Source organism: Peribacillus sp. NPDC097895 (genome assembly GCF_050277555.1).
GTDB lineage: Bacteria > Bacillota > Bacilli > Bacillales > DSM-1321 > Peribacillus.
Window position 1 is genome coordinate 57,672 of record NZ_JBNNSH010000008.1, and the last position, 57,671, is coordinate 115,342.

Annotated in this window: 58 protein-coding genes and 1 riboswitch (2 of these 59 cut by a window edge); of the genes, 18 read left to right on the top strand and 40 right to left on the bottom strand. The window is 39.8% G+C overall.

Annotated features, from left to right (window positions below):
• The 5 genes from ACQKMH_RS24890 to ACQKMH_RS24910 form a co-directional block, all read right to left on the bottom strand.
• Positions 1-1,272, bottom strand: partial view of a hypothetical protein gene (locus ACQKMH_RS24890; protein ID WP_427590017.1) — the start only. Its footprint begins 3,063 nt before the window's first position; only the first 1,272 of its 4,335 coding nucleotides appear in the window; it begins with the start codon at positions 1,270-1,272; its stop codon lies off the left edge, out of view.
• 181 nt (positions 1,273-1,453) lie between these two features.
• Complete coding sequence (locus tag ACQKMH_RS24895; RefSeq protein WP_427590018.1) at positions 1,454-2,650, bottom strand: MFS transporter; 1,197 nt, start codon at positions 2,648-2,650, stop codon at positions 1,454-1,456.
• Between the two features lie 791 nt (positions 2,651-3,441).
• Entirely contained in the window at positions 3,442-4,236 is a 795-nt protein-coding gene (locus ACQKMH_RS24900) for a DUF4097 family beta strand repeat-containing protein (protein ID WP_427590019.1), read from the bottom strand.
• The gene (locus ACQKMH_RS24905) at positions 4,229-4,783 is read right to left on the bottom strand and encodes a DUF1700 domain-containing protein (protein ID WP_230159298.1); all 555 of its coding nucleotides are present in this window, start codon (positions 4,781-4,783) and stop codon (positions 4,229-4,231) included. The genes ACQKMH_RS24900 and ACQKMH_RS24905 overlap by 8 nt, the downstream gene beginning before the upstream one ends.
• Complete coding sequence (locus ACQKMH_RS24910) at positions 4,780-5,100, bottom strand: PadR family transcriptional regulator (RefSeq protein WP_230159299.1); 321 nt, start codon at positions 5,098-5,100, stop codon at positions 4,780-4,782. The genes ACQKMH_RS24905 and ACQKMH_RS24910 overlap by 4 nt, the downstream gene beginning before the upstream one ends.
• Before the next feature lie 236 nt (positions 5,101-5,336).
• On the opposite strand from ACQKMH_RS24910, the gene ACQKMH_RS24915 reads away from it, so the two are divergent.
• Positions 5,337-6,395, top strand: a complete 1,059-nt coding sequence (locus ACQKMH_RS24915) for a DUF2157 domain-containing protein (protein ID WP_427590020.1) — start codon at positions 5,337-5,339, stop codon at positions 6,393-6,395.
• Positions 6,388-6,924, top strand: coding sequence for a GDYXXLXY domain-containing protein (locus ACQKMH_RS24920; RefSeq protein ID WP_427590021.1), 537 nt, complete (start codon positions 6,388-6,390; stop codon positions 6,922-6,924). The genes ACQKMH_RS24915 and ACQKMH_RS24920 overlap by 8 nt, the downstream gene beginning before the upstream one ends.
• A gap of 80 nt (positions 6,925-7,004) precedes the next feature.
• On the opposite strand, the gene ACQKMH_RS24925 is transcribed toward ACQKMH_RS24920, so the two are convergent.
• The 6 genes from ACQKMH_RS24925 to ACQKMH_RS24950 form a co-directional block, all read right to left on the bottom strand.
• Positions 7,005-7,484, bottom strand: a complete 480-nt coding sequence (locus ACQKMH_RS24925) for a C40 family peptidase (RefSeq protein ID WP_427590022.1) — start codon at positions 7,482-7,484, stop codon at positions 7,005-7,007.
• 202 nt (positions 7,485-7,686) lie between these two features.
• Entirely contained in the window at positions 7,687-7,959 is a 273-nt protein-coding gene (locus ACQKMH_RS24930; RefSeq protein ID WP_427590023.1) for a phage holin, read from the bottom strand.
• A 201-nt stretch (positions 7,960-8,160) separates the two neighbouring features.
• A complete protein-coding gene (locus ACQKMH_RS24935; protein ID WP_427590024.1) occupies positions 8,161-8,283 on the bottom strand; it encodes a hypothetical protein in 123 nt (40 codons plus the stop codon).
• 118 nt (positions 8,284-8,401) lie between these two features.
• The gene (locus tag ACQKMH_RS24940) at positions 8,402-8,602 is read right to left on the bottom strand and encodes a hypothetical protein (RefSeq protein WP_427590025.1); all 201 of its coding nucleotides are present in this window, start codon (positions 8,600-8,602) and stop codon (positions 8,402-8,404) included.
• The gene (locus tag ACQKMH_RS24945) at positions 8,592-9,770 is read right to left on the bottom strand and encodes an LL-diaminopimelate aminotransferase (protein ID WP_427590026.1); all 1,179 of its coding nucleotides are present in this window, start codon (positions 9,768-9,770) and stop codon (positions 8,592-8,594) included. The genes ACQKMH_RS24940 and ACQKMH_RS24945 overlap by 11 nt, the downstream gene beginning before the upstream one ends.
• 61 nt (positions 9,771-9,831) lie before the next feature.
• Positions 9,832-10,734, bottom strand: coding sequence for a TIGR01777 family oxidoreductase (locus tag ACQKMH_RS24950; protein WP_427590027.1), 903 nt, complete (start codon positions 10,732-10,734; stop codon positions 9,832-9,834).
• 218 nt (positions 10,735-10,952) lie between these two features.
• Here ACQKMH_RS24950 and ACQKMH_RS24955 point away from each other — a divergent pair, with 218 nt between their 5' ends.
• The 8 genes from ACQKMH_RS24955 to ACQKMH_RS24990 all read left to right on the top strand — a co-directional run bounded on the left by ACQKMH_RS24955 (position 10,953) and on the right by ACQKMH_RS24990 (position 18,066).
• Positions 10,953-11,213, top strand: coding sequence for a hypothetical protein (locus ACQKMH_RS24955; RefSeq protein WP_427590028.1), 261 nt, complete (start codon positions 10,953-10,955; stop codon positions 11,211-11,213).
• A gap of 117 nt (positions 11,214-11,330) precedes the next feature.
• Complete coding sequence (locus ACQKMH_RS24960; RefSeq protein WP_427590029.1) at positions 11,331-11,744, top strand: N-acetyltransferase family protein; 414 nt, start codon at positions 11,331-11,333, stop codon at positions 11,742-11,744.
• 369 nt (positions 11,745-12,113) lie between these two features.
• Positions 12,114-12,584 carry a DinB family protein gene (locus ACQKMH_RS24965; RefSeq protein WP_427590030.1) on the top strand — a complete coding sequence of 157 codons (471 nt, stop codon included), beginning with the start codon at positions 12,114-12,116 and terminating at the stop codon, positions 12,582-12,584.
• Between the two features lie 489 nt (positions 12,585-13,073).
• A complete protein-coding gene (locus ACQKMH_RS24970; protein ID WP_427590031.1) occupies positions 13,074-13,658 on the top strand; it encodes a YjgB family protein in 585 nt (194 codons plus the stop codon).
• Between the two features lie 239 nt (positions 13,659-13,897).
• A complete protein-coding gene (locus tag ACQKMH_RS24975; RefSeq protein WP_427590033.1) occupies positions 13,898-15,484 on the top strand; it encodes an S-layer protein in 1,587 nt (528 codons plus the stop codon).
• 302 nt (positions 15,485-15,786) lie between these two features.
• Positions 15,787-16,611 carry an amino acid ABC transporter substrate-binding protein gene (locus ACQKMH_RS24980; protein ID WP_427590034.1) on the top strand — a complete coding sequence of 275 codons (825 nt, stop codon included), beginning with the start codon at positions 15,787-15,789 and terminating at the stop codon, positions 16,609-16,611.
• On the top strand, positions 16,595-17,299 hold the full coding sequence (locus ACQKMH_RS24985) for an amino acid ABC transporter permease (protein ID WP_061461694.1): 705 nt from the start codon (positions 16,595-16,597) through the stop codon (positions 17,297-17,299). Before ACQKMH_RS24980 ends, ACQKMH_RS24985 begins: the two co-directional genes overlap by 17 nt.
• Before the next feature lie 29 nt (positions 17,300-17,328).
• Entirely contained in the window at positions 17,329-18,066 is a 738-nt protein-coding gene (locus tag ACQKMH_RS24990) for an amino acid ABC transporter ATP-binding protein (protein ID WP_427590035.1), read from the top strand.
• Between the two features lie 76 nt (positions 18,067-18,142).
• Here the strand turns inward: ACQKMH_RS24990 and ACQKMH_RS24995 are convergent, their stop codons facing one another.
• A complete protein-coding gene (locus ACQKMH_RS24995; RefSeq protein ID WP_427590036.1) occupies positions 18,143-19,312 on the bottom strand; it encodes an MFS transporter in 1,170 nt (389 codons plus the stop codon).
• Between the two features lie 249 nt (positions 19,313-19,561).
• Here ACQKMH_RS24995 and ACQKMH_RS25000 point away from each other — a divergent pair, with 249 nt between their 5' ends.
• Positions 19,562-20,272 (top strand): response regulator transcription factor, encoded by a 711-nt coding sequence (locus tag ACQKMH_RS25000; RefSeq protein ID WP_427590037.1) that lies wholly within the window; start codon positions 19,562-19,564, stop codon positions 20,270-20,272.
• The gene (locus tag ACQKMH_RS25005; RefSeq protein ID WP_427590038.1) at positions 20,269-21,708 is read left to right on the top strand and encodes a sensor histidine kinase; all 1,440 of its coding nucleotides are present in this window, start codon (positions 20,269-20,271) and stop codon (positions 21,706-21,708) included. The genes ACQKMH_RS25000 and ACQKMH_RS25005 overlap by 4 nt, the downstream gene beginning before the upstream one ends.
• Positions 21,709-21,778: 70 nt before the next feature.
• Here the strand turns inward: ACQKMH_RS25005 and ACQKMH_RS25010 are convergent, their stop codons facing one another.
• From ACQKMH_RS25010 to ACQKMH_RS25030, 5 genes are all read right to left on the bottom strand, one after another.
• Entirely contained in the window at positions 21,779-22,138 is a 360-nt protein-coding gene (locus tag ACQKMH_RS25010) for a YxeA family protein (RefSeq protein WP_427590039.1), read from the bottom strand.
• Positions 22,139-22,143: 5 nt separating this feature from the next.
• Complete coding sequence (locus tag ACQKMH_RS25015; protein ID WP_427590040.1) at positions 22,144-24,063, bottom strand: ABC transporter permease; 1,920 nt, start codon at positions 24,061-24,063, stop codon at positions 22,144-22,146.
• Positions 24,050-24,817 (bottom strand): ABC transporter ATP-binding protein, encoded by a 768-nt coding sequence (locus ACQKMH_RS25020; protein ID WP_427590042.1) that lies wholly within the window; start codon positions 24,815-24,817, stop codon positions 24,050-24,052. Before ACQKMH_RS25020 ends, ACQKMH_RS25015 begins: the two co-directional genes overlap by 14 nt.
• 395 nt (positions 24,818-25,212) lie before the next feature.
• A complete protein-coding gene (locus ACQKMH_RS25025) occupies positions 25,213-25,503 on the bottom strand; it encodes a DUF3817 domain-containing protein (RefSeq protein ID WP_427590043.1) in 291 nt (96 codons plus the stop codon).
• A gap of 339 nt (positions 25,504-25,842) precedes the next feature.
• The gene (locus ACQKMH_RS25030) at positions 25,843-26,907 is read right to left on the bottom strand and encodes a C45 family autoproteolytic acyltransferase/hydolase (RefSeq protein ID WP_427590044.1); all 1,065 of its coding nucleotides are present in this window, start codon (positions 26,905-26,907) and stop codon (positions 25,843-25,845) included.
• Between the two features lie 155 nt (positions 26,908-27,062).
• Here ACQKMH_RS25030 and ACQKMH_RS25035 point away from each other — a divergent pair, with 155 nt between their 5' ends.
• Both ACQKMH_RS25035 and ACQKMH_RS25040 read left to right on the top strand, forming a co-directional pair.
• On the top strand, positions 27,063-28,454 hold the full coding sequence (locus ACQKMH_RS25035; RefSeq protein WP_427590045.1) for a hypothetical protein: 1,392 nt from the start codon (positions 27,063-27,065) through the stop codon (positions 28,452-28,454).
• A 152-nt stretch (positions 28,455-28,606) separates the two neighbouring features.
• Positions 28,607-28,912: a substrate-binding domain-containing protein gene (locus tag ACQKMH_RS25040; RefSeq protein WP_427590046.1), complete on the top strand. Its 306-nt coding sequence runs from the start codon at positions 28,607-28,609 to the stop codon at positions 28,910-28,912.
• A gap of 154 nt (positions 28,913-29,066) precedes the next feature.
• On the opposite strand, the gene ACQKMH_RS25045 is transcribed toward ACQKMH_RS25040, so the two are convergent.
• The 4 genes from ACQKMH_RS25045 to ACQKMH_RS25060 all read right to left on the bottom strand — a co-directional run bounded on the left by ACQKMH_RS25045 (position 29,067) and on the right by ACQKMH_RS25060 (position 34,285).
• On the bottom strand, positions 29,067-30,461 hold the full coding sequence (locus tag ACQKMH_RS25045; protein ID WP_427590047.1) for an amino acid permease: 1,395 nt from the start codon (positions 30,459-30,461) through the stop codon (positions 29,067-29,069).
• Positions 30,462-30,779: 318 nt separating this feature from the next.
• Positions 30,780-31,739, bottom strand: a complete 960-nt coding sequence (locus tag ACQKMH_RS25050; protein WP_427590048.1) for an L-threonine 3-dehydrogenase — start codon at positions 31,737-31,739, stop codon at positions 30,780-30,782.
• A gap of 42 nt (positions 31,740-31,781) precedes the next feature.
• A complete protein-coding gene (locus ACQKMH_RS25055; RefSeq protein ID WP_427590049.1) occupies positions 31,782-32,972 on the bottom strand; it encodes a glycine C-acetyltransferase in 1,191 nt (396 codons plus the stop codon).
• Positions 32,973-33,724: 752 nt separating this feature from the next.
• On the bottom strand, positions 33,725-34,285 hold the full coding sequence (locus tag ACQKMH_RS25060) for a thioredoxin family protein (protein ID WP_427590050.1): 561 nt from the start codon (positions 34,283-34,285) through the stop codon (positions 33,725-33,727).
• Between the two features lie 222 nt (positions 34,286-34,507).
• Between ACQKMH_RS25060 and ACQKMH_RS25065 the strand changes: the two genes are divergently transcribed.
• Positions 34,508-35,368 carry a GRP family sugar transporter gene (locus ACQKMH_RS25065; protein WP_427590051.1) on the top strand — a complete coding sequence of 287 codons (861 nt, stop codon included), beginning with the start codon at positions 34,508-34,510 and terminating at the stop codon, positions 35,366-35,368.
• A 17-nt stretch (positions 35,369-35,385) separates the two neighbouring features.
• Positions 35,386-36,171, top strand: a complete 786-nt coding sequence (locus ACQKMH_RS25070) for a glucose-1-dehydrogenase (protein WP_427590052.1) — start codon at positions 35,386-35,388, stop codon at positions 36,169-36,171.
• 174 nt (positions 36,172-36,345) lie between these two features.
• On the opposite strand, the gene ACQKMH_RS25075 is transcribed toward ACQKMH_RS25070, so the two are convergent.
• From ACQKMH_RS25075 to ACQKMH_RS25155, 17 genes are all read right to left on the bottom strand, one after another.
• Complete coding sequence (locus tag ACQKMH_RS25075) at positions 36,346-37,689, bottom strand: LLM class flavin-dependent oxidoreductase (protein WP_427590053.1); 1,344 nt, start codon at positions 37,687-37,689, stop codon at positions 36,346-36,348.
• 12 nt (positions 37,690-37,701) lie between these two features.
• On the bottom strand, positions 37,702-38,553 hold the full coding sequence (locus ACQKMH_RS25080) for a MetQ/NlpA family ABC transporter substrate-binding protein (protein WP_427590139.1): 852 nt from the start codon (positions 38,551-38,553) through the stop codon (positions 37,702-37,704).
• 35 nt (positions 38,554-38,588) lie between these two features.
• Complete coding sequence (locus ACQKMH_RS25085; RefSeq protein WP_427590054.1) at positions 38,589-39,239, bottom strand: methionine ABC transporter permease; 651 nt, start codon at positions 39,237-39,239, stop codon at positions 38,589-38,591.
• Complete coding sequence (locus tag ACQKMH_RS25090) at positions 39,181-40,260, bottom strand: methionine ABC transporter ATP-binding protein (RefSeq protein WP_427590055.1); 1,080 nt, start codon at positions 40,258-40,260, stop codon at positions 39,181-39,183. The genes ACQKMH_RS25085 and ACQKMH_RS25090 overlap by 59 nt, the downstream gene beginning before the upstream one ends.
• A gap of 50 nt (positions 40,261-40,310) precedes the next feature.
• Positions 40,311-41,144 (bottom strand): MetQ/NlpA family ABC transporter substrate-binding protein, encoded by an 834-nt coding sequence (locus tag ACQKMH_RS25095; protein ID WP_427590056.1) that lies wholly within the window; start codon positions 41,142-41,144, stop codon positions 40,311-40,313.
• Positions 41,145-41,231: 87 nt separating this feature from the next.
• A complete protein-coding gene (locus tag ACQKMH_RS25100; RefSeq protein ID WP_427590057.1) occupies positions 41,232-42,236 on the bottom strand; it encodes an LLM class flavin-dependent oxidoreductase in 1,005 nt (334 codons plus the stop codon).
• Between the two features lie 451 nt (positions 42,237-42,687).
• The gene (locus ACQKMH_RS25105) at positions 42,688-43,830 is read right to left on the bottom strand and encodes an amidohydrolase (RefSeq protein ID WP_427590058.1); all 1,143 of its coding nucleotides are present in this window, start codon (positions 43,828-43,830) and stop codon (positions 42,688-42,690) included.
• A gap of 14 nt (positions 43,831-43,844) precedes the next feature.
• A complete protein-coding gene (locus ACQKMH_RS25110) occupies positions 43,845-44,354 on the bottom strand; it encodes a GNAT family N-acetyltransferase (RefSeq protein ID WP_427590059.1) in 510 nt (169 codons plus the stop codon).
• A 23-nt stretch (positions 44,355-44,377) separates the two neighbouring features.
• Entirely contained in the window at positions 44,378-45,148 is a 771-nt protein-coding gene (locus ACQKMH_RS25115; RefSeq protein WP_427590060.1) for an amino acid ABC transporter ATP-binding protein, read from the bottom strand.
• Entirely contained in the window at positions 45,145-45,855 is a 711-nt protein-coding gene (locus ACQKMH_RS25120; RefSeq protein ID WP_427590061.1) for an amino acid ABC transporter permease, read from the bottom strand. Before ACQKMH_RS25120 ends, ACQKMH_RS25115 begins: the two co-directional genes overlap by 4 nt.
• Before the next feature lie 20 nt (positions 45,856-45,875).
• Positions 45,876-46,583: an amino acid ABC transporter permease gene (locus ACQKMH_RS25125; protein ID WP_427590062.1), complete on the bottom strand. Its 708-nt coding sequence runs from the start codon at positions 46,581-46,583 to the stop codon at positions 45,876-45,878.
• A gap of 32 nt (positions 46,584-46,615) precedes the next feature.
• A complete protein-coding gene (locus ACQKMH_RS25130) occupies positions 46,616-47,440 on the bottom strand; it encodes an amino acid ABC transporter substrate-binding protein (RefSeq protein ID WP_427590063.1) in 825 nt (274 codons plus the stop codon).
• Positions 47,441-47,460: 20 nt separating this feature from the next.
• Positions 47,461-47,994: a GNAT family N-acetyltransferase gene (locus tag ACQKMH_RS25135; protein ID WP_427590065.1), complete on the bottom strand. Its 534-nt coding sequence runs from the start codon at positions 47,992-47,994 to the stop codon at positions 47,461-47,463.
• A 150-nt stretch (positions 47,995-48,144) separates the two neighbouring features.
• Entirely contained in the window at positions 48,145-48,405 is a 261-nt protein-coding gene (locus ACQKMH_RS25140; protein WP_427590066.1) for a glutaredoxin family protein, read from the bottom strand.
• Between the two features lie 34 nt (positions 48,406-48,439).
• Complete coding sequence (locus ACQKMH_RS25145; protein WP_427590067.1) at positions 48,440-49,777, bottom strand: LLM class flavin-dependent oxidoreductase; 1,338 nt, start codon at positions 49,775-49,777, stop codon at positions 48,440-48,442.
• A gap of 58 nt (positions 49,778-49,835) precedes the next feature.
• A complete protein-coding gene (locus tag ACQKMH_RS25150; RefSeq protein ID WP_427590068.1) occupies positions 49,836-50,858 on the bottom strand; it encodes an LLM class flavin-dependent oxidoreductase in 1,023 nt (340 codons plus the stop codon).
• 132 nt (positions 50,859-50,990) lie between these two features.
• A complete protein-coding gene (locus tag ACQKMH_RS25155) occupies positions 50,991-51,902 on the bottom strand; it encodes a LysR family transcriptional regulator (protein WP_427590069.1) in 912 nt (303 codons plus the stop codon).
• Positions 51,903-52,364: 462 nt separating this feature from the next.
• Between ACQKMH_RS25155 and ACQKMH_RS25160 the strand changes: the two genes are divergently transcribed.
• Positions 52,365-52,577, top strand: a complete 213-nt coding sequence (locus ACQKMH_RS25160; RefSeq protein WP_230159348.1) for a hypothetical protein — start codon at positions 52,365-52,367, stop codon at positions 52,575-52,577.
• 102 nt (positions 52,578-52,679) lie between these two features.
• On the opposite strand, the gene ACQKMH_RS25165 is transcribed toward ACQKMH_RS25160, so the two are convergent.
• Positions 52,680-54,029, bottom strand: coding sequence for an FAD-binding oxidoreductase (locus ACQKMH_RS25165; protein ID WP_427590070.1), 1,350 nt, complete (start codon positions 54,027-54,029; stop codon positions 52,680-52,682).
• A 171-nt stretch (positions 54,030-54,200) separates the two neighbouring features.
• Positions 54,201-55,574, bottom strand: a complete 1,374-nt coding sequence (locus tag ACQKMH_RS25170; protein ID WP_427590071.1) for an amino acid permease — start codon at positions 55,572-55,574, stop codon at positions 54,201-54,203.
• 525 nt (positions 55,575-56,099) lie between these two features.
• Positions 56,100-56,178, top strand: a riboswitch (glycine riboswitch).
• A 208-nt stretch (positions 56,179-56,386) separates the two neighbouring features.
• Between ACQKMH_RS25170 and ACQKMH_RS25175 the strand changes: the two genes are divergently transcribed.
• A protein-coding gene (locus tag ACQKMH_RS25175; protein ID WP_427590072.1) for an amino acid permease crosses the window boundary here: on the top strand, positions 56,387-57,671 show its 5' portion. Its footprint extends 56 nt past the window's final position; the window shows 1,285 of its 1,341 coding nt (coding positions 1-1,285); it begins with the start codon at positions 56,387-56,389; its stop codon lies off the right edge, out of view.

Here is a 57,671-nt window from a genome sequence, read left to right on the forward strand (position 1 = left end):
GGGTACAAGTGCAAAAGCAATGACCGAGTACTCGCTTAAAATTGAATTAAAAACAAAATGTATATAACCATACGTAAAAATGGCGCTAAAAGCCATTTCATAATATTTCTTTTGGAATTTAACGGCAAAAATTAAAAACAAAGCAGCAAAGACAATCAACGTTAGTGAATACGCAAGGTTACTTGCAAATAACGTCAAGATCACAAAGGCTTCCACAATGATCTTAAACTGGATGAATTGAAAAATGAAAGGTTTGAATAGCGTTAATGCTTTTTGATCTTTCAATTGCTCAACATTCCATAATAAGATGATGTTAAGGACGGCAATCGCCAAAAACATCCAATCGATAGTCGGAGTCACAAAGGCTAAGCCGAAATAGCATGTAATGCCAAACGTAAATATGGAAATGAAAATGAATATTTTCGACTTAAAGTAGTCAGCAATCTTAACATATATGGCTAAGCAGAGTAATCCTCCAAGGAACCCCAGCAGCCCCCGCCCCCCACCACGAAGTGAAAGATACTCTCCAAAGATCTGATAATATGAAGCTGATAAAATCGTAATCGGAATAAACAATCCCGCTAATGTCAGGAACGCAAAAGCCGTCTGTTGAATTTTAAGCTTCGAAGCGATGAAGGCCATTCCCGTGAAAATGACGGATACCATACCGATGAAGATAACTTTCAGGATTGCATTCAAATCCCCCCATGAAGTGGTGGCCAAAATCAATCCGCCGAACAGAAGTAATATGACCCCGGTGAGCAGGACGACAGAGATATTCCGTTCCCTGATTTGCTCAGGTGTTTTCTTCGGCTTTGCCGGTTGTACCGGTTTCTCCCGCTTGATTACCTGCTGTTGCTGTTGAATAACATTTTTCCTTTCTGGGCCATTCGCCATGACTGGTTCAGGATTTTCCTCCGAAACCAATTCCTTAAGGTCATAACCGACCTTCTCATCTTTCATTTTTGATTGGTTCAATCCAGCGGATTCCTGTAATTCTAATGAGCCTTCTTCTTCAATCAGGCTATCTTGATCCCTCTTCACCAAACTTTCACCCATCATGGGGGCCGGTCTTTGAATGGATTGCTTTTTTTCATGCTCCAAGCGCTTTTGTTTATAGAGGGCTAATTGGAAATGCCGATCATATGCCCTGCTAATCCGGATATATTCTGATTTATGGATCAGCCGCCTTTCCCATAAAGCATCCAGTTCTTCCTGGAAAATACGCTTCCTTTTTTCTAATGTCATTTCTTCATTTGAAGAATAATTCATCCCCAAGATTCACCTTCCTTCACATGGACCTTATATCATCGTATGTATATTCACTTTTCGATAATAACAAAGTTTTTCCATTTTTTAAATATTAAGGATGATACCATTAGAAAAACAAATGACACAAGCGACATTCCAGTCTAAAAAAAAGAATGACTTCCCCTGAAGTCATCCAATGTCCTTACATGGATTTCAGCTTATCCTCACTTCTGATAATCCATAAATAAACGAGCATCGAAATGAAAATCGAGATGGCTGCGGTGATATAGATACTCCTATAACCAAAGAGATAGCCAATTTGCCCGAACACGATGGCACCTATACCCACTCCAAGGTCAAAAAAGGAAAAGTACGTTGCATTCGCCATCGCCTTCCGATTTGGTGCCGTTTTTTCAATGGACCATGCCTGCAACGCCGGCTGAACGGAGCCGAACCCAAATCCATAAAGCACAGCGGCCATAAAAAGGACCGCTTCACTTGGCATCCAAGCTAGCAGCAGCATCCCAGCCATGATGAGTACTGTCGAAGGCAGAAAGATTGCCCGATGGCCCCTTCGGTCATATAATCTGCCTGAGAATAATCTTGTGACCATGAGGGCCATTGCATATACCAAAAAGTACCACTGAATTCCATCTACACCTTTTTCCGCTGTATACAGGGGAAGGAAGGTTGCAATTCCACCGAATGTAACGGAGATGAAGAAAATGAGCAAAGATGGCTGAAGGGCACTTTTTTCATAAACATCAAACCTTTTGGCTACCACTGTCGTTGATGGATCAGTTCCCACTTTTTGATACCGAATAAGTGATGCCGTAATGATGGCAAACAAGCCTAATAATGAGCAGATTAAAAACAACTCTTGAAACGGAAGGACATTAACTAGAAAAAGACCCAATGATGGCCCGAATGCCAGTGCTAAGTTACCCGATAATCCGTAATACCCCATCCCTTCACCACGCCGTTTCGCAGGGATTATATCGGAAGCAATCGTTCCTGAAGCCGTTGAAGAAAATCCCCAGCCGACGCCCTGTACAATCCGCATCATGAATAACAAGCCGATGCTCCCCATAAAACCGAAGGAGCCCACCGACAATGCAAAAATGGCTAACCCGGCAAGAAAAACGATGCGCCTTCCCTTCGTCTCCAATAATCTGCCGGCAATTGGCCGAACAAGCAACGCCGAAAAAGTGAAGATCCCAAGGACAGCCCCCACCAGGCGGTCGTCACCTCCAAGCTGCTCAACAAACAACGGGAGGGTCGGCATCGTCATTTGAAACCCCATGAAGATGCACACATTGGCCAAACAGATCATGATAAAGTCACGTGTCCAGATTTTGTCAGTACTTCTTACCCGTTCATCCACTAAGGTTTCCCTCATATCCCTTCACCTTCTAATTAATGTAGTCATTGCCAGTTTACTAAAATCGGTTAAAATAAGCGAATGATTTATTTCGTGTACCTAAATATATATATATAAATAAGAGCCCACTATGACACTGGGCTCCCCCTTTAACAAAAGGTGACTTAACCATTTTCGTCCACTTACCTTCCGTATGCAAACTAACAATTGGGTTCGCCATGCTGTAATACATAATACCATTGCCTCTATTCATCATTCATATAGCGGAACGACTCCGAATCCTTTTAGTTGAAAAGAATCCCGCCAATCTAATGGAATTTCCTCAAATTCAAAATTCTATTAAACAACCCAGGAATCAACCATTCTGCTAGTGAGGAATGGTAGTATCACCCTATCTTATTGTTTCCCATAACTTTCATCTACCCGCCCGAACTGGTTTCTGTTCTTTTCTTCGCCGTTTATCTTGAAACATTTTTTGATCCGCTTCCATGAATAAACTATCCATATTCCCTTTTGAATGTGAACGGTAAGCATGCCCGAATGACATACTGATGTGAAGGCCATTTGCCTACAGTCTTGATGTTTTAAAATAGTAGTATTAAAACTATAGGTGATATGGATGCTTTCTAAACATAATTTTATTCATCGAGATTAACTTGAAATGATTACTTTAGATCAACTGGTGCCATCGAACCATTTGATTCAAATTTAATAAAAAATCAAAAAGGCTTCGGAAGGAGACCATTCCGAAACCTTTTTGTCTACAAACTCAGCAGTCCCTAATGGGTCCGCTTTTTCATGTTTCACGGCTATTTCGTTACTTCGATATTTCCATTATTCGTTTCCAATTTCACTAAATTTTCACCCTTGCCAATGACAGTATTACCTTCATACTTACCAAGGATATCTACTTTCCCATTGTCTACATGAACATCAAAGGTCGTATTTGTCGGTTCATTCTCTGTTTTGATGATGATTTTACCGTTATCACTTTCGAGATCAATCATCCTATCCAAGTCTTTCGTGACCATTGTGATTTTACCATTATTCAAGGACCCAACCAGATTTCCCTCTACATGATTAAGATCTACTCTTCCATTAGCAGATTTCACTTCGACTTTTTCGGTTATTATTTCATTTAATTCCACCCGGCCATTTTGAGATTCCACATGTAGATTACCAATTTTCAGTTCTGACATTTGCACTCTACCATTATCGGATTCGACGACAAATGATTTATAAGATTTATCAGGCACATACACCTTTAAATATAAGGGTTGAATATGAAAGCCAAAGCTAAAGGTACGTTGATCTTTTAATTTTACCGATAGCTTCTTCCCTTCTACAGCTGCAGTGAAATCTAACTTGGAAACATCCACCCCTTTTGAAACCAACTCTATCCTGGTGTCCTTATCCTTCGTTGGAATGATTTCGACCGTTGCATTGTCAGTGTCGATCTGCACGTCCGTAACGATATCCGAAATCGCCTTCTCCTCTGTAGTCGCTTTCTGATTCGTCACTTGGGAAAGCGTAAACATACTTCCAATTACTCCAATCAATAACAATACAAGTGCAAGGATCGATAATTTTTTCACATTAATCATTTTTCAAACCGCCTTTCACAAGGGAAGCGTTAAATTTCAAATAGCGAATGAATCCTTTAGTTAAAGCACTCGTAGCGACAAACATTCCCATGGCAATGAAAATCCCAATCCCGCATAGTCCCAATGCAAAGAACAGATCAAATAATTGAAAGCTGCCCACTATAAGGTTAAAAAGTACGCCAAACGGAGCAAGAATGAATGATATCGCCGCTGCCCATCCGGCAATAACAACTCCAACCAATGCTATAAAAGGTCCCAAAACGATGACTAAATTAAAAAATCCCAAACCAATGACTGCCCAAACGGCCCGCATTACATTACCGGCAGAAGTCGTTTGTTCGACTTGGCCAAGATGGTAGGAGGCCAACAGCTCCTTGGAAATCTGTTTAGGATTCCCAAGTGATGTGGAAATTTCCTGCTCCGTCTTCCCCTTTTCCATTCCAATTGCGAAATACTCTTCGTAATCTTGCAGGATATCCTGCCGTTCCTCTAAGGAAAGCCTGCTTAAAGAGGCGTTCAACTGTTTTATAAACTGTTCTTTATTCATTGGTTCACACCTTCCTCGATTAATTGATTGACCCCTTTGGAAAACTCATTCCATTCCGTCAGCAACTCTTGAAGGTATTTCCGGCCCTTATCTGTTAACTTATAATACTTACGCGGCGGCCCTTCTGTCGATTCTTGCAAATAAGTCGTAAAATATTCTTCCTTCGTCAATCGTCGTAAAAGTGGATATACGGACCCTTCTGATATCTCAATCTGATTTGAAATCTTTTGTACAAGTTCATAGCCATAGCGATCCTGCTTATCCAATAAGACAAGAACGCACAGTTCCAAGACACCTTTCTTAAATTGTACATTCATGACGCCATCACTCCTTCCAAAAATTCTTCAGTATAGTTCAATAAACAGTACTGAACACCGAACAATACATCCTATGCAAATAATTTACCACACGGTATTGTTTATTGCAAGGTACTGAAAATATTTATTTTTTTGTCTTACATGCCCTCCAATGAGGGTAGAAGAAAATTAAGATATATTCAAAGCTGAGAGAGAATACGTTGTATAATAGTAAAATATGGAAAGGGGGAATTGTTTTGGCCAAAAAACAAATAACGAAAAAACGATTCGAGTTTCTCGAACATGAATTTAATTACCTTGAAAAAGGAGGAGTCATTTCCCAGCAAGAAAAAGAGAGGATGTTAGCTTCCTATGATGTAAAAGGAAATTTGAGCTTCATTACTATACTATTATCCATTGGGGCACTTCTTTTAGGTTTAGGCGTATTGACCTTCGTTGCCAGCAACTGGATCTATTTGAATAAAGCCGTTAAATTCCTACTTATCATTGCATGCCTCATCGGAGTGAACTTTGCTGGTGTAAGGTGGCAGGTACGCTTTCCCAAAACGTCACGAAGTCTGCATTATGCTGGTATTCTGATTTTTGGTGCAGGGATTTTTCTAATTGAGCAGATGTTTAACATTAGCATCAATTTCAATAGTTCATTTTTATTATGGGCCATCGGAACGGTATTCATCGGTTACTATTTAAAGGATGTCTTCATTCTCCTTTTTACATCATTCCTGCTTTTCATTTATATTAACGGAAGCATATTCCTTGATGAAACGTCTTATCCGCTAGCGATTCTTGTGTTTTTACCAGTTTTATACATCATATTAAAGAAATTCGATTACCCTAAATATCTGGCCTTTTCCCTTAACGCTTTAGCCATCAATACAATCGCTTTATTTTTAATGGAATTCGTCCCGAAGTTGGATTTTGATAATTCGAATACGATTGTCCTTTCCATTCTCTTTGTGTTGGGAATCCTGCTGGCCTATATTCCAGTCAGAAATAAATTACAAAATATCACCCACATACAAGGGCATATCTTACATGGTATTACAGCACTCTTCCTTACTTTTGATTTTTCAATCTGGTTCCCTTTAGCCTATTTCGTATTTCTACTATATCTCATTCTAAAAGGCAGTTTGACCAGCATCGTGATCATATGTGCACTGATTTTCAGATATTATCTCGATTCCTTTGACTTCCTGCCAAAATCACTTACATTCATCATCGGCGGCATCATGCTTATCGGTTTTGGTTTCTTCTTTGAAAATCGACGAAAAAAAGGAGGAGCTCTCAATGAATAAGTCATCGTTCCGACCACTCATCGTATTCACCATTCCTGTCTTGATTCTTTTAGTCTTGGCGATTCCTCCAGTCTGGACAACAATGACAGGAGATGAAATCAAGATCAAAACCGCTCCGGTCGATCCGACTGACTTGTTTCGTGGCAGCTATGTGGCTTTGGATTACGAAATTGAATCCGTTAAGCCTTCACAACTCGAAGACTCGATTAAATCCGAGTTCAAAACAAGAAATATGGGTGATTATAAAAAAGTATATGTACGTTTGAAACAAAACACTGATGGACTTTATGATGTCGATTCTGTGACGAAAGACAAACCCAGCAAAGGCATTTACCTTAAAGGGGAGTTGGAAATCCCTTATGACTTGCAAAATGTTACAACCGTTCATATCAGATACGGTCTGGACAATTATTTCGCATCCGAGGAAAAAGCAAAGGAAATGGAGACCGATGCATTGGCCAATCCTTCAGTGGCGGTAGTAAAGGTGCGTAATGGCAATGTTGTATTATCGGACATTGTCATTGAATGAATGCATCCCCGTAAACCAGCAAAAAGAGCATCGGATTTTCGATGCTCTTTTATTGTTGGACTTTTTAATATGGCAATCTGTTACTTAATGACCCGTTTTGCCCCGATATATTTATCTTTCCAATACTTATCACTCATTTTGACAACCTTGACACCTTTTGTGGTGGTCCCGACAAATGTCCCATTTCCATAATAGATTCCTACAAAGGAGACATTCCCTTTCTTGCCTGTAGCATAGAAGACCAAATCTCCAGCTATTAAGTCTTTTTGTTTCACGGTCTTGCCTATATTATATTGGTCTGCACTAGTTCTCGGAATTTTCATTTCTGTCGCTGCATGTTTATATACATACTGGGTCAGACCGCTTGCATCGAACCCTTTAGGTGTCGTCCCTCCGTATTTATAAGAGCTTCCCACCTGCTTCTTTGCCAAAGCTGCCACTTCTTCACCATAATTGATGGACGCTGAAGCATTAGCCGGACTGAATATGAATGCGGCCAACAATGCCACAAGTAAAACTATGGCTGCAAGCCATTTTGAAACTGGTAAACGATAACTCATCCTTTTTCCTCCCCAAACTGAAAATGAACCACAATTTTAAATGTATGTTGCATTTCGGTTTTCATGCCAAAAAGCATCTTTTTTTACTCATCCATCCTCTTCTCTGCAAAAAAACAAATAACCAGATAATACCGTTGTGCAACTAGACGGTGTTATCTGGTTTCTATTACATCTTCAGTAGATTAAAAGAGATCCAGGCCCATTATTTAGGTTCCTGGTATGTTCGAGCATTCTCGCTGTCTCTTATGCCTTTCGTGGTATGATCGACCACACCTCCGACACCAAAGAATGTAAGCGATATAAAGTTAATGATGCCCAGAGCCCCGCTCAATGCATCATCAGAAATGGTGAAGCCTATTGGAGTGATGAAATTGTTTATGAACGCTGCAACCATCTGCGCCAATAATAAAAGACCAGGAAGGAGTACAGTGAATATAAACGTCGGATTCTTAAGGCGCACTTTCCAGTTGATCATTGCTATGCCCCCTATCTATCATATTATGTCCGCTTGAAGAAAGTTTCGGACTTGCTATATATTATGCCGCTTGTCCTTTTTGAGTTCGGAAATTCCATTAAATAATATATCAATCTAGTTTCCACATTTAAAAAAGGTCCACCTGGGGATGGACCTTCTTAGACAACAAAATAGATTTCAAAAAAAACGCTAGAGTTTGCCTTACTTTAACAAGTAAATAACAACTTCCTCAAGCTCTAAAAATTCCTCAGCGTGGCATTTGATATCTTCCTTTTGAAAATAAGCTTCTGCCTCCATTGGTAAATTGGTAGTCACTGTCCGCAAACCCTTTCCCCTGGAATTGCCGCTGCCGTCAAGTCCTCGGCCAGCCAAAACTGTTTATACTGCTGCGCCAATTTGTCTTTTTCGAACTCTCCTACCAGTTGCCCCCGGTTTATGAATATCAGGTAATCGGCCAGCCTGCGAATATCATCCATTTCGCAAATGCCTTAATGATACTTGCTGCATTGTGTGCCCTGTTTCTTTCTATATAAATCCACGAAAAGTATATAAGCGGGAGAAAATAAATAGAAAGAACGTTCGATCCGTGATCGAGCGTTCCTTTAACCTGAATATATTGAATGCTGGATTTTTTACACTTCAATTTTCTCCTCCAAAAACAATCGAATCCGTTCAGCAGCTTCCGTCAATCTCGCAGGCGGTTGGACCAAGGCCATCCGGACATACCCTTCACCCTGCTTCCCAAAAGCATCGCCAGGTACGACTGTAACCCCTGCTTTTTCAATCAAGGCATAGGAAAAATCGCGTGAATTCCAGCCAGCAGGAATTTGGGCCCAAATGAACATGGTAGCCGCTGTTTTCGGCACATGCCATCCTCCTTTTGCAAGGCCTGATATCAAGGCATCACGGCGTGCCTCATATTCCTTCACCTGATCGGATAGCAGTGAAAGGTTTGAAGTGAGCGCCATTTCAGCAGCTTTTTGGATGGGATAAAAAACCCCATAATCGATGTGTGATTTCAAAGTTCCCAGTATGTTCAATGCATCGCGATTGCCAACGACATACCCAATACGGCATCCGGCCATGTTAAATGTTTTCGAAAGTGAATTGAATTCAATCCCCACTTCTTTGGCACCCGGGATGGACATAAAACTGATTTGGGGATGATTATCAAATATCAACTCAGAATAAGCAAAATCATGAACCACCAGGATCTCATTCTTTTTTGCAAACGCGATGACTTCTAAAAAGAACGCTTCATCCGCAAGGGCGGTGACTGGATTTCCTGGATAACTGATGATCATCATTTTCGTTTTTTTCACTATTTCATCCGGAATTCGGTTGAGCTGCGGCAGGAAACGATTCTCGGCAGTAAGCGGCATCGGATGAATGATTCCGCCAGCAAGCTCTACACTCGCTTCATAAATTGGATATCCCGGGTCTGGCACCAGCACATGATCTCCCGGATTTATCATCGCCATTGCCAAGTGTGCAAGACCATCCTGGGATCCCATCAGTTGGAGGACTTCCTTTTCTTCATCCAGTTCAACTCCGTAACGCTGCTGATAAAAATGACGGACTGCTTCATGGAATTCAGGCGTACCTTTTAGCGTATATCCATACGAACTAGTATCCTGCGCATACTTCACAAGCGTATCCATTACAAATTCAGGCGGTGGTAAATCCGGACTTCCAACACTCAGGTCGATAACATCCAACCCTCGTTTCATTGCATCCTGCTTGCGGGTCGCCAGCTCTGAGAATATTCCTGTTGTGAATCTTCCGACTTTTTCAGATGGAGTCATATTCATTATGTGATTCCCCTCCATTAATAATCTTTTTCTATTATTATAGCAATCAATTTCTTGCAGTTTATACCCCTTTAATAGAACTGTTGAGTATCTGTTCAAGAGCTTCATCAAGATGATTGAATTTAAATGTATACCCTTCCTTTTCCAATCTTTCAGGTATGACCCAGCGGCTTTTTAAAATCAATTCAGTTTCCGTCCCCATAAAGAAGGCCCCCATTTCAAGCATGGGTGATGGGCAGGGCATTCCTATCGTTTTATTCATGACCTTTCTCAAATGGGCCATCAACTCACGATTTGTAACTGGGTACGGGGAAGAACAATTGAATACCCCGCTCAACTCTTCATTCTTTCTCAGAAATAGGACAATGTTAAATAAATCATCAATATGTATCCAACTGAATTTTTGATTTCCCGAACCCTGGTGGCCACCCATGCCAAATTTAACTAAATTCCTATAAGGGGTCATCACTCCCCCATCGCCCAAAACAATGGCGATCCTCAAAGCAATTTGTCTCGTCTTGGGTAACTGGAAATCAAAAAATGAGCGCTCCCATGCTTTCGCTACATCAACGGAAAAGCCTGAACCGATTACCCCCTCCTCCTCTGTCATTGGTTTATCTTCAGCGTGCCTGTATATTGTTGCCGTACTTGAGTTTATCCATAATGAAGGAGGATTTTCACAATGTTCAATCGCCTGTCCGAGCACTTCAGTCGTTTCGGTTCGTGAATCTAAAATTTCTTTCTTATTCTTGGCATTATAGCGGCAATTGACTGTTTTTCCTGCGAGGTTGATCAACATATCCGAATTATCGATCGTGTCTCTTATTCCTACTTTATCTTCCCAGCCGATATGCGGAGTTTGCCTGGAGATGATCCTCACCTCATACCCCAAGTTCCTGAAATGCCGTTCAAAGTATTGACCTACAAAACCAGTCCCGCCAGCTAAAACCACTTTCTTCAGCATTTAACCAACCCGCTTTCTTTTATGAGTGAATAGGTCGAATAATAACCAGTTTGAACCTTTTTGTGAATTCATTCACAAGTATACCATCTTATTACATTAAATGGTATCACGAATACATAACATACGACGTGTGATAATTGGTGAACTTGTCCAAACAAAAATGGATATTACACATAAATTAGTAATGTGGAAATTTATAAAGCAAAGGGATGATTGCAGTGTCAAACAAAAAACTAAGAAGAACTGGCGGATCCAATGCTGGCAATTCCGGAAGTGAAAATAGCAGAGGCAGGGATGCCTTGAGAAAAATCTTGAATGAATTATTAAACAATAATAGAAATACTTTAATTAAGGAACCTACTTCAATCAAGGAATCTACTTCAATTAAGGAACCTATTTCAATCAAGGAATCTACTTCAATTAAGGAACCTACTTCAATTAAGGAACCTATTTCAATCAAGGAACTCAGAAGGGATTAAGAGATTTCTTTTTTGAGATTAATATGGAGACCCTTTGGATTATTCTATAGGGTCTCCATGTTAATAAAAAATAATATGATTTCCGCATTTTTCGTTTAATAGAGAAAAGGTGAAGTTATGATGTATTTTCGAGACTGGAAACCTAAAAAAGATATCAAGAAATTAACGGATATTACGGTGAGTAATTTTCGGGTTTCATCTGATAAAGTGCATGAAATTTTACAGGAGTCACATAAGGTACTTGTGATTTGTAATGATAAAGGTAAAGTAGTCGGTTTTCTTTGTTATAATCTTTATTTAACTAAAGTAGCTCATTTTAATTATGTAGTCATTGACAAGAAATATAGAGGAAAGGGAATTCTACAATCCCTTTTACCAGAATTAGCAGCTTATGTGAGGCAAAAAGGGATTCTTGTAGTGTCCGGTTTTGTTAACAAAAATAATCCTGAAGCATTGCAAAAATTTAAAGACTTTGGATTTAAACCGATTTTAACCTTTCATGATGACATTCTCATTCAATCACTAATTTAAAAAGGTCCTCCTGCCCGCTATTAGCGTAATTAAGAAGTAAGATAAAAAGAAAAATACAACCTGTTTTACCCTTCCATAGCTCTGTCTGTTACAAATACGTATTTAATTTCAGGATTAATTTATGAATCATGTGCTCCTCCATACTAAACTAGGGAATGAAATCGCCTGTAAATTCTACACGAATTCATAGGCTGTTTCCCTTTACTCTCTTTTGAACAGGAGCGGTACTATAGATATATGGAAGTAATACGCAATAAATTCACTACCTTGAATCGATTGTTAAATTTTCTATATAATCAAAATAATCCCATATTTCCAACCTCCATTCGTGTATAGTGAATGTATACCCGCTTAAAAGGAGAGAAAATTATGAAATCAATCGATCTAATTATCTTAAACCTGGAAGAGGTCAGAAGAAGAAATATTAAACTATGGACTTCACTACCTAAAGACAAACTCCATTGGAAACCGGACGACGTTGCAATGAGTTGTTTAGAGATGGTTAGACATGTCCTTGATAGTGAGCATTACTATCATTTATCTATTAAAAATCAAGGTAGCTTACCAGTTTATGAATCACCATTTGAAAAACAGCCACTTCTCTCTGTCCAAGCGGAATTAAAATTTGCCGAACCTTACAGGCGTGATTTTCTAGAAACAATAAATTCTTTCGGCGAAGACGACTTATCCACCATTAAAATTGATCGGTCGAATATTGGATATATTAGAGATTTAGGAGACATGTTGTTAAGAATTGCCTATCATGAGTCTGTACATACTGGTCAGTTATTGGATTACTTAAGAACTGCTGGAGTTCCTAGAATCAGTGTTTGGGATTAATTGCATCGTTTTCAATGGGTTTCATTTTGGAATTCATGTTTTATTTGCATGTAGACCCCTTAATGATCTTCACTGCCGAATAGTGAATGAAGAGGAGCTATCTAATAGACAGCTCCTCTTCATTCTAACTACCCCCTTGGGAGAAAAATTATGATTTCATGTTAATCCGATCTATGGTCATCGGTAAACGTCCGGCAGTTCCACAATTTTCATACATAATGACAGGCCGTGAAATGATGTGTGATTTATCTTGCAAGCTTATTTAAACTAGATAATTTTATTAATAAATACTTTTTCTTACAACCAAAGAAAATAAAGGACTATTTATGAGTGACGGCTAGTACCTTTTTTAAAAACACGGTTTATAAACATAAATGCCTATTAAAGGCCTTATAGAATTTTCGGATTACTACGCGATGGAAACATCACGCCGAAAATGTTTTAAGGTTAGAAATTTGTGGAAAACCAATAATATAGGAGGGATAAGTAATGTTATCTAAAAAACCAGCATCAAGAATGATTAGCGCCGCCATTCTAACCGGTTCTCTTTTAGGGGCAGGTGCATCATTTTCAACAGAACCGGTTGAGGCTGCATCAAAAATCGATTCCACTTCTAGCACAGCAAAGGAACACGCCGTTACCACCTTACATGAAATCTACAATAAAGCCTTTTCTGGGGAAATGCCTTATACGGCAACGGGTTTAAAAATTAAAGAAAATACCCAACAAGAAGTATATGCTACATTCGGTTCTCCCCCTGAACCAGGGAATGCCGATGAAACTTTTGACTATTACCATGCAGAAATGGGACATCCAGGATTTGCATTTGCTTATAATGAAGACAAGGTCATCTCACAAATCAGGTATTTTGGGACAAATGTTGAACGGGATCATAACCTAGGAGGCATCACTCCTAAGGTTTTAGGGAAACAACTCGGTAGCGCTGACCAAATACGCCATATATACAGTACGAATGAAATCAACTATATCTACAAGACAGGTGATTATGAACTGCAATTCATTGTAGGTGAAGATCAAACCGTAAATCATATCAATTTACTTGAGGCTAAATAAACTTCAATATTCACTTCGCAGGTTGTAGAGATATTTCTCTGCAACCTTTTTTCTGCTCCCCCCTTCATTCTCTATCCATCTCACAATTAATTTTTCAGGTTTTTTCTTGATAGTTCTTCAATGAACCCTAACCGTTCAATCCATTTACAAAAACCATACTTTTTCCAAACAGATTATTAATACTTTTACAATAAAATTAGCTTGTTCCATATTATTTCATTATTTGGAGGTACGGAAAAATGATAAATAAGTTCAAATCATTCACAGGATTGGTTCTTAGCATGGCCATCCTTTCTCAAGGTCTTCCGGTTGCTGCAAAAGATACAGAAGAAAACAACAAGATAAATCCAGGAGGCAGATGGTTGAAAGGGGAATATCATGTCCATACCACGCAGTCCGACGATGCTGAAGAATCTCAAACCCTTGAGAGCGTATTAAATAATGGATTTGACAAGTATGGGATGGATTGGATGGGGATTTCCGACCACTTGAGAATGTCTTCAAGGGATGATGAGGGACATCTGTTACCAGGCGGACCGATTCCGCTGTCTCAAGGAATCATTCAATATCAAGCTCCGAAAATGGAACAACTGCAAAAAGAGGGCAAATATAAAAATAAAGTCATCTTTTCGGGCTTCGAATGGGACATGCCCACCTATGAGCATGTCGGCATAGGCATTTTGGGAGATCAGCCGAGCTCATCGAAAAGTCTGAAAGCTGGCAATCAGTTCGAATATCTGTTCACCAACCAGGATGAAAAGATGTTTGATTCTAAGGATGTAGCCGTTTGGAAAACCCAAGATCAAAGGGCCAATAAGACACCCGAGGATGCTCGAACAGCCTTGGCATGGCTTGAGAAGAATTATAAGCATACAAGTTATGCCATTTTGAACCATCCATCAAGAAAAAGGGTGTACAACATATCTGATTTCCGCGACTTTAACAATATCGCGCCGGATGTCATGTTCGGATTTGAAGGGATGCCGGGTAACCAGTTGGAGCCAGACAGAGGTGGCTTAAACCTGACAACACCCGAAAACAGGACCTATGGCGGTTCTGATTACATACTTGCTAAGGTAGGTGGTGCATGGGATGCGCTTCTTGGTGAAGGTCGTCAGTTCTGGACCTTTTCCAATTCGGACTCTCATTTCGAAATCAGTCAAAACCGACTTTACTCCAGCGGATACTGGCCTGGCGAATATTCCAAGAATTATACTTGGGTGAAAGGTTCAACGATGCAATCCGTCCTTGACGGCATGCGATCTGGGAAATCCTTCTCCGTTTTCGGTGACTTGATCAACGCCCTTGATTTCCAAGCTAAAACCGGACATAGCAAGGTGGATATGGGTGGGGACCTTAAAGTGAAGGAAGGACAAATGGTCAAGATCACCATCCGATTTAAGAGCCCCGAAAAGAACAACAACGGGGACGCTGTCAAGGTGGATCATGTGGATTTAATTTCGGGGGAAGTAACCGGGAAAGCTGTGCCAGGTACACCTGCTTATAATAAAGACACCAATGATACGACAAAAGTGGTTAAACGCTTTACAAGTAAAGACTGGAAAATTGATGGCGACGGCTACCATTCCATCACTTACAAAGTCAAAGCAAATAAGGATCAATATTTCCGTTTGCGAGGCACGAACCAAGGGGAAAATGTCTCTGGAGAAACGATGGACGGGGAACCGCTGATCGATAAAAAGACTGAAATTGAGGATAACGAAACACGTTTTGCCGAAATCAACAAACGTAACTATAAAGACCTTTGGTTCTATTCGAATCCTATTTTCGTCAGCGTTGAGGATAAAAAGCATGACATACATTAAGTAATAAAAAATGTTCCGACGGTCCAAAATAGACTCTCATTCGCCTGCTAATCGACGTGGATGAGAGTTTTTTTCTATAAGTAGAAAGGCTTAATGAACATTTCATTTTTATTGGACGACTTCCTCGGAATTCCGGAAGGAAAAACTTGAGTTTTTAATTCACTTCAATCTATAAAAATCCGTATAATTCACCAAGATTTCATAACACTAAAGATACAAGTTATTTTCATTGACTTTTTACCTTTTCTTGTATAGTATCACAGAGTATCAATCCCTATCAGATTACTAGGAGGTTTACCGAAATGAAAAAAATGGTTACACTTTTATCGCTATTATTAGCGTTCACGATTGTACTTGCCGCTTGTGGCACAAGTACAAAAGATGAGGCAAATGATACCGACAATAAATCCTCTTCAAAAGAAAATCTTTATGATAAAGTTAAAAAAGATGGCGTATTAACAGTCGGAACAGAAGGTACATACCCTCCTTTCACATTCCACGATGATTCGGACAAACTAACAGGGTTTGATGTGGAAATTGCTAAAGAAGTGGCAAAACGCCTTGGAGTGAAAGCTGAATTCAAGGAAACACAATGGGACGGCATGTTTGCAGGACTGGATGCGAAACGTTTTGATATGATCGCAAACCAAGTGGGCATCGATGAAGACCGTCAAAAGAAATATGATTTCTCTGATCCATATATCCAATCAGGAGCCGTTTTACTTGTTCACAAAGATAATTCGGATATTAAATCATTCGATGACTTGAAAGGAAAGACTTCTGCACAATCTTTAACGAGTAACTACAATGAAATAGCCAAATCACATGGTGCTGAAGTTACCGGTATAGAAGGATTTTCGCAGTCTGTACAGCTTATAGGTTCTAAACGTGTAGATGCTACTATCAATGACAAATTGTCGTACCTTGATTATAAAAAGCAACACCCGGATGCACCTATCAAAGTGGCTGATGAAGAAGAAAGCGGAGTCGCAAGTGGCTTAATGTTCAGAAAAGACAGCGACAAATTAGTGGAAGAAGTAAACAAAGCACTTAAAGCCATGAAAGACGACGGCACGTACGCAAAAATCTCAGATAAATGGTTTGGTGAAGATGTTTCTCCTAAGTAATATTTTCAGTGACCCTGAGCGTATGAACCAGCTTGTTTCCATCGCTCAAACCTCCCTCTATCCGATGATAGAGGGAGCTATTAAATATACGATTCCACTAACATTAATCACATTCGTTCTCGGACTTATTCTCGCTGTACTCACAGCATTGGCTAGACTATCTTCCATTAAAATCTTTCAAATAATTGCGCGTGTATATGTGTCAATCATCCGCGGGACACCTTTACTTGTGCAATTATTTATCATTTTCTATGGACTTCCAAATTTAGGTGTAACCATTAATCCTTTCATATCGGCTATTATAGGATTCTCTTTAAATGTGGGAGCATACGCTTCGGAAATTATACGAGCAGCCATTTTATCCATACCAAAAGGACAATGGGAAGCAGGCTATTCAATCGGGATGACATATACCCAAGCTTTAAAGCGCATCATTTTGCCGCAAGCAGCGCGTGTATCCATTCCCCCATTATCCAACACGTTCATTAGCCTTTTAAAAGATACATCGCTTGCATCACTCATTCTTGTAACGGAATTATTCCGTAAAGCTCAAGAAATTGCTGCAAAAAACTATGAATTTCTACTATTATACATGGAAGCAGCTGCTTTATATTGGATTTTGTGTACCATCCTATCTTTCATTCAAGGAAGTTTAGAGGACAGACTTAATCGTTATGTAGCAAAATAAGAACCGCAGTAATTAAAGGGGATTTTAAAATGATCAACATTAAGAATCTTCATAAATCATTTGGTGACCTTGAAGTATTAAGGGGCATCGATTTGGAAGTGGAGCAAGGTAAAGTCATAGTATTGATCGGTCCTTCGGGTTCAGGTAAAACAACCTTTCTTCGGTGTTTAAATCTCCTTGAGGTGCCAACGGACGGAACGATCGAAATCGATGAAACCGTAATGGACTTCAAAAAACCCGTTAAAAAAAAATCGATTACTTCTTTTCGCAGTTTGACCGGGATGGTGTTCCAAAGCTATAACCTCTTCCCCCATAAAACAGCTGTGGAAAATGTAATGGAAGGTCCCATCATTGTAAAAAACATAGCTAAACATCAAGCGAAAGAAACGGCTGCTGCCCTGCTTACAAAAGTGGGCTTAGGTGACAAAGTTGATTTTTATCCTTTTCAGTTGTCCGGCGGACAGCAGCAACGTGTCGGTATTGCAAGGGCCCTGGCAATGGAGCCAAAGGTCATGCTATTCGACGAACCCACCTCCGCTCTTGACCCTGAACTAGTTGGAGACGTGTTACGGGTCATGAAAGATCTGGCAAAAGAAGAAGGCATGACAATGATCGTTGTCACTCATGAAATGCGTTTCGCTCGCGAGGTCGCCGACGAGGTCATTTTCATGGATGAAGGAATAATAATGGAACGAGGAAAACCCGAACAAATTTTCACGAATCCGAAAGAAGAACGCACACGCAAATTCCTGAACATGATTCAATAAAGAAAACGGTGCTTATCATAAGCACCGCCCGAGACAAACCCTATTTTTAGAAATGGGGTTTTTTGCTATCATCAAATTAATGAGATCCTTGTACTTGTTTAGTCCGTGCGTGGTAAATCTGGAAAAGAATCAATGCAAAAACAGAAAGGATTGCGCCTGATATGAAAGGTAAACCTATCGAAATCGAAAATAGCCAACCTCCGATTGGTGGCCCCGCTACCCTGCCGAATGAGTCAAAGGAAGAAAGCAGGCCGGTTACACTGCCATGCCCTGTCGAAGACCTTTTGGTCAGCAGTGCTGAAATTGCAGGCCGGATGAATCCGTTACCCACTCCGAAAATCGTTAGGAAGACCGCTGATGTCCAGAAGCCTGAAGAAAACAGTATGAGAATGAAACCAACTGCCGAAATGATGATGCCGATTCGTATGACTGCACCTTCCCCATATTTCTTTGTCATCCTTCCCACTAACCCACCTTGAACGATCGCACTACCAAATCCCATGATCATAAAGATATATCCTAATTGAACAAGACTTATATCCGCTTTTTTGGCGGCGAAATAAGCAAAAGTCGTTTCAAGTCCTGCCATTGAAAGCGTGACGATCAATTGTAGTATGAACATGATCGTAAGAGGTCCTTTGAAGGCTTTCCACATGGACTCTTTATTTTTAGTCTGATAGGCTCTCTTTTCAACTGTATGTGATTCCTTCAGTATGGCAATCACTAAAATTAACGTAATCAAAGAGGAAAGCCCGGCAATGTAAAAAGGTAAATTCAAACTTGTTTTGGAGAAAACCCCTCCAATCGCCGGACCGAAGATGAATCCAAGCCCTGTAGCAGCCCCGATGATCCCCATCCCTTTTCCCCTATCTTCCGGCGTCGTGATATCAGCCACATACGCCATTGCGGTCGGCATGTTTGCCGATGATAAAATCCCGCCAATAATCCTAGCTACAAATAACACCCATAAAGAGTCTGCCGAAGCCATGATGAAAAACGAAACGGCCAATCCAGCAATGCCGATTACCATGACAGGCTTACGCCCTATCCGGTCAGAGATCCTTCCCCACATCGGGGCAAAAAATAATTGCATTAACGAATAAATAGCCATTAATAGACCAAGCTCAGTTGGACTACCCCCAACCTTTTCAGCGAGGAAAGGAATGACGGGAATAATGATCCCAAACCCGACCATGACTAAAAACATCACTAAAAAAAGAACGGGTAACACCTTTTTTGTTTCCATTATTTTTTTCTCCTTTATTCTTACACATTCAATAAAAAAAATTCTGATTAAAAAACCGTAATACTCAGCATGATCTGCCTAGCAATACTTTAAACAGTTTAACATACAACCTTTACCAAATCAGTAGAAGCACGATCTTCTTTCTCCCTAAGACACTACTTATTCCAAAGATAGCTGTCCCCTCCCCTTATTTTTTGCTATGGGGTACACTATACTGTAGGGTAAAATGGGTGTTTGGGGGGTAAAGAAATGGCGAATGATCAGTGGATTTTAATTATTGACGATGAAGAAGATTTGGCGCGTCTCATGGAGACCGTTTTACATAAGGAAGGCATTGCAAATGTTGTAAAGGCTGGGACGATTGCGGATGGTTGGGCAAGATTTCAGGAGATTAATCCTGCACTTGTCTTGCTAGATATTATGCTGCCTGATGGCGAAGGCTATGATTTATGCAAGCAAATTCGTGAAGTGTCGAATGTGCCCATTTTATTTTTGTCTGCAAAGGATGAGGAAATTGACAAGCTTTTAGGGTTGGCGATAGGCGGCGATGATTATATTACCAAACCATTCAGTCCGAAAGAAGTGGCTTATCGAGTAAAGGCACAACTAAGACGCGCTGGCTTTTCAGAGGAAAAAGCGGCTCCGAAAAATTTGCAAGTGGGCCCTTTTGAGCTTAGTGCAAATGAAACAGAAGTGAAAAAGGATGGAGAATCGATTGAGCTCACCGCTAAAGAAATTGGACTGATGAGCTGCTTTATGCATCACCCGAATCAGATTTTGAGCAAGGAGACTTTGTTCCAACATGTGTGGGGCGATGATTTCTTTGGCTCTGATAATACAGTGATGGTACATATTCGCCGTTTACGCGAAAAAATCGAGGCAGATCCTTCAAAGCCTTCTTTTTTAATTACGGTTAAAGGGCTTGGTTATAAATTACTAACCAAGGGTGAAACAAGATGAAGTGGAAATTGACACGGCGCTTTTTAGGATCCGTTGTGACAATTGTTGTAATCGTAGGGATTGTAAATTCAATTTTACTCCTCAGCTTACTCTTTTATCGGGCCATGCATAATTTTGGGACAGATGAAGTATCTGCAGAAAACTTCAGCCGAACATTTTCACAATATGTAGAACTGCAAGATAATAAACCGATGGTAAATGAAGAAGGACTGGAAAAACTACGAAAAAATAAGGCCTGGATACAATTTTTGAATACTAAGGGTGAGCAAGTGGCAGCCTTTTATACGCCTGATAATTTGCAAACCGTGTATTCCCCTATTGAGATTGTGCAAATGTATAAGTATAAAGAAATTGATGCAGAGACGACTGTTTTTGTCGGCGAAGCCCAAGAATTCAGCTATTTTCTAGGCGTTAAGGAACAGAAAATAGGTCGTTATGTACTGACCTATGATTATGCAAAGGTTTTTAAAAACTTTAACATCTTACTTTTACTATTTTTAATCGTGGATATTATTATTGCATTAGTCATTGGATTTTTATTTGGGAAAAGGTTAACCAGTCCACTTAACCTATTAATAGAAGGAATTCAGCAGCTGCGGGAAAGACGTTTTAAGAAGATGAATATACCAAAAGGCGTTTATGAAGATGTATTTCACAATATGAATGAACTATCGGCAAAGTTAGATCAGTATGAGAAAGAACGTGATCTTCTCGACCAAACACGCGAGGAATGGATTAGCAATGTTTCGCATGACATGAAAACACCGCTTGCTTCCATCCATGGATATACAGAATGGATGAAAGATAATGCCGCAGATTTAACACCGCAAGAAATGTATGAGTATACATCCATTATTCATAGACAGTCCATTTATATGAAGGATTTGCTAGAAGACCTCAATTTAACGATGCGTTTGCGCCATCAACGACTTCCTTTGCAGTTTGAAGAAGTGGATATCGTTGGCTTCATACGCGAAATGACGATTGAGCTTTTAAATGATGCACAATTTGGTGATCGAAAGGTTGAATTTGAGGCAAATGTGGATAAAGCAACACATAAAGTGGATAAAAAATTACTGAAACGGGCAATCCTTAACTTTATATACAATGCACTTGTGCATAACGATGATAATGTCGTTGTAAAAATACAAATTGATCGTATTTATCCGCTATGTTTACAAGAGCAACCGCCATGCAACATTTCCAAAGCCTCAGAGTTTCATACCCAAATTACCATTGTCGATAATGGCCGCGGGATTCCCTCAAAAGACATCGAACAGGTTTTTGAGCGTTACTATCGAGGTACGAATACAGCCAGTGCACATGGGACTGGTTTAGGAATGGCTATTGCAAGAGATATTATTTCGGCCCATAATGGGAAACTTGATTTGACCAGCGTTGAAAATAAAGGAACTACCATTACTATACTATTATGAGCTGATTATTTCTTAACAGGTAGAGAAAAGGGCTGTTCCCAACTAATTTATTGGGGACAGCCCTGCTTTCTTATTTTAATTTTTCTTGTGCCTTCTCTGGTATTTCCTCAAATTTCACTTCATCATATGAAGATACTTCATCGCCATTTTTCACGTACATTTTCAAGTAGGCATCTTTCCGAAGATTCTTTTGTGCCGTGAATTCAAGTGGTAATGTTTCTCCATCAGCATTTGTGGCGTCCAGTTTATAGGAATAGGAGTTCATCACTGAACCATCATCCAGTTTGGTTTCATGTTGTACACCATCCTCTGTAATTTGCAAATAATAATTGCTCGCATTCATGCGGTTGAAGTCAATTTTACTTAGCGCAAAGACTCCTACTGCTCCAAGTAAAAACAAAATACCTAATACCATTAGAAATTTTTTCATCTCGATCATCCTTCTGTTTTATTGTTTTGTGTGATTATACGATTGTAAGATGCTACCGTTAAAAGATAATACAGACCATAGATAACCGTATAAGCAATCATCCAGATCAACACAGGTTTTGCCAGGTCCATCATCAATATGCCAGAGAAGGCTTTCAACGCAACAGCACTGTGAAATAACCCTGCTGCAAGTGGCACGAAGAAGATGATGAATACTTGTGATGCAATGGATTTCCGCATTTCTTTTGCGCTGACACCCATTTTATGAAGCATATTGTATTGTGATTTATCTTCCTCTGCTTCCGTTAAAACCTTAAAGTAAATGATACTGCCTGTCGCAGCTAAGAAAACCAAACCAAGGAAGCTTCCGATAAAGAGCAATGAGCCTACGCTTTCCATACTTGTTTGCAAATCTCGAGGGGCACTAGAAAATAGCGCCTCTTCAGGTATTTGTTTTGCAATTTCTTCAGATAAATCCGTAGAAGCTTTGTCCACACCGATGACACGATATTTAAGTGCTTCCCCTTCTTTTTGAAATGCTATAAATTGATCATTTGATACCACTACTGCAATACCTGCCGTGCCGGCATTTAAAACGGTTTGTGTTTTAAAGCTTTGGAATGTGATTGCCGTGCCATTTTCTGTCGTGATGGTCTTGTCCTTGTATTTAGGTGAGAATCTTTTGTCATATCCAATGTCTAAAATGACTGCATTGTCAGCGTTCACATGCAGTAATTCCTTGTCTTGTACTGCTGCTAATTTGTTATATGTTTTTTCGCTGATAACCGTATAAATTCTTTTATCCGAGCTATCGAATACTGATGCCGCGTTTAATTCTTTCGTATTGAATGTGACAGATCGTGCTTCAATATACTCATCGTACTTTGTATCTGGCAGCACAGCGCTGACTTGTTGTTCGCCATTTGCATCCGTTTGCTGATACATGAAGGTATTCGGATCGGCTGTCATGACTTGATCATTTGTATTGTAATAAAGACCATAAACCGCACCGCCAGCTGTTACCGTTGTAGCACTTAACACCGCAATCACGGTCAATGTACGTGCATTGCCCCTTATACGATATAGCAGTTGCGAAATCGTCATTAAATGAAGACCTTTCCACAGCCATTTTTCATTTTTCTTAATCATGGCTAACACAAACCCTGTTACACTGTGGAACAATAAAAATGTACCAACAATAACTGTCGCCAAAATAATGAGTGCTGTCATTAAAAAGCCGAGTTTTCCCCACACTTTAGAAGTAAAAAGATCTTGCATCGCCAACCAATAGCCCATGATAATTAGTAAAACTCCAAGAATGGCTACAATCATGGATGACTTCGGTGCCGCTTCCCCTTTTTTCGACGCGTGGAAAAGATCAATTAATTTAAATTGATAAATTAAACGATAGCCCTGGAATGATGTCACTAAAAAAATAAGTAGAAATACGATTGCCGTGTTCAAAGCTGCGGATCCCGAAAATGTAAATGGTGCGATGACATCATAGCCCATTAAATAAATCAAAATCGTCATGAAACCTTTTGAACAAAGGAACCCAAGTATGATCCCTACTACTAATGAAACCAAACCTAATAGTAAGTTTTCAAAGAAGAGCATAAAACCAATTTGACGATTTCGTACGCCAAGCAATGCATATAAGGCCACTTCTTTTTTACGTTTTTTCATAAAGAATGAATTCGAATAGGCAATAAATACGGCAACGAAGAATATGAGTATGACTGCCGCACCACTCATTAGTGAATCTAACTTTTGTGATGAAGCCGTTTTTTCTGCAATCGTACCGCTATATTTTAATGTCACGAATGTGAAGTAGATGATGATGCTAAAGACCATGGATGCGATGTATAAAAAATATTGAGTGAGGTTTCGTGCGATATTCTTTCTCGCTAAACTAAATAGCGTCATCTACCTCACCTCCAATTGTCGCAAGAACATCCAAAATCTCTTGGAAGAAAGCTTTACGTGTTTGATCACGACGGTAAATTTCGGTTGAAAGAGTACCATCCTTTATGAAAATAATACGACGGCAGAAGCTCGCTGCGTATGCATCATGCGTCACCAACATGATGGTTGAATGATTATTTTCATTTAATTCACTTAAGCTTTCCAGTAGGTTTGTCGCTGATTTTGAATCAAGTGCACCTGTTGGTTCATCAGCAAGTATTAATGCAGGCTCTGTCACAAGCGCTCTTGCTGCGGCTGTTCTTTGCTTTTGGCCACCGGAGATTTGGTATGGATATTTTGCTAGTAAATCTTCAATACCAAATACTTTAGCAATACGATTCACTAGGCTATTGATTTCTTTCACTGGAACTTTTGCAATCGCCAGTGGCAACAATATATTTTCCTTCACCGTCAATGAATCGAGCAAATTGTAATCTTGGAAGATGAAACCAAGATTGTCACGTCTGAAATCCGTTAAATCAGCACCATTCATATCGTGAATACTCGTATCTCTCATATAAATCTTCCCTGCTGTCGGTGAGTCAATTGTTGCTAACATATTGAGCAAAGTCGATTTCCCCGCTCCAGAGGGTCCCATGACCCCCACAAACTCTCCTTCATGTATGTCAAAAGATATATTTTCCAACGCTGTATAGGCAGCATTTGATTTGCCATATGTCTTTTTGATATTTTCTACTTTCAATAATGGCTCCATTTGTTTCACCTCATCATTTTTGTTGATACTTATACTATAAAAGCTCATCCTTACAGCATGTTTATACCAACCTTACAGCAAGCTTACATTCATAAAAAAAACGCCTTCTATTGAATAGAAGACGTCAGTTTGTAGACAAAAGGGGTTCTATCTAAATTTCTAAAGTTGATTGAAACGAAGGTACGAGACTCCTGCGGGAATACGCGTCCAAGGGCGAACCCAGGCGCAAAGGCACCGAGGGGGACCGCGCCCTGAGTACCTGAAGTGGAAATCCTACGTTCGAAATTTACAAACACTCAAACAAAAACGGAAGACAAAATCAATTATTATTGAGTTTATCTTCCGTCTAAACGTCTTCAATATAGAAGACGTCAAAGAGCATGTCTCTTTATCATTTAATTATGCTTCAATAGCTTTCGATCGATTACAAAATTTCCAAATGGAATGAAAGAAACGATGAAGATCATGGACATTTTTAAAAAGGACCATTTTGATTGAATGCTTACGTAAAGAAGTAACAGGACGAATACGACAAATAGAAAACCATGAATGCTGCCTAAAATGAGTGTCGCTTCCCCAATATCCAATATGTACTTAATAGGCATACCAATACCCAGCAATAAAACATATGAGATTCCCTCAATTATTGTAATAAACCTAAACCATCCAAGAACAGTAGAATACATTCGCTCATCCCCTTATTCATTGTACAAGTACGATTACATTCCAAAACGGCACACAAACAGACTCGTTACTCATCCAAAATCTGCTACTCTATCATATTATATTACTGGAATATCCACTACTAAATAGTACCCAGGATTCGATTGCCTGAAATGAAAACGGCAAAAGCCCAATCCAAGGATTGGGCCCGAGTATTTATCTAAACTTAAAAGTTGTAATAGCTAGCCTTCACTTTCACCGACTGATTCCTTGCTCTCCAAATGTTTTCATTTTGCAAATTCATATGCCTTATGTATTACCAATCAATTATAACCCCTAAAAAAGGGCATTTCATAATACGCTCAACTCCGGAACCAATTCGCTCCCTCATCCATATGCACAAAAGGAATATCCGTATCAATTACACCTCTGATTCGATCTAATTCAATATCTTCCCCTTCAAGCCATTTCGCAAAATCAATGGATGTGGGTTCCTGGTTCCCCCCCAAAGCAATCCAAGCTTTCATCTCCTTAGGTAAATAAGCGGAGGTATGAATCGTTCCAGCCCAGCTGCTATATAAATCTGAAAAGACACCTTGGTTGGTGTCATTAAACAATCTATAAGCATCGTAGGCAGATGAAAGTTTTCCTTCATGTTCTTGTATGATTTCCAATCTGCGTTTCGAATCTATAAGATGATTACGATTTTCATTTTTCATGATTTCAAAGTGATTGGTACATGCATTGGCCTTGCGCACCTCTACATTTCTCGGAGAGGTTTCCACAATATAAGTTCCGCCACTTTTATCATAAACGACGTACGTGAATGAATGACGATGTGGGATTTCCTTCAACATCGAAACCGCTTCCTCCACATTTGCACAAGATTCAACAATCAGTCTGCCAATCATGCAGCAAATGAATCCATCTCCCGGATTCTTTCGATTCATGAAGTTATATCCGATCACTAATCCTTTTTCATTCATGCCATCCATCCGTCCAGTCCCTCGCTGACTAGGTCCAATGCTTGAATACCCTTGATCGGTTGGCTGGAATAAGACATAGCGCCCTTCATATGTCTTTGGATGGTAATCATAATTGCGAATGAGATAATCATCCCCTGTCATGATGGAGCATCCAGACCGAACATAATCCAATCGGTACCCTCCAAACTCTTGCAGCACGCGTTCAATTGGCCATTTCAACGCTTCTTGCAACCCCAGTAATTCTTCCCAAACCCCAGGAGCAAATTGTGTAATCGCTTTCTTGACCTCTTCTTCTTCAATCGTAAACCGTGGCTGTCTAATCTTCCATTGATCTTCACGATTTTTTACGGTTAGTGAATCTTTTAATGCCTCACCTTGCATGTATCCGAACTCATAATGTGTACCCCGAAATTGTATGATATCACTATATACTTGCTTCACGACTTATCCCTCATTTACAGTAGTGGCTATTCAATTAAGGATACTTGAAGTGCAGTTGAAAATAAAGAAGATAAGCATTAAATTTATGAAACAACTCACCACCACGTACCTCCCTCATAATCTGTAACTAGGCATATTTATGAGGGGGACGGATTATGGAGATGGAATTAACGGCACTCCATTGGATTTATGTTGTATTTATTGTATTGATAATCGGGTTTATGGTAAAACGTCGTGATACGACCCTCATTTGCATAATTGGCATTTTCCTTTTGGCTTTAGTTGCTACTGGCAGTTTTGCCTCATCCATAAGCGGGATATTCAACAGCTTCATCTTCGCCATCACGGAATTAATGTCCACGATATTAATCATTTCAATCATAGTCGCCATGAGTACGGTTTTAACGAAGTCTGGCATTAATGATGTCATGATCGCGCCATTTGCCAAATTCATTAAAAATCCTACACTTGCCTTTTGGATAATCGGGATTGTCATGATGATCATATCCTGGTTTTTCTGGCCATCACCAGCGGTTGCCTTACTTGGGGCGGTTCTGCTTCCCTTTGCATTACGGGCTGGTTTACCTGCGTTAGGCGTGGCGATGGCAATGAACCTTTTTGGCCACGGAATAGCATTATCAGGGGATTTCATCATTCAAGCTGCTCCTAAACTCACGGCGGATGCAGCTTCGATACCAGTCGGTGATGTCATTGCTGCGAGCATTCCCCTTGTCATTGTAATGGGGGTCGTCACCACCACCTCTGCCTTTATCCTTTTAAAGCGAGATATGAAACTTGGAAAAATCAAAGCTGTTGATTACGTTGGAATAAGCCAAGATCAAACAATCAGGGAAGATCTGCTCACACTGGCACAAAAGAAGTTTTTTGCAGTCTTCATTCCGATCGCATTTCTATTGGATGTTGTGGCCTTGTCGATTTTGAAGTTGCAAGGCGGAGATGCAACGGCGTTGGTTGGCGGAACAGCCGTTTTCATCTTGCTCATTTTATCCCTCGTCGCACATAAACAACAGGGACTTGAAAAATCCACGGCCTATTTAATTCAGGGATTTCAATTTGGCTTCAAAGTATTCGGACCCGTCATTCCAATTGCCGCATTCTTCTATTTAGGAGATTCTGGATTCACCCAAATCATCGGTGACTATTTACCCAAAACGTCCCTCGGCATTGTCAATGACCTCGGCGCCGCCTTAGCGGCCTCGGTTCCTTTGACAAAGGAAATTGCCGCTGTCACATTAACGGGCATCGGTGCCATCACTGGCCTTGATGGGTCGGGATTTTCAGGGATTTCTTTAGCAGGTTCGGTTGCCAAACTTTTTGGAACGGCAATCGGAAGCGGAACCGCTACCTTGACTGCACTTGGGCAAATAACTGCGATTTGGGTTGGCGGAGGTACCTTGATTCCATGGGCCCTCATCCCAGCCGCTGCCATATGTAATGTCAGCCCATTCGAACTTGCGCGCCGGAATCTGCTGCCGGTAACCATTGGTTTAGCAGTCACTACAATCGTTGCGATGTTTCTCATTTAATAATTCTAAACGGCATTGTACTTGGAATTTAAAGTTACGAAAACGACACCTGTACAATGTGTAAAACCATACCTACTCCCAATTTTAAAAGGACTGAGAAGTAATATTATCCCCTTAAGATAGACAGTGTAAAAAAACACAGACAGTCGTGGATGATACACTACTACCTGGAGGGGAATTTATTATGGCTAAAAACTATTTTGCCGGTTGGCATTATTAAGGGATTGCACGAACATGGAAAAGAAGTTCCCAAAGATTATTCTATCGTTGGATTTGATGACCTTGTAATTAGTCGTTATTCATTACCCAGTTTAACGACAATACGGCAAGATGTATTTAATAAAGGGGCCATTTCAGCTCAAACAATCATTGATATGATTGAATTAGAAACAACAGATCCAGTAAACACTAACCTTCCAATTGAGATAATAGTGAGAGGATCTACAAGATTTTTATAAATGTGATCCGCACCGCCACAAATCTAGCTCCAATAGAAAAAGGGCTGCCGCAGCAACCCTCGTTTTAACGTAAAGCACCCTACTATTTCCTTAAAGATTAGTAATCTAAAATAAACAACTGTCTCACTTAGAAGAATTCAAAGCAAGTTATAGATTAACCCACTTTATGCTCTGTTTCAATTGTCGGAGCATCTACTGGTACACGCTTGCCCATTCCAAAAGCGTAATAACTAATGACAACGATACTTAGAAAACCAATTCCTACAATTAACGAAATGCGTGTTTCATCATTAAACCACATTCCGACTAATACCATTATCAAGAAAGCAATGGTCAAGTAGTTTGTTACAGGTGCAAAAGGCATTTTGAATGGATGATTGACCATTTCAGCTTTTTTAACTTTTCTGAATTGAATTTGACTTATCAGAATGACAAACCATGGAATCATACCAGGAAGTACACTTGCACTATAAACATGCACAAATAAATTTTCTGGTGCAACATAACTTAAAACTACACCAATTGCTAACCCAACTATCACACCGAACGTACCGAATAAAGGGACACCACTATTGGATACTTTCGCAAAGTATTTTGGCGCTTGTCCATTCATTCCTAGTGTGTAAAGCATGCGTCCTGCACTGTAAATACCACTATTGCAGCCAGACATTGCAGCTGTGATTACGACAAAGTTAATGATTCCAGCTGCTGCTGTGATACCAACTTTCGCAAAGGTTGCCACAAATGGGCTGCCAATTGCAGTTAGTTGGTCCCAAGGGTAAACGGTTACAATAATGAAAATTGCACCAATATAAAAGATTAAGATACGCCAAATGGTACTTTGAATCGCTTTAGTTATCGTGTTTTGAGGATCCTTTGCTTCACCAGCTGTAATCCCGATCAGTTCTACACCCTGATATGCTGCAACAACTAATGAAAGGGCAAAGAAGAATCCTTTCCATCCACCTGTAAACCATCCACCATGTTCCCAAAGATTAGATAATCCTAACGCTTCTCCGCCGTTACCAAATCCAAAGAAGATCAGTCCAATTCCTGCGACGATCATTAATACAATCGTTACGATTTTAACCAGCGCAAACCAAAATTCAATTTCACCAAAGGATTTAACGGAAATCAGGTTCGCTGCCCCAAGGATCACCATTGCAATCAAACCTGGGATCCAAGCAGGAAGATCAGGGAACCAATACTGCATGTATGTCCCAACTGCAATGATTTCGGCCATCCCGACAATAACCCATTGGAACCAGTTGCTCCAAGCAGTCATATACCCTGCCAATGGATGAATATACTTATAACCAAATGTAGCAAATGAACCTGTACTTGGCTCCAAATACAACATTTCCCCCATTGCCCGCATAATCAAAAATATAAATATCCCTGATATTGCATAAGCCAACATGACAGATGGACCTGTCCATTTAATCGTGCTGGCTGAACCCATAAATAAACCAACACCAATTGTACCGCCCAAAGCAATCATCTGAATATGACGGCCCTTCAAGTCCCTATTCAAATCTTTGTTTGCCATTCCATTTCCCCCTACTCTACTAAAAGTCATATTTGCTGCAAAATCCTAATACTCTCTCCATTCGGTATCGAAATGATCAAGCGGGCATCTTTATGGGCCTCAAAATCATTCTCCACTTTTAGTTTAAGCATTCCTGATAGTTAGAAAGATTCTTATGAATTTTCACGTTATACCAGATGTGAACATAAAGTTAATGGAAAGCGCTTACTTTTTACTGGTTTAAAAAGTGGTTCATTAAACCGGTTAAAAAAAATCACGACCTGTATAAAATAACCCGAATAAAAGAGTCTTGCAACCCTTTTATTCGGCTCAGGCTGATTAAGCAGTAATTAAAAGTGACTTTAATCCAAGTTTTACCAACATATCCTTCGTCATTTTCTCCAAATCATATTCCGCCTTAAATCCCCATTCTTCTTTTGCACAAGTTGAATCTATGCTATTTGGCCAACTGTCAGCAATAGATTGTCTTCCAGGATCGACGTCATAACTCATGACAAAATCTGGGATGTGTTTTTTAATCTCGGCTGCGATTTGTTCTGGGGCAAAGCTCATGGCAGATACATTGAAAGAATTCCGATGTTTTAGCTTTGAAGCATCTGCCTCCATTAATGTCGTAATGGCAGCTAAAGCATCAGGCATATACATCATATCCATATATGTTCCCTTATCAATGTAAGATGTATATTTCTTATTTTTAATCGCTTCATAGTAAATTTCGACCGCATAATCGGTTGTTCCGCCGCCAGGAGGTGTAACATACGAGATCAGCCCTGGGAATCGAAGACCTCTCGTATCAACGCCAAATTTATGATGGTAATAATCACATAATAACTCTCCCGATACTTTATTCACTCCGTACATTGTATTCGGTCGTTGAATGGTGTCTTGCGGTGTCCAATCTCTAGGAGTCGTTGGACCAAACGCACCAATAGAGCTAGGTGTAAATAAGCGGCAATTAAGTTCTCGTGCCGTTTCCAAAGCATTTACCAATCCGCCCATGTTTAAATTCCAAGCTAAAAGCGGCTTCTTTTCAGCTGTTGCCGACAATAAAGCAGCTAAATGAATAATCGTATCCACTCCATGTTTTTTGGCAATGTCAAACATCGCTTTTTCATCGGTAACATCCAATAACTCAAATGGACCTGATTGAACCACATTGCTTTCCGTTCTTCGAATATCTGTTGCAATGATATTGTCAAAGCCGTATATCTCTCTCATTTTCAGCGTCAGTTCTGAACCAATTTGACCTAAAGCCCCCGTTACTAAGACCTTTTTCATCAAAAATCCCTCCCTTTTTTACACTCTGCAGCAAGAAGTCCTTTATATAATCGACATCTCTTTTCCTACTTTTTCATAAATGTCTATTGCCCGATCCAGCATCTCTTTTGTATGAGCAGCTGTCGGCATATTCCTGACCCTTCCTGTTCCCTTCGGAACTGTAGGGAATACGATGGATTTAGCATATACACCTTCTTCGATCAGCCTTTTACTGAATTGCTGTGTTTTAGCTTCATCTCCTATAATGCAAGGGGTAATCGGTGTCTCGCTCTCCCCTATATCAAAACCTAATTCTTTTAGACCTTTTTTCAAGTAATCGCCGTTTTCCCACAGCTTATTTTGAAGATCTGAGCTATTCATCAAAATATCAATGGCTTCTATACAGGATGCAACTGCTCCCGGTGTGACAGCCGTTGAAAATAAAAATGGACGGCTTCTCACTTTTAGCCAATCAATTAAATCTTTCTTTCCTGCTACATAGCCACCTACAACACCAATGGCTTTGGATAATGTTCCAATTTGGAAATCCACTCTATCCGATAACCCAAAATGTTTTACCGTTCCTGCACCATTACCTAGTACACCAGATCCATGCGCATCATCAACATACGTAATTAAATCCAACTCTTCGGCAATATCCACAATTTCAGGGAGCTTGGCAATATCCCCATCCATCGAGAACACTCCGTCAGTAATAATCATGATTTTGTTATACAATCCAGATTCTTTTGCTTTAAGTGCTTTTGTTCGTAAATCATCCATGTCGGAATGGATATAGGGAATGATTTTTGCTTTAGATAATCGGCATCCGTCAATGATTGAAGCATGATTCAATTCATCTGAAAGGATGGCATCGTTTTTGTCCATCACTCCTGAAATCGCTGCCATATTACAGTTAAATCCAGATTGATAAGCAATGGCTGCTTCTGTATGTTTAAACTCGGCAAGCTTTTCTTCTAATTTGACATGTATATCTAACGTCCCGTTAATCGTACGGACGGCGCCGGCTCCGACACCATATGTTTTCGTTGCTTCTATGCATGCGTCAATTAATCGGCGATCTGTTGCTAAACCTAAATAATTATTGGATGATAAATTAATTAGCTCTCTTCCTGCAATGGTGATCATCGGACCGTTCGGACCTTCTACCGGATCTATAACGTTATAAAGTCCTTTATCTTTTAAATCATCTAAATTTTCTTTCAAAAATCGATTTAATATTTCACTAGACATCTCATATACCCCCTCATTGATGGTTGGTCATCTACCCTATTCTTAAATGTTGCATTTAAGAATTATGAATTTTTCTCTTATTAAGAAAATACAGGTGTCCTTCCCAAAAAAACACACGGAAGTAACGTAAACCCTATTACATTAATAGTTATAACAACCATAATAATAGATAAATTTATTGTTGTCCATATTGTGTGGACAAAAAAATTTAAGATTACTGTAGTTTCCCCTTGAACCTCTTTCAATAATGCGTTGAAAACATTGAATTTCAGCGTAGATTTTAACCATAAAATTTCCGTGTTAATCATCGAAATAAATGAGGTGAAAATGAAGCACTTTTTAGATATTTTTCCTAGATTATTACAATTACACCTCCTTACTTCCATAAAAAATGGAGCTGTTTATCTGCTCCTGAAGAGGAAGTAAAACACCATATGTTACGTTCAATCTTTTATACATCACTCCCATAATTAGGTCCCACTAACAAAACGAGGAAGATATATTAAGCAAATTTAAACACAAATAAAACAGAATGTTCCTACGTGTTTTACTGGCTGGACATCTTTCTCAAAAAAATGATGGGTGTTTCGGAAAAATGAGCAAGGTAATTTCCAGAATTCAGCAGCGTGAGTCAAAGCGACTGCCTGGAGGGGAAATTAACGATAAAATTTTATAAAACCTAAAAAAACTGTAGACACCCCCATATATTATCGAGGTTGTCTACAGTCTAAAATAGTCATGAACGACCATATTTAAATTTTTCCCAATGCTTCCTTGATGCTGTCGTATACTTCGTCCCATAGCTGTTTATCTTCAGAAAATGCCTCTGTTATCTTTTTAAAGACTTCCTTCTGCTCTGCCTCAAACCGTTCGTCATCCTTAGCTGGAAGATTTGAGCGCAATTCCATTACAAACGCTTGTACCTTTGGTGCACGAGGTCCCCAAACGGCTCTTTCTTCACCATTCTTATCAATGAATATAAAAATGGGAATCGAACGCGCTGTTCCATTCGTTAAGTATTGATCGATCAACTCAAGATTTTGATCTCGTAAAATCATGCGAGTTTCAATATTTGTCGCTTCCGTTATATTCAATAAAATAGGTATATTCATCATCGCATCTCCGCACCAGTCTTCAGTAATGACAATGGCCCGAAGTTCTTTCGCTTTTAATTCATCGAAAAAACTCTGATCATCTGCAGAAATGGAAAAACGCTCATGAATCGATTGTAAGCTTTCTTTATGAACCTTCATTGAAGAAACAAACTCTTCAGCGGGAATCCCCTTTTCAAACCATGCATTCAGTGTCGTCATATTATTGCTCCTAACTAACTATTTTTAAGTTAAAAGTACCATAAACCACTTATTATTTCATTGTTTACACTCTGAAAAATCAACTGACAGAGAATTGAACTTATATTGGTAAATTATATCCATGTTTTCTTTCCCGTATAAAGGGAAAAGTTTAAATACAATTAATAGCTTGCTAACTAACTATCTTATATTCATTAAAACATTGTTTTACTAGTTTAGGAGATGAATTTTGTGGAAGGGTTTCTTTTTGCGCTACTCCCTGCATTGACATGGGGCAGCTTAGTGCTTGTTTCCGAAAAACTTGGAGGCAATTCTTATAATCAAACACTTGGCATTACAGTCGGATCATTACTGTTCGCCATTGTGATGTCTTTCGTCAATCCCCCTGAATGGAGCAGTCTAGTCTGGATTGTCGGCATCATATCCGGAATAGGGTGGGCATTCGGCCAATTATTTCAGTTTAACAGCGTCAAAGAAATAGGAGTATCTAAAACTGTTCCAATCTCCACCGGATTGCAAATTTTAGGAAATACATTTTTTGCCGTTATCATTTTCAGGGAATGGAATGACAAAATTACTATCATCATCGGCATAGCTGCAATCATCTGCTTGATTACGGGTGTCTTGCTGACAAGCTATGGTGACGGTGAAAACAAAAAAGAAGGAAGCATGAAGAAAGGGATTTTGTATCTTGCCATTTCTACAGCGGGTTATGTTACATATGTCATCGTTGTCAGATGGAATGAAGTTGACGGATGGTCGGCGATCCTTCCGCAAGCAATCGGCATGTTTCTTGCTGCCCTACTGCTTTCCATCAAGCATAAACCGTTTAATAAGTATGCTGGAAGAAATATTCTAACCGGAATGATGTGGGCAGTCGGGAATATCGGCCTCCTGCTCGCTAATCCAAAAGTTGGCGTAGCCATCGCGTTTTCATTTTCCCAAATGGGAATCGTCATTTCCACTTTAGGCGGCATCTTTCTTTTGGGGGAGAAAAAATCCAAGAAGCAAATGGCTTTCGTCATCATCGGATGTGTACTGGTAATTTCTGGAGGGGTCATGATCGGCTTTACAAAAGAATAATTAAAGGAGCGATAATCATGTATGAAGATTTAGAGAAAAAAGTAGTCGTGATCACCGGAGCGGCAAAAGGATTAGGAAAAGCCATGGCCGAGAGATTCGGTAAAGAAAAAGCGTATGTAGTATTGAATTATCACACCGAAAATGGCGACCATGAGGAAATCATCAAAACGATTGAAGCTTCCGGCGGTAAAGCCGCAGCCATTCAAGGGGATGTTTCTAAGGAAGCTGATATAAAGAAATTACTATCATTTGCAGCCGAAACTTTCGGTACCATCGACATCATGATCAACAATGCAGGCATTGAAAATGAAGTGCCGAGCGAAAAGTTGACGCTTGAGGATTGGCAGAAAGTAATCGATGTAAATCTTACGGGTATGTTCCTCGCAAGCAGGGAAGCGATCAGTTATATGCTCGATCATGATATTAAAGGGAATATCATTAATATGTCTTCCGTTCATGACCGGATTCCATGGCCTCATTTTGTCCACTATGCAGCAAGTAAAGGCGGGGTGAAGATGATGACGGAAACCCTTGCACTTGAATATGCTCCTAAAGGGATACGCATAAATAACATTTCCCCCGGCGCGATCGACACACCCATCAATGCCGAGAAGTTCAATGACCCAAAAGCTAAACAAGAGGTCATCGACTTAATACCAATGGGATATATCGGTAAACCGGAACAGATTGCCGCTTGTGCTGCTTGGCTAGCCTCAGGTGAATCAAGCTACGTAACGGGCATGACGTTATATGCTGACGGCGGAATGACCAAATATCCGGGTTTCCAAGCCGGAAAAGGCTGAAGTTAACCAAAGTAGCAACTTTTTCAGATTTCCTCTCAAGAAAAAGTCATGTATATGGACAGGAGAAAAGAATTTGAGGGACTAGGATTTCTCCTATGTCCCTCATTCCTTTGTACTCCCATTATATATGACTTTAATGATTCTAATGAAAATGCGAGATATCCCTTATTCCCATTAATTTGTTATTTCTTCGTTAACAAAGCGATTTTTTGGATTCTTTAATCCAAGATGATCACGGAGAGTGTCTCCTTCGTAGTCCAAACGGAACAAACCTCTCTCCTGTAAAATTGGAACCACCAACTCGACGAAATCCTCTAAGTCGCCTGGTAACAGTGGAAATTGAAGCATAAAGCCATCTGAAGCTTTTTCAGTAAACCATACCTCCATTTCATCGGCTACTTGAGCTGGTGTACCGACAAATCTATCCCGTCTGGCAGGACTGAAAAATCTCGCATATAATTCACCGACTTTTATGTCTTCTTCATCAATAATTTTCTTCATTTCATTAAAATTACTTTGTATGCTATTTACTGATGGAAAATCAACATCCTTCGCTGGTGTATCTAAAGAATATTTTGAAAAATCTACGTTGCCCATATAACCAGAAACGAATTTCAAACTCTCATAAGGGTCAACGAGACTTTGGAGTTTATTGTATTTTTGAATGGCTATTTCTTCGGTTTCTCCGATAATCGGGGAAATTCCGTGAAGGATGTGGAGCTCTTCCCCGCTTCTTCCAAAATCCATTAAAGACGATTTTAATTCTTGATAATATCGTTTCGATTCTTCAATGTTATCCCAATGAGTGAAAACGACTTCGGCTGTTCGAGCGGCTAATCGCTGCCCTGGTATTGACGCACCCGCTTGAATAATAACCGGCTGCCCCTGCGCTGAGCGTGCAATATTCAACGGACCTTTAACTGAAAAATAGTTGCCTTTATGCCGAAGCTCATGTACTTTATCAGGATCAAAAAAATGTCCCGTTTCTTTGTTATGCACAAACGCATCATCTTCCCACGAATCCCATAATCCTTGGACAACGTCGATGAACTCCTCCGCTCGTTCATAACGATGATCGTGCGCCCAATGTTTAGCGCGACTGAAATTCAAGGCCGTTTCTCCGGTCGCATCAGCTGTCGTAACAACATTCCAGCCCACCCGTCCGCCGCTTATATGGTCAACAGAAGCAAATTGGCGAGCGAGTACATAAGGTTCACTGTACGTTGTAGAAGCTGTCGCCCCAATGCCAATTTTTTCTGTCGCTGCAGCTAATGCTGTAATAAGTACAATCGGATCAAACCGATTAAGTATTTGAGGATGTGATTCATGATTAATGGCCAAACTATCTGCCACAAAGGCAAGATCAAATTTCCCTTTCTCCGCAATTTTTGAGAGTCTTTGCAAAGCTTTTACATCGATACTTGCATTCGGATTTGATGCCGGATGCCTCCACGACGCAACATGCATGCCTGTTCCAATCAGATAAGCAGCTAACTTCATCTGTCTGTCTTGAGCCATTCTAATCTCTCCTTATTTATTAGAATATATCTCCTTATAACTGCTCAATTCTTTCAAGGTAATGAATGTTGGAATATAGTTTCCATTATAGGTCTCTTCAATAAACTTAGCCGTTTTCTCTGATTGATAGAGATCAACTAGTTTTCGGAAAACTTCATTGTCTTGATCTTCACTCCTGGCCGCTATAATATTTATATATGGCTTTGCAGTACTACTTTCATGCACAAGAGCATCTTTTAAAGTGAGTCCCGCTTCTACCGCAACTCCATTATTAATCACCGAACCAGCTGTATCTTCCATCACACGTGGGGCACTTGCACCATCGACAGGAACAATTTTGATTTTCTTCGGATTTTCCTTTATTTTATCCTGTCCACCATTCCCGTCAAAGTCATCAACAACCTTTAAGAGTTTAGCTTCTTGTAATAACAATAAAGCTCTCCCCCAGTTAGCCTGGTCATTGGGCACAGCAATTTGTGCACCATTTGGAATCTCTTCCACCGATTTATATTTACTTGAATACAAACCAAGAGGAGCAATAATTGTAGTCCCAATTGGAACGATGTCTGTATCGTTTTTCGCATTAAATGAATCTAAATAGGCAACATGTTGAAAGGCGTTGATATCAATATCCCCTTCTGCCAGCGCTGCATTCGGATCATAAGCCGATGAGAAATTAACAATTTCAATTTCCACCCCTTCTTTTTCAGCCTGTTCCTTTATAAATTCCCATGTTCGAAGTTCAGAATTTCTAATCCCGACCTTCACTTTCGTTTGTTTCCCTCCTGCATTCGTTGAATCACTTGTGCAACCTGTCAATAACACCCCCAAGATAAGCAATATAGGTAAAATACATTTTTTCATCATTCATTCCCCTCTCCCTCTGTTCAATACCGCTACTATACCCTTCTAATTTTTCGTTCGCACATATTTCCTAAACTTTGAACTCCCTGAACTACAATTACTAGAATTACAACGGTGACGAATATCGTAATGGTGCTAAAGCGTTGATAGCCATATGTTATCGCTACATCTCCAAGTCCACCGCCACCTATAGCTCCTGCCATAGCTGTAGCGCCCACTAAACCAATTGTTGCAGTTGTTATACTCAGAATTAACGACGCAAAAGCCTCAGGCATTAAAAACCTGAAAATAATTTGTAACGGCGTTGCTCCCATGGCTTTCGCGGCTTCAATAATGCCTTCATCCACTTCCAATAGCGAATTCTCTACTAGTCTTGAGATATAAGGGCCAATATGAAGCACGAGTGGTACAATTGCTGCTGTGGTACCAATCGACGTACCAACCATTAGTCTTGTAAATGGGATAATCGCCACAAGCAAGATAATAAACGGAATCGACCTGAAAATGTTTACAATCGGATTCACGATAGAAAAAATAAATCTATTTTCATAAATATGACCTTTTCTTGTTACAACCAATAAAATGCCTAAGAAAATTCCGATGATGCTTCCAAAAAAAAGTGAAATACTAACCATGTACAGCGTTTCCCACAAGGCGTTTAAAATGAGCTCTTTGCTTACTTCCATCCTCCGTAACCTCCTTCACTTCAACCTTTTGATTCTTTATAAACTGTAATGCCCGATCAATTTCATCATCATTTCCTATTATTTCAACAATTAAATTACCAAATGGGATGCCTTGTAACTCAGTAATATTGCCGAACAGAACGTTTATTTCCACATTAAACCTCTTCGCTGTTCTTGAAACGATTGACTGCCCAGAGCTCAATCCCAAAAAATCAATTTTAAAAATACGGCTGAAATAGGTATTCTCATTGAGCAATCCATAAACACTTGATGGCACTTCATCGCGAACAACCGATCGAATGAAGTTACGTGTTGTTTCTGTTCGTGGACGGGCAAAGATATCGATCACATTCCCTGATTCAATCACGCTACCATCCTCCATCACTGCAACCCGATTACAAATTTCTTTAATCACTTCCATTTCGTGCGTGATAATAAGAATGGTAATTTTATATTCATCATTTATCCGTTTCAGTAAATTCAAGATTGATTTTGTTGTTTGTGGATCCAAAGCTGATGTTGCTTCATCACATAATAAAATGGAGGGGTTTGTAGCCAATGCACGGGCAATCCCGACACGCTGCTTTTGTCCACCTGATAGCTGATTTGGATAATTCATTGCTTTGTTTTCTAGGCCAACAAAGCGGAGAATCTCATAAACTCGTTCTTCAATCTCTTTTTTCTTTTTTTTACTTAACAATAACGGCATCGCTACATTATCAAAGACTGTTTTGGAATTAAGTAAATTAAAATGCTGAAAAATCATGCCGATATTTTTCTTAGCTTCACGCAAATCTTTTTCAGACATCTTTGTTAGATCTTTTCCTTCTACAATCACTTCACCTAAAGTAGGATATTCTAGCAGATTCACAGTTCGGATGAGTGTACTTTTTCCGGCTCCACTAAAACCGATGACCCCGAATATATCCCCTTTTTCAACGGTTATATTAATTTCCTTTAACGCTTCGATTTTCTTCTCTCCATCATCAAATACTTTTGAAACCTGACGAAATTCAATCAAAGTGGCCACCTCCTCTTTTTATCTAGCTTGGTATAGAATACTCCCTTCCCTTAAAACGCTGGCACGACGGCTCCTTCATATTGATCTAAAATAAACTCTTTGACCTTTTCCGTCGTTAATGCATTCGCAAGCTTTTGGATCGCTTTATCGTCCTTATTATCAGGACGAGCCACTAAAATGTTTACATATGGTGAATCCTTTCCTTCAATTATCAGTGCATCTTCTAGAGGTTTTAACCCTCCTTCCAGAGCATAGTTTGTGTTAATGGCCGATGCTTCCACATCGTCAAGCGAGTGAACTAAAAGTGGGGAATCGACTGCAATGAATTCTATTTTTTTATCATTTTTTGTAATGTCCTCAATCGTATAATCCCCTGACTTGGAACCATCCAGCTCAATGATATTATTTGCTGCAAAAAGCTGTAACGCACGTGAAAAGTTTACTGGATCTTTCGGGATAGCTACTTTCGCTCCGTCTGACAATTCCCCAATAGACTTAATTTTCTTTGAATAGACACCAAATGGTTCAATATGTACGCCCTTCACATTAACCAAATTTAAACCACTATCTTTATTTACTTGCTCTAAATACGGGGTATGTTGAAAGAAATTTGCATCCAGTTCTTTGTTTGCGGTTTGTTGATTCGTTTGAATACCATCCGTAGAAATCACTACATCCAGTTTCACGCCCTGTTTTTCTAAATCCGGTGCGATAAACTCTAAAATTTCTGCATGTGGGATCGAGGCTGCACTAATTTTCAAAGTCACTACCTCATCTTTGTCTCCTTTACTCTCCGATCCTGTTTGCTCATCATTTCCACAAGCTCCCAATACCAGCAATGCTATTGTTAAAATCGTTACGGACAGCCATTTAATTTTCTTCAATGTTTCTCACTCCTCTTTCTTATCTTTTTATATTGGAATAACAAATATTTATCAGCTGCTTCATATCTGCTGGTATTTCTTTTCCTTCTATATGATAGTCTCATCCCCTAAGAGAAGCGGACTCAACAACTGAAAGGATTGGATCCGTTCTGTTTCTGTTCGAAGCGGTGTATGCAAAATAAATTCATCCACTTGAAAAACTTCCTGAAGTTCCTTTAAAATTCCGTTAACATATCCTGGAGTCCCAGCAATAACACTTGGGGTCTGCTCTTCTATTTCGTAAGCTTCACCAGCCTGCTTCTCAAATGACTCAGCCTGCTCACGTGATTGAACTGTAAGCGTCCGGCCACTTTTAAGATGAACTTTAAATAGTTTGTGTTCGCTTGCCAGCTCCTCTGCTTTTTGTTGGGTAGGAGCTGCCACAACCGCTACTGATACGATAAAACGACCTTCTGGGTACTTGCTTCGGTAAGCAGAGGAAGCTTCATACAGCATGGTATCATCACTATTAATAAATCTGGCGAATACAAAATCCATTCCTAGATTAGCGGCTAGTTGAGCGCTGTCTGAACTTGCACCCAGCAGAAAAGTTTCGGGCTTTTCAGGCGGTATCGGCGTTGCTTGAATACCAGAAAGCAAATGATCGTCATTGATTGAATTTTCAATAATCTTCTGCAATAAGGATGCACGTTCCCCAAAATCCTTTCCATCATTTACAGTTCCAAATTGTAATGCCTTTGTTGATAAAGGAAATCCACCTGGTGCTTTACCAATGCCAAGATCTACCCTGCCCGGGGCAAGCGTGGATAAAACATGAAAATTTTCAGCGACTTTATAAGGACTGTAGTGCTGAAGCATGACACCTCCCGAACCTACACGAATGGATGTGGTCTTCGATAATAAATAAGAAATTAATACTTCCGGTGAAGAGCCAGCAACTTGTTCCATATGATGATGTTCCGATACCCAAAAACGGGTATATCCCCATTCCTCAGCTTTTTGAGCTAGGTTTACGGTTTGCTTAAGTGCATCAACTGCCGAATTCCCAGGAAAAATGGGGCTTTGATCTAATATTCCAAGCTTAAAACTCATATGACTTTCTCTCCAATCATTAATACCTAGTTAACAAATAGAATTAGTTGTTTTAATGTAATTGAAATTCATCCTAACATTGTAAACAAGCACTTGACAACACCTTATTTGATAGAAAAATTTATTTAATTGATTAAAAAAATCTATCATTCGCTTATGAGTATGGAATACCTCTGACTAATAATTGACCAAGCTCTCGCCTATCATGGTTTGAGATTTATTCTTCTTTCCGCTATCAGAATAGGATTAATCAATGAGAGGAAGAGAAATGGAGAGAGGAGTCTATGAAAAGCTGGAATAAAAAAATGTAGAGTGGCTATGTGTGGAAGCTAAGATGGGGGAATGTTCGCATCATGAATATGCTTGAAATCAAATTTGACCGAAACCTTTGGAATTACAACATCAAAGGTGCTAGGCACGAAATAGTGTCTGGCACCTTTGTTATGTATGTTCACCACTTACACTGGCCATGTAATATATTCTTGGCACTTTCAAATAAAAAATAAGCGGCCTTAATAATGGCTTTTTCATCAACAGTAAAAGCTGGATGATGCCAGTCTTCGTTTCCGTTTGTACCAAAAAAGGCAAAGGTACCGGGGATATGTTGTAGGTAATAAGCGAAATCTTCACCACCCATTGAAGGTTCTGGATGGATTACATGCAATGTTTGTTGCCGAGCAGACAAGCGGGCCATCTCTGTGACTGCCGGATGATTAAGAAGCGCGGGGGGCCCAGGAAACCAACCAATCGCAGCTTCCTGTGAAAAAGCAGCTGCAATATGATTCACAATTGAATAAAACTTTTCTTTTACTTCTTCGCGTATCTCAGAATTAAAGGTTCGAATCGTTCCTTCCAATATGACGTCGCCCGGAATTACATTCCACGTGTTTCCGCCTGTTATTCTCGTAACACTCACCACAGCACTATCTAATGGGGATACATTCCGGCTGACGATAGTTTGAAGAGCGGTAATAAGCTGAGCCGCTGCCGCTATTGGATCTTTTCCGTTTTGAGGGATGGCCGCGTGGCTCCCCTTCCCTTGAAGGACAATATGAAAACGGTCCACTGCCGCCATTAACGGACCTTCTTTTATCCCAATGGTGCCGACAGGCAAATTGGGTTTATTGTGCAGACCAATTACAGCCGCTACATCGTCAATTTGACCATCTTTTATCACATGCTCCGCTCCGCCACCTAATTCTTCTGCGGGTTGAAAAAGCAATCGCACTGTCCCGCACAACTCTGATTGATATTCTTTTAAAAGGTAGGCAGCACCAATTGCAGCTGCCGTATGAAAATCATGGCCGCAAGCATGCATCACTCCTTTTACTTGAGAAGCAAATGGAAGCCCGGTTCGTTCCTCAATCGGAAGAGCATCGATATCCGCCCTTATGGCTACTGTCGGTCCGGGTCTGCCACCCTTTATATCTGCAAAAACACCTGTTTTCAATCCTGTATGACGGATTTCAATGCCCTCTTCCTCGAGCCAATTTTGAATTGATTTTGTCGTTTCAAATTCTTCATTTGATAACTCAGGATATTGATGTAAATGGCGCCGTATCGATATTAAGCGCTTTTCCAGCTCTCGACTCATACAGTCGCCTCCTTCTATAAATCTAAGCGATAGCATTTTACTAAAATATCATGATTTTGAAATTCTTTCGTTCGATCCCGTTTAAAGCCAAACCATTCATATAGTTTAATGGCCTTATGCATCTTATCAGTAGAATGTAGATACAAACTGGATGCACCTTGCGATTTTGCATAATTTACACTAGCCTTTAATAATTCCTGAGCGATCCCGCGTCCCCTTGATTCGGGATGAACGGCCAACAACCGAATGATTGGTGAAAAAATCCCAAGTTCCGGCTTTTCATATGCTTTTTCAGATGACTGAAAAAGCTGTAATGTGCCAAGGATATCCTGATTGCACTTTGCAACCAACACCTTATCAACATGTGGATTATCCAACGAGGTTTCAATATTTTTTAAATATCCTTCCCAAGCTTCCGGGTTCGAATATTCATGTTCATATTGTTGATAACTTTCTACCAATAAGCGGCGCACCGTCTCTTTATCTGCTTCAATCAATTCATCGACTACGATTGTATTAATCATACGTCCTCCTTTTGCCCCTTCCTTTAATTGGCCCTTTCTTCTAAAAACGATACGGAAAAATCTCTTGATATCCGATTTAAAAATTGTCGTGTTCGATCTTCCTTTGGAGCATTGAAAATCTCCAACGGTGAACCTTCTTCTACAATCACCCCGCCATCCATGAAAAGAACACGATCCGATATCTCTTTAGCAAAACTCATTTCATGGGTTACAATCACCATCGTGATGCCTTCCTGGGCAATTGCTTTTATGACTGACAGCACCTCCCCAACCAACTCAGGGTCGAGTGCCGACGTTGGCTCGTCAAATAGAATGACCTCCGGATTTAAAGCAAGTGCCCTGGCAATTCCAACACGTTGCTGTTGACCTCCTGACAATTGCGAAGGGAAATAGTTATGCTTATCTCCCAAACCTACTTTTTCCAATAACAGCTCGCTTTCCCGTTTCGCTTCAGCTTTCTTATATTTTTTTGTAACAATTAACCCTTCCATTACATTCTCCAAAACAGTTTTATGAGCAAATAAATTATAATGCTGAAAAACCATTGCTGATTGTCTTCTAAGGGATAAGATTTCCCTTTTGGTCGCCTTCTTGGACCTCACCTGGATATCTCCCACTTGAACGATACCCTCATCTGGTTTCTCCAGAAAATTCAAGCACCTAAGCAGGGTCGTTTTCCCAGATCCACTTGGTCCTAGAATGGTAACTACTTCTCCCTTGCCTATTTTCAAATTAATCCCTTTTAAAACAGGCTGCTGGTTAAATGATTTTTGTATATCTTTTAAATAAATCATTGTACTCCTCCTCGATTATAGGCAGTGGCCTTTTTCTCAATTAAAAACGAAAGCCCCTCTGCAATGATTGTGAGACCCCAATAAATTAAACCAGCAGCGATAAAAGACTCCAAAAATTTCAAATTGGTGGATGCAACAATATTGGCTGCTCCTGTCATTTCTTTTTGGGATACAATGAAAGCAATGGATGACGTATGCAGAAATCCAATGAAAATATTCGTGAAATTCGGGATGGACTGAGCAATGGCCTGTGGCAAAACAATTCGCGTCATGGCTTGAAACGAATTCATCCCCACGGAATAGGCTGCCTCCAGTTGGCCATTGGAAACACTGATAATTCCCGATCTGAATATTTCTGATAAATAAGCACCCGCACTCAACGATAAAGCGGTTAAGACAAATAAAATAATCGGAATGGAATTAGATTGTATACCCAAATCAATTTTTTTTGAAATTTGATCGATTAATAATGGAAAACCGAAATAAATGAGCATTATGTGCATAATAATTGGTGTTCCTCTAAAGAAGGAAACATATCCATTTGCAACTCTACAAAGAAATTTCACTTTATATATCCTAATCAAGGCAACAGCGAGACCGATAATAAAACCTGCAAGAAGAGGAAGAATCGTTAAGATAAGTGTAATCGGAAGTGCTTTAATAATCTCCTTAAAAGCAGTCCAAATGAATAGAATATCAATCGTCATGTCCTTCTCTCCTCCCTTTGTTATCCAGTAACAGACACATCAACAGTTTGATGCCGATTAATGCGATTTTCATAAAGCCTGAATATGTTCTCAAACAATAGCACGACTGCATAATAGATAACGGCTAATGAGAGATAGACTTCGAGAGCATGTGCAGTTGCAGCAATTAATGTCTCTCCCCTGCCCATCATATCCATCACGCCGATGGTAAAGGCAAGTGAGGTATCCTTCAAGGATCCGATAATAGAGTTTGCGATATTCGGAAAGGCAATCCGTATGGCCTGAGGAAGCACAATTCGAAAGAAACTTTGACTATTATTCATACCAACTGAATAGGCTGCTTCCGTTTGCCCATAATCGACAGCCTTAATCGCTCCTCGGAATATTTCTGCGAAATGTGCCCCATTACTTAATGCATAAGTAATGATGACAAAATACAGAGCATCCATTCTTGAAATATCAATATTAATGAATAAAAGGATTGCAGGCAGTCCATAAAAAACTAGAAATAATTGTATTAAAATAGGAGTTCCCCGAATGAATGAAATATACAAAATGACTAATTGATTCAAAACAGGGATACGAAATAATCTCAGGATGGCTGCCGCTATCCCGATGACCATTCCTAATAAAACGGATGCTGCCAGAATTTGCAATGTTACTCCAAGATAATAAATTAATGTCGGAATGAAATCGACGATTAATGAAGGATCAAATGCTTTCCCCATGCTTTAGCACCTCCGCGCTTACTACTAACTAATTAAAATCCTACTGAATAGTCTGCGCCCAGCCACTTTTTACTTAGTTCGCTAACTACCCCATCTTCTTTCAGCTCCACAAGTGCTTCATCAATTCTCTTCTGTAAAGGCGTTTCGTCTTTTCTTAGCAAAAAGTATACTTTTGAATTAAGAAGTGGCTCACCCACAACCTTTTGCTGTGCATCTGCTTGTTCATTTAAGAAGTCGACTGCAAATGGTGTAGTAATGGTAGCATCCGCCCGACCAGTTTTGATTTGATTCTTCGTATCATCTACGCCTTGGCCAGAATAGACAATTTCAATACCGGCTTTATTTTCTTTATTATACTTTTCAAGAAAAACAGCAGAATTGCTCGTTGCACTCACTATCGCTTTTTTTCCTTTTAGATCTTTAATGGAATGAATATCATTGTTGTCCTGATGAACTGTAACTTGAAGCGGAAAGACATTATATGGTTCTTTATTAAATAGAAATTTTTCTTTTCGTTCATCATTCACCTCCATTTGGTGAGCAACAAAATCTATTTTGTTCGTTTCTAAACTTAATAATAGATTAGAAAATTCCATCGTTTTAAATTCAAATTCATATTCAGGCAGCTTTTCATCGATTTGGCGAACCAACTCGACATCATACCCTGTCAGCTTACCATTCTTATCCAAGAAGCAAATATTGGGGAATTGCGTCCCAGTTCCGACAATGATTTTCTGGACTTTTTTATCATTTGATTCTCCAGAACTTGATTTTGCTGTACTCGTTGTTTCTTTCGCAGAGCAAGCTCCCAAAAAAGTAAGTAGCAGTGCCATACCAATTAATAATGTTTTTTTCATCTCAAATTCCCCCGACGTTTTTAATTACTCACAATTGGTTCGTTATTTTCAATAATGCGAAACAACGTTTCATCAAGAATTTTACGAAGATACACAATTTTTTCTCCATCGTGATTTCGTTCAGCAAAAATCTCATAGCCTCTTCTTTCATAAATGGAAACAAGCCAAGGATGACGATCAGCTGTCGCCAAGTAGACGGCCGGCGCTTTCACCTGTTTCCGAAGTGCATTTTCTTCCACCCAGGTTAACAACGTCGAGCCAATACCTTTTTGTTTGTATAGGGGATCGACCGCAAACCACCAAATGAATGGGTACGGACTGAAATGATCAGGATCATTCCATGGATGACGAACTGTCACAGTGGAAACAATTTGGCCCTCTAGTTCTAAAACATAAGTGAGATTCCGCCGAATATTATTCGTCACTACCTGCAAATCAGCTGTCGCAGCCAGAAAGTTAATATTCAATTCTCTAATTGGTTCATAAGCCCGAAGTGTAACGTTTAGCACTTCGGGAGCATCCTTTACTGTGGCAAGACGGATTAGCTGTGTCACGATTAACTCCCCATTTCCATAACATATTATTTACACAAGAATAGTCGGATTTAAATCAACAATTTTTCCTTTTACATTCGATATAGATCTATTTCATACTGTTCATTTCCATTTAAGAATTAGTCAACTTCTTAAGTCCTCGAAATTTTGTTATTGTAAGCGTTCGAGTGCTTTTTCAAGAGAGGGTATGCCAATTTCCGTAACACTCTCATATACGTTACCTCGCCCAATTTCAATAACAGGAACATACCGAACACCATATTTGATTTCTAAAATATCTCGCCGTTCATCATGATTGGTAACATCCACTGTTTGATAAGCAATGTTCTTTTCTTTTAAGTATTGTTTAACCTCTTCGCAATAGTGACATCCTTGTTTTGACCAAACGACAACATTTAACGCTTCTCCCATTTTGTATTCCTCCTTCATTTTTTAAAAGATACTTCTATAATTGGTTAATCTTTTCTTTCGCATGACGATTTTCCGGGAATGGAAGCCCCAAGTTGCCTCTTAATGTTTCTGCTTCATATTCAGTACGATATATTCCCCTTTTTTGCAGGATAGGAATCACATAAGATACAAAATCACTTAAAGCATTTGGAACACTTGAAGCAAAGATAAATCCATCCGCGCCCTTCTCTTCGAACCATTGCTGAATCAAATCCGCCACTTTCTCTGGAGTTCCAATAAAAGAAGTCCGGGGTGTAGTCTCTTTAAGTGCTACTTGACGGAGCGTTAACTGTTTCTCCTTGGCTTCCTGTTTAATTCGATCAGTGGTACTTCGGAAACTGTTTTTTCCGATGTCTCCAAGATCAGGGAAAGGTGCATCCAGCTCATATTGGGAAAAATCATGATGATCGAAGTATCGTCCCAAATAGTCAAGCGCCTTATCTATAGAAACTAGGTTAGCGAGTTCTTGATATTTGTGTTCTGCCTCTTCCTCATTTGCACCAATGATTGGCGCTATACCTGGCAGAATAAGAATTTCATCAGGATTTCTCCCGAATGCAATAGCCCTGTTTTTTACATCTTGATAAAAAATCTTGGCATCCTCCAAAGTTGGTTGACCTGTAAAGATTGCATCCGCTTCTTTAGCCGCAAGATTTTTTCCAGCTTCTGATGAACCAGCTTGAAAAATGACAGGTCGCCCCTGTTTAGATCTGGCAATATTGAGTGGTCCTTGCACGGAGAAATATTCTCCTTTATGTTTTAATTGATGCATTTTAGAAGGGTCAAAAAACTCACCGGACTCTTTATCCCGAGTAAACGCGTCATCCTCCCACGAATCCCAAAGTCCTTTGGTGACTTGTATATATTCTGATGCTATTCGATAGCGTTTCGCATGATCCGGATGTTCTTCTATCGTTTTGTTATAATTCAAGGCAGTACTCTCAAGAGGTGTAGTAACAAGGTTCCATCCGCCACGACCTTGACTAATGTGATCAAGTGAAGCAAATTGCCGGGCTACAGTAAATGGCTCACTGTATGAGGTGGAAACAGTTCCGACAAGCCCTATTCTTGATGTGAAAGCAGCGAGTGCGGATAAAATGGTCAGTGGTTCAAATCGATTTAAAAAATGCGGAATTGATTTCTCATTGATAAATAAACCGTCAGCAATGAAAAGTAAATCGAACTTTCCCTCTTCAGCCTTCTGGGCCTGCTGCTTATAAAATTCAAGACTAACACTGGCATCGGCTTGTATGTCAGAATGTCGCCAACCAGATATACTCCCTCCAACGCCATGAATAAGCGCTCCAAATTTCAACTTTCTCTGCTCAGACATCCATACTCCTCCTTTAATTAAATCGGTCATTAGCTTTGCTTACATCCACCATCACTTTTTAATTTTGACTCGAAAAGTGTTTCTCTTCAGATAAAGCTAATTGAAGAGGACTCAACAATTGAAAAGATCGGAACCTTTCTGCTTCTTTTAAAATCGGCGAATGTAGGATGAACTCATCTACCCCATATTTTTCATGTAAATTTGTTAATATCTCTTTTACATATGAGGGAGTTCCAGCAATAATATTGGAATCCTGTTCTTCTATTTCGTAAGACTCCCCAGACTGATTCCCAAATAACTCTGCTTGCTCTAGGGTTTGGACCGTAACAGAACGACCGCTTTGGAGATGGACTTTCACGATCTTTTGATCGCCTGTTAACTGTTCTGCTTCTTGTTGTGTAGGAGCAGCAATCACTGAAACTGATACCTTAAAGCTTCCAGATGGATTGATACTTTGGTAAATGCGTGAAGCATCTTCGAGTACTGTCTCATTACTATTGATAAATCGAGCAAATACATAATCTATACCAAGTTCGGCTGCTAGCCTGGCGCTGTCAGTACTTGCACCAAGCAGAAACATCTCTGGCTTTTCGGAAGGGAGCGGTGTCGCTTGAATACCTGCAAGCGGATGAGTGTCATTGACGGAATTTTCGATTATTTTTTTCAAAAAAGATAGCCTCTCTTCGAAATCCTTTCCATCATTCACAGTACCAAATTGCAGCGCCTTCGTTGATAAGGGAAGACCACCTGGTGCCTTTCCGACGCCAAGGTCTACTCTGCCTGGCGAAAGATTCGATAACACGTGAAAGTTTTCCGCCACTTTATATGGACTATAATGCTGAAGCATAACACCTCCGGACCCTACCCGAATCGATTTTGTTTGGGCTAATAAATAAGATATCAATACTTCCGGGGAGGATCCCGCTAGCTTTTCGGCATGATGATGTTCTGATACCCAAAAACGGGTATACCCCCACTCTTCTGCATGTCTAGCCAGATGAATGGTTTGCTGGAGTGCATCAAATGCTGAAGCTCCTGGAAATATCGGGCTCTGGTCTAAAATGCCAAGCTTATAACTCATATTCTCTCCTCCGCTTTAATTCATAGTTTGCTTATGCGATTAATTTATTTTGACTTATCCTATCACCTAAAACATGCAAATGGCAATGGTTTAACTAATAAAAAAAAATATTGCATTGATAGAAAATATCTATCAATTCGATTGTATCTGTAATTGGTGCTGGTCTTTTTCAAATTCCCGAATGGAAAAAAGAATATCATTCCATAGTAAGGGAGCTTCCATCCCGTGATTTAAGTGCGTTAGATAGATGTGCTGCTTTATCTTGATTAAATGAGACACATCCACTTCAACCAAAGTTCCCTGTTCTAATTCATTTTTAATACATAAATACGGTAAAAATCCGATACAGCTTCTGCTAAGAATAAGTGATTTCGCCACTTCCAAGTGATCAACCTGAAATTCAATACGCGGCTCTACATTAGACACTTCAAAAATTTTATGAACGTGGTTCCAGTCAAACGCACCGCACTCAAAAAATACTAACGGTTCCGTTGCTAATACCTGCACTGTCAGCTCAGTTTCAAGTTGAAATGGATGTCCTGGATACACGACTAAACGAATCGAATTATCAAGGGTCTTATAATTTTGCAGACCACTATGTGAAACATCCTTCATAAATGCTATATCAACCTTTTTCTGAAGCAATTTATCCATTAATGCATCATTTGTTGCTGAAATAAATTTAAAGCGTAAATTAGGATTTTTCCTTTTCCATAAAGGAAGAGCAAATGGAATAAAGTATTGCGATGTAATGATATTAGCCCCTATCGTTATTTCCTCCAGATCGCTTCCTGTTTTCAACTGTTTTTTCCCCTGTTGAAAAGTTCGAATAATTTGTTCCGCAAATGGAATGAAGGCCTTCCCTTTTTCAGTTAAAATAATCCCTCTCCCTTGCCTCTCAAATAGTACTGAATCGAGTTCACTCTCAAGCGTCTTAATTCTTGCCGAGACTGTTGGCTGTGATAAAAACATTGCCTCTGCAGCTTTATGAAAACTATTGAGGTGAACAACATACATAAAAGCTTCAATATGATCAATATTCATCTTCCCAACTCCTTTTGCAAAATGAACACCAAAAGCTCCTGTTCGCTTATCGCGTTCAGGAGCTTTTGGTTGTCCAATCAGCTCATCTCTTATAATAATACTTTCTCCGATTTTAATCTTATAAAACCAATAAGTAAAGTGTAATTTAATGAAGTAAACAACCATATATTCATTGTGATACCATACAACATCGTATTCAATGAACTTCATTCTAGTTATGCAAATGAAAATTCAATTAAAAATTATGGACCATTCTCATTCTGCCCAGATATACAACCCTAAGGAATATGGATAGGTCACATGTTTCCATTGTCCAAAAGTTAGGCATGTTAAATGTATAATTTACAACATTTCCAAGCGGTACTTCCTGTCTACGGTTGTATATTTTTTCTCCTTATAAAAAAGATAAGAAGGGTCATCCTAATGTAGTAAATCCAATAATGACATAAGGAGAGAAACTACATGCCTCAACAACAAATTGATGTCAATCAATTAAATCAAGCAAAAGCAAACGTTACCCTTACGCAAACCTTACTTTCACAAGCAATTGAAAAATCTTCCTCGGATCCAACTTTAGCACAAGAAGCCATTAAACAAGCTGCTCAAGAGATCGCACAAGCCCAATCTTCCGTAAATCAGGTATACAATGCCGTACAAGCTCCGCAAGCAGAATGATTTTGGGGATTACCTCGATTAATTGATGAATACTAAGAAAAGAAGAGGCCTATATCCAAATTGAGGAATAGGCCTTTTAGTTACGAAAGCTTCCAAGCTTTTTCAACTCCACTTATTTATAGGGGGGATGCTTTGAGGAAATTTAAACGTATAGTACGGATCATAAGTCGTTTTCACTTCTCGAAGCCGTTTGAAATTTTCGCCATAATAAGCAGTTGGCCAATCTTTGATGAGAGAATCCGGCCAATTTACGTAATCCCCTGTGGTAAATGGTGACAAGGCGCGCTTCAGGTCCTTGATCCACCGAATGTTCAGCCGCTCTTCTTCTGGATTATTCCATGTAGCTAAATACTCCTGGGCGATAATAGCATCACGATAATAAAAAGCTGTCGCCTTTGGGTCAGTAAGGCCCGCTGCCCCTCCTAGGGATTGATGCCAAATGGCTGCCTTTTCATTTGGTGCGTTTTCCAAAAAATGCTTCATCGTCAAGATTGCTCGTTGAGGAAAAGGCTTTTCAATGAAAGATCCTGACCTCTTTCGATGGGCCGGTTGATTTCCACTCGGATCATCAAAAAACCTTACAGCTTCAATGTATGGGACTTCCTTAATCATGACATTCGTGGGTGATCCAGTTTTTGTCAAAGGCTTTAGAAGCTGCTTTAACCTATGTGACGTTCCAACAAATTCACCTTGAGCGATAATTTCGTTTGCTTTCTTTGCCTTGAATTCAATTTCTGAAGTTAAGCTTTCATCAGCTTGAGGGGCCCAATCCTGCCAGGTATTAAACACCGATTCGAAGTCTTTCCACCCCCATGTGACGGAGAATACAGAAACCCTGGATACTGGATGTATCCTGAAAGTAAGGGAAGTGACAATGCCAAAGTTCCCACCTCCGCCCCCGCAGCATGCCCAAAATAAATCATGATTATTTTTTCTATTCGCTTTAATGAGTTTGGCGCCCCTCTTTCCACACGCCCTTACCATCTCTATTTCAAGGAGATTGTCACAAGTAAGTCCAAAGCGCCTCGTTAGCATACCAATTCCGCCGCCGAGCGTAAGACCGACAAGGCCAACACTGCTCTCGGTCCCAGCCGGAATCGTCGTGCCATACTTCCATAACGTATTATATACTTGCCCTAAATCAGCCCCGGCTTCAATTCTTGCGATCATTTTTTCACGATTGACCTTGATCTTGTACATTTCACTGATATCAATAATTAGACCGCCATTTACTAATGAAAAATTTTCATAACTATGCCTGCCGCTCCTCACCCGAAAAGGTGTATGATTCTCCCGTACCCACTTCAATGCATTCAGCACATCTTTGGAATTTTGACAAAACACAATGACCTTTGGGAATTTAGGAAAGCTCAAATTATTATTTATCCTGGCATCATCGTACTCAGCATCATTTGATGTTACGATTCGCCCGGTAAGCTTTGTTCGTTCCAAAAAATAACCCCCTCTCGGGTAAAGATGTTACATACTATGAAAAAATCCGGTATAAAGACACTTTCTTTAACGTCAAATTAGCTTTACTCGTGATTTCCCATTCCAATGCTTAATAAAAGCAAAAAACCCCTCTGATTAGAAGAGGGGTTTTTCTATATCCATTTATGTTTCTTATATTTCGTCATCTTTCAATGGTTTTCGCTTATCCATTTTCAGGATGTAATAACTTGCTACGACTAATGCTAGGAAAACGATCCCGACAACCAAGGAAATCCGGGTACTAGGATTGATCCACATACCGACCAGCACCATCAGTAAGAAGGCAATGGTCGCATAGTTACTGAAAGGGGCCAACGGCATCTTGAACGGATGTTTCTCCATTTCAGCTGCATTTACCTTTCTGAACTTCAGCTCACTGATAAGTAAGACAAACCATGGAATCATCCCAGGTAAAACACTCGCACTATATACATAAAGGAATAGTTGCGGCGGTGCAAGGTAGTTCAGGACAACACCAATGCCCAGGCCTAAAAGTACAGCGATCGTACAATAGGCCGGCACTCCATTTTTAGATACTTTTGCAAATATTTTCGGAGCTTGGCCGTTCAATGCTAATGTGTAAAGCATACGACCTGCACTGAAAATCCCACTGTTACATCCAGACATGGCTGCTGTGATAACGACAAAGTTAATGATTCCTGCCGCTGCTGTGATACCTATTTTAGCAAAGGTTGAAACGAATGGACTTCCTAAGTCATCCAGTTGATCCCAAGGGAAGACTGTCACGATAACGAATATGGCGCCAATATAAAAGATTAAAATGCGCCATATGATTGATTGGATCGCTTTTGTTACGGTCTTCGTTGGATCTTTCGCTTCTCCGGCAGTGATGCCGATAAGCTCAACGCCTTGATAGGAAGCCACGACAAGGGAAAGCGCGAAGAAGAATCCTGTCCAGCCCCCCGTGAAGAAGCCGCCGTTTGCCCAAAGATTCGATAATCCAATTGCGTCTCCACCACTCCCTATTCCAAAGAAGATAAGGCCAAGGCCGGCAATGATCATCAATACGATCGTTATTATTTTTATAAGCGCAAACCAAAATTCAAATTCCCCGAAGGATTTAACGGAAATGAGGTTGGCCGCTCCCAAGATGATCATGGCGACCACACCTGGTATCCAAGCAGGTAACTCCGGGAACCAATATTGCATATACAACCCAACCGCGATAATTTCGGACATTCCGACGATTACCCATTGAAACCAATTGCTCCAAGCAGTCATATAACCTGCCAAAGGATGTATATAGCTGCTCGCAAAGGTTGCAAAAGAACCTGTAGTCGGTTCTAAATATAGCATCTCACCCATAGAACGCATGATGAAAAAAATAAAAATACCTGCGATGGCATACGCAAGCATTACAGAGGGCCCGGTCCATTTGATCGTGCTCGCCGATCCCATGAATAACCCGACTCCGATGGTTCCGCCCAAAGCTATCATTTGAATATGACGAGCTTCCAGCCCTCGCTTTAATTCCTTGTTTGACATGATTAACTCCCCCAGATGCAATATAAGCGTCATGCTTTTCTATCCTTGCCAACCACTGTACTCTCTATTAATTATTGCGGTTAGAAATTTTCTATCGAAACAATATCAATAATACTTTAATTTTATTTTCTTATCTTATAATAGTAAATATTCTGTAAAAATACAAATGTATTTTTCAAATAAACAGTTACCAAATATATCTTGGCGATTCTTCCAATCTAAAAATATCATTTTAAAAAAGTGATGATCAGTATCTTATAATAGTGATGATTCAAAAAGAGTGGAAAAAAATCATATTTACTTGGATTCCCTTCAAGTGACAGTTAAAAAATAAAAAAACTTTAACGCCTGTTAACTACCAAAATAATTTGTTGACCTATAGAAGAATAGATGATAGAATTCCAATATTATTTTATAAGCATAATGAATGTTCAAGCGTGAAAGAGCCTTTCATATCTTTCACAGACGGATATTTTCACAACCGCATACAAGCAAGCGATGAATGCTATGGATAACACTATAGCAGGAGCAGCTTCTGGAGAGACTGTACAAGATGCAGCGCCGAAGGATTCACAATCTCAGGCAAAAGGACAGAAGAGTAACGAATGATAAATTGTTATTCTGAACCCTTTAAGAGATTGGTACTATCCAATCTCTTTTTTTTATTGTCCACTTTGTGTTTGTGCGTAAATAACACACTCGTGAAAAACCATTGGGAAAGCAAGCTGGGCGATAAATCACGTCCCTCTCTCCAAGACCGTGCAGGTTTGAAATCATTCACTACCAAGACTATAAAGATGGGGGCGTACGAATTGGCTAAACAAGAATTAAAAAGAGATTTAAAGAATCGTCATGTACAACTGATTGCAATAGGAGGAACCATTGGTACCGGTTTATTTTTAGGTTCAGGAAAAGCCATACAATTGGCGGGTCCATCCATCATCTTTACCTATCTAATCATAGGGATTTCCTTGTTTTTTGTCATGAGAGCCTTAGGGGAATTGCTTTTATCCAACGCAGGGTATACGTCATTCACTGAATTCGCAACCGAATATATCGGTCCATGGGCCGGGTTCGTCACCGGGTGGACCTATTGGTTCTGTTGGATCATGACCGCAATGGCCGATATCATCGCTGTCGGTGTCTATATCCAATACTGGTTCGATATCCCTCAATGGGTCCCGGCCCTAATATGCCTTGTCGTTCTGTTAGGATTGAACCTATTGACCGTTAAGTTATTTGGCGAATTGGAATTCTGGTTTGCCATCATTAAAGTAATCACGATCATCACCTTGATCATAGTAGGAATCATCTTATTGATCATCGGCTTCAAAACAAATACAGGAACAGTTTCCGTAACGAACTTATGGAGTCATGGGGGTATGTTCCCCAATGGCATTTCCGGATTCCTGTTATCTTTACAGTTGGTCGTCTTCTCCTTTGTAGGGGTCGAATTGGTCGGGGTTTCCGCAGCAGAGACGGCGAACCCGAGAAAAAACATTCCGTCGGCCATCAATAAAATCCCCGTCCGGATTTTACTTTTTTATGTAGGTGCCCTATTCGTCATTCTCTGCGTTAACCCTTGGACACAATTGGATGCCTCGAGCAGCCCATTTGTTGAAGTATTTGCATTAATCGGCATTCCTGTCGCTGCAGGGGTCATCAATTTCGTTGTTTTAACATCTGCTGCTTCTGCATGCAACAGCGGTTTGTTTTCAACAAGCCGAATACTTTATACGTTAAGCAAGAATGACGAAGCCCCTGCTAAGCTTGCAAAATTAAATAAGCAGGCTGTTCCAAGCAATGCCTTGCTGACATCAACGATCGTTGTCTCAATAGGGGCATTGTTAAGCAAATTGATACCGGAACAGGCATTTACCGTTGTGACGACCATCAGTGCCATCTGTTTCATTTGGGTATGGAGCATCATTTTGATTTCCCATATCAAATATTCGAAAACACGACCGGACTTAAGAGCCGAATCATCGTTCAAAGCACCTTTTACACCCTTTATCAATTACGTCATTTTAGGATTATTCCTATTCATCCTAATCGTTATGCTATTCGCTGAAGCTACAAGACTATCACTAATCCTGA

Coding starts and splice junctions, on each gene's coding strand:
- ACQKMH_RS25080 (WP_427590139.1), bottom strand. CDS start 38,553: ATGAAAAAATGTATTTTACCTATATTGCTTATCTTGGGGGTGTTATTG.
- ACQKMH_RS24965 (WP_427590030.1), top strand. CDS start 12,114: ATGAAATCAATCGATCTAATTATCTTAAACCTGGAAGAGGTCAGAAGA.
- ACQKMH_RS25110 (WP_427590059.1), bottom strand. CDS start 44,354: ATGATTAATACAATCGTAGTCGATGAATTGATTGAAGCAGATAAAGAG.
- ACQKMH_RS25170 (WP_427590071.1), bottom strand. CDS start 55,574: ATGTCAAACAAGGAATTAAAGCGAGGGCTGGAAGCTCGTCATATTCAA.
- ACQKMH_RS24920 (WP_427590021.1), top strand. CDS start 6,388: ATGAATAAGTCATCGTTCCGACCACTCATCGTATTCACCATTCCTGTC.
- ACQKMH_RS24985 (WP_061461694.1), top strand. CDS start 16,595: ATGTTTCTCCTAAGTAATATTTTCAGTGACCCTGAGCGTATGAACCAG.
- ACQKMH_RS25155 (WP_427590069.1), bottom strand. CDS start 51,902: ATGAATATTGATCATATTGAAGCTTTTATGTATGTTGTTCACCTCAAT.
- ACQKMH_RS24925 (WP_427590022.1), bottom strand. CDS start 7,484: ATGAGTTATCGTTTACCAGTTTCAAAATGGCTTGCAGCCATAGTTTTA.
- ACQKMH_RS25010 (WP_427590039.1), bottom strand. CDS start 22,138: ATGAAAAAATTTCTAATGGTATTAGGTATTTTGTTTTTACTTGGAGCA.
- ACQKMH_RS25085 (WP_427590054.1), bottom strand. CDS start 39,239: ATGGAAGTAAGCAAAGAGCTCATTTTAAACGCCTTGTGGGAAACGCTG.
- ACQKMH_RS25005 (WP_427590038.1), top strand. CDS start 20,269: ATGAAGTGGAAATTGACACGGCGCTTTTTAGGATCCGTTGTGACAATT.
- ACQKMH_RS25025 (WP_427590043.1), bottom strand. CDS start 25,503: ATGTATTCTACTGTTCTTGGATGGTTTAGGTTTATTACAATAATTGAG.
- ACQKMH_RS25125 (WP_427590062.1), bottom strand. CDS start 46,583: ATGGGGAAAGCATTTGATCCTTCATTAATCGTCGATTTCATTCCGACA.
- ACQKMH_RS25160 (WP_230159348.1), top strand. CDS start 52,365: ATGCCTCAACAACAAATTGATGTCAATCAATTAAATCAAGCAAAAGCA.
- ACQKMH_RS24950 (WP_427590027.1), bottom strand. CDS start 10,734: ATGCTGAAGAAAGTGGTTTTAGCTGGCGGGACTGGTTTTGTAGGTCAA.
- ACQKMH_RS24895 (WP_427590018.1), bottom strand. CDS start 2,650: ATGAGGGAAACCTTAGTGGATGAACGGGTAAGAAGTACTGACAAAATC.
- ACQKMH_RS25050 (WP_427590048.1), bottom strand. CDS start 31,739: ATGAAAAAGGTCTTAGTAACGGGGGCTTTAGGTCAAATTGGTTCAGAA.
- ACQKMH_RS24990 (WP_427590035.1), top strand. CDS start 17,329: ATGATCAACATTAAGAATCTTCATAAATCATTTGGTGACCTTGAAGTA.
- ACQKMH_RS25115 (WP_427590060.1), bottom strand. CDS start 45,148: ATGATTTATTTAAAAGATATACAAAAATCATTTAACCAGCAGCCTGTT.
- ACQKMH_RS24975 (WP_427590033.1), top strand. CDS start 13,898: ATGATAAATAAGTTCAAATCATTCACAGGATTGGTTCTTAGCATGGCC.
- ACQKMH_RS25130 (WP_427590063.1), bottom strand. CDS start 47,440: ATGAAAAAAACATTATTAATTGGTATGGCACTGCTACTTACTTTTTTG.
- ACQKMH_RS24995 (WP_427590036.1), bottom strand. CDS start 19,312: ATGGAAACAAAAAAGGTGTTACCCGTTCTTTTTTTAGTGATGTTTTTA.
- ACQKMH_RS25140 (WP_427590066.1), bottom strand. CDS start 48,405: ATGGGAGAAGCGTTAAATGTTGTCGTTTGGTCAAAACAAGGATGTCAC.
- ACQKMH_RS25060 (WP_427590050.1), bottom strand. CDS start 34,285: ATGACGACACTGAATGCATGGTTTGAAAAGGGGATTCCCGCTGAAGAG.
- ACQKMH_RS25035 (WP_427590045.1), top strand. CDS start 27,063: ATGGAGATGGAATTAACGGCACTCCATTGGATTTATGTTGTATTTATT.
- ACQKMH_RS25015 (WP_427590040.1), bottom strand. CDS start 24,063: ATGACGCTATTTAGTTTAGCGAGAAAGAATATCGCACGAAACCTCACT.
- ACQKMH_RS24910 (WP_230159299.1), bottom strand. CDS start 5,100: ATGAATGTACAATTTAAGAAAGGTGTCTTGGAACTGTGCGTTCTTGTC.
- ACQKMH_RS25040 (WP_427590046.1), top strand. CDS start 28,607: ATGATACACTACTACCTGGAGGGGAATTTATTATGGCTAAAAACTATT.
- ACQKMH_RS25100 (WP_427590057.1), bottom strand. CDS start 42,236: ATGAGTTTTAAGCTTGGAATATTAGATCAAAGCCCCATTTTTCCTGGG.
- ACQKMH_RS25070 (WP_427590052.1), top strand. CDS start 35,386: ATGTATGAAGATTTAGAGAAAAAAGTAGTCGTGATCACCGGAGCGGCA.
- ACQKMH_RS25000 (WP_427590037.1), top strand. CDS start 19,562: ATGGCGAATGATCAGTGGATTTTAATTATTGACGATGAAGAAGATTTG.
- ACQKMH_RS25120 (WP_427590061.1), bottom strand. CDS start 45,855: ATGACGATTGATATTCTATTCATTTGGACTGCTTTTAAGGAGATTATT.
- ACQKMH_RS24980 (WP_427590034.1), top strand. CDS start 15,787: ATGAAAAAAATGGTTACACTTTTATCGCTATTATTAGCGTTCACGATT.
- ACQKMH_RS25145 (WP_427590067.1), bottom strand. CDS start 49,777: ATGTCTGAGCAGAGAAAGTTGAAATTTGGAGCGCTTATTCATGGCGTT.
- ACQKMH_RS24900 (WP_427590019.1), bottom strand. CDS start 4,236: ATGATTAATGTGAAAAAATTATCGATCCTTGCACTTGTATTGTTATTG.
- ACQKMH_RS24960 (WP_427590029.1), top strand. CDS start 11,331: ATGATGTATTTTCGAGACTGGAAACCTAAAAAAGATATCAAGAAATTA.
- ACQKMH_RS24930 (WP_427590023.1), bottom strand. CDS start 7,959: ATGATCAACTGGAAAGTGCGCCTTAAGAATCCGACGTTTATATTCACT.
- ACQKMH_RS25065 (WP_427590051.1), top strand. CDS start 34,508: ATGAATTTTGTGGAAGGGTTTCTTTTTGCGCTACTCCCTGCATTGACA.
- ACQKMH_RS24945 (WP_427590026.1), bottom strand. CDS start 9,770: ATGAATATGACTCCATCTGAAAAAGTCGGAAGATTCACAACAGGAATA.
- ACQKMH_RS25055 (WP_427590049.1), bottom strand. CDS start 32,972: ATGTCTAGTGAAATATTAAATCGATTTTTGAAAGAAAATTTAGATGAT.
- ACQKMH_RS24905 (WP_230159298.1), bottom strand. CDS start 4,783: ATGAATAAAGAACAGTTTATAAAACAGTTGAACGCCTCTTTAAGCAGG.
- ACQKMH_RS25045 (WP_427590047.1), bottom strand. CDS start 30,461: ATGGCAAACAAAGATTTGAATAGGGACTTGAAGGGCCGTCATATTCAG.
- ACQKMH_RS25020 (WP_427590042.1), bottom strand. CDS start 24,817: ATGGAGCCATTATTGAAAGTAGAAAATATCAAAAAGACATATGGCAAA.
- ACQKMH_RS25105 (WP_427590058.1), bottom strand. CDS start 43,830: ATGAGTCGAGAGCTGGAAAAGCGCTTAATATCGATACGGCGCCATTTA.
- ACQKMH_RS25075 (WP_427590053.1), bottom strand. CDS start 37,689: ATGGCTCAAGACAGACAGATGAAGTTAGCTGCTTATCTGATTGGAACA.
- ACQKMH_RS24970 (WP_427590031.1), top strand. CDS start 13,074: ATGTTATCTAAAAAACCAGCATCAAGAATGATTAGCGCCGCCATTCTA.
- ACQKMH_RS25150 (WP_427590068.1), bottom strand. CDS start 50,858: ATGAGTTATAAGCTTGGCATTTTAGACCAGAGCCCGATATTTCCAGGA.